The sequence below is a fragment of the Kitasatospora sp. GAS1066B genome (assembly GCF_041262605.1).
GTDB lineage: Bacteria > Actinomycetota > Actinomycetes > Streptomycetales > Streptomycetaceae > Kitasatospora.
In genome coordinates this window covers 1-57,228 of record NZ_JBGCCO010000037.1, presented here as the reverse complement: position 1 = coordinate 57,228, position 57,228 = coordinate 1, and the positions used below count along the sequence as shown (strand labels likewise).

At 73.0% G+C, this 57,228-nt stretch carries 48 protein-coding genes; 32 read left to right on the top strand and 16 right to left on the bottom strand.

The window, feature by feature from the left end; genetic code table 11:
• Window positions 1-74 precede the first annotated feature (74 nt).
• The 4 genes from ABH937_RS31940 to ABH937_RS31925 all read right to left on the bottom strand — a co-directional run bounded on the left by ABH937_RS31940 (window position 75) and on the right by ABH937_RS31925 (window position 3,507).
• Complete coding sequence (locus ABH937_RS31940) at window positions 75-830, bottom strand: hypothetical protein (protein ID WP_280693969.1); 756 nt, start codon at window positions 828-830, stop codon at window positions 75-77.
• 66 nt (window positions 831-896) lie between these two features.
• Complete coding sequence (locus ABH937_RS31935; protein ID WP_280693968.1) at window positions 897-1,496, bottom strand: nucleoside triphosphate pyrophosphatase; 600 nt, start codon at window positions 1,494-1,496, stop codon at window positions 897-899.
• 48 nt (window positions 1,497-1,544) lie between these two features.
• On the bottom strand, window positions 1,545-1,769 hold the full coding sequence (locus ABH937_RS31930) for an acyl-CoA carboxylase subunit epsilon (protein WP_280693967.1): 225 nt from the start codon (window positions 1,767-1,769) through the stop codon (window positions 1,545-1,547).
• 133 nt (window positions 1,770-1,902) lie between these two features.
• A complete protein-coding gene (locus ABH937_RS31925; protein ID WP_370220238.1) occupies window positions 1,903-3,507 on the bottom strand; it encodes an acyl-CoA carboxylase subunit beta in 1,605 nt (534 codons plus the stop codon).
• A gap of 199 nt (window positions 3,508-3,706) precedes the next feature.
• Here ABH937_RS31925 and ABH937_RS31920 point away from each other — a divergent pair, with 199 nt between their 5' ends.
• From ABH937_RS31920 to ABH937_RS31910, 3 genes are all read left to right on the top strand, one after another.
• Window positions 3,707-4,603: a biotin--[acetyl-CoA-carboxylase] ligase gene (locus ABH937_RS31920; RefSeq protein ID WP_370220237.1), complete on the top strand. Its 897-nt coding sequence runs from the start codon at window positions 3,707-3,709 to the stop codon at window positions 4,601-4,603.
• 180 nt (window positions 4,604-4,783) lie between these two features.
• Window positions 4,784-5,956: an adenylate/guanylate cyclase domain-containing protein gene (locus tag ABH937_RS31915; protein WP_370146390.1), complete on the top strand. Its 1,173-nt coding sequence runs from the start codon at window positions 4,784-4,786 to the stop codon at window positions 5,954-5,956.
• A gap of 154 nt (window positions 5,957-6,110) precedes the next feature.
• Window positions 6,111-8,072, top strand: coding sequence for a GGDEF domain-containing protein (locus ABH937_RS31910; protein ID WP_370146391.1), 1,962 nt, complete (start codon window positions 6,111-6,113; stop codon window positions 8,070-8,072).
• A 7-nt stretch (window positions 8,073-8,079) separates the two neighbouring features.
• Here the strand turns inward: ABH937_RS31910 and fdhD are convergent, their stop codons facing one another.
• Window positions 8,080-9,012 (bottom strand): formate dehydrogenase accessory sulfurtransferase FdhD, encoded by a 933-nt coding sequence (gene fdhD, locus ABH937_RS31905; protein WP_280693964.1) that lies wholly within the window; start codon window positions 9,010-9,012, stop codon window positions 8,080-8,082.
• Between the two features lie 126 nt (window positions 9,013-9,138).
• Here fdhD and hutH point away from each other — a divergent pair, with 126 nt between their 5' ends.
• Entirely contained in the window at window positions 9,139-10,713 is a 1,575-nt protein-coding gene (gene hutH, locus ABH937_RS31900; RefSeq protein WP_370220236.1) for a histidine ammonia-lyase, read from the top strand.
• A 24-nt stretch (window positions 10,714-10,737) separates the two neighbouring features.
• Here hutH and ABH937_RS31895 read toward each other — a convergent pair whose 3' ends face one another.
• Entirely contained in the window at window positions 10,738-11,190 is a 453-nt protein-coding gene (locus ABH937_RS31895) for a hypothetical protein (protein WP_370220235.1), read from the bottom strand.
• A 167-nt stretch (window positions 11,191-11,357) separates the two neighbouring features.
• Here ABH937_RS31895 and ABH937_RS31890 point away from each other — a divergent pair, with 167 nt between their 5' ends.
• The 6 genes from ABH937_RS31890 to hutI all read left to right on the top strand — a co-directional run bounded on the left by ABH937_RS31890 (window position 11,358) and on the right by hutI (window position 18,452).
• Complete coding sequence (locus ABH937_RS31890; RefSeq protein WP_280693961.1) at window positions 11,358-12,227, top strand: MurR/RpiR family transcriptional regulator; 870 nt, start codon at window positions 11,358-11,360, stop codon at window positions 12,225-12,227.
• A gap of 90 nt (window positions 12,228-12,317) precedes the next feature.
• Window positions 12,318-12,668, top strand: a complete 351-nt coding sequence (locus ABH937_RS31885) for a hypothetical protein (RefSeq protein WP_280693960.1) — start codon at window positions 12,318-12,320, stop codon at window positions 12,666-12,668.
• A gap of 335 nt (window positions 12,669-13,003) precedes the next feature.
• Complete coding sequence (hutU, locus tag ABH937_RS31880; protein WP_370220234.1) at window positions 13,004-14,674, top strand: urocanate hydratase; 1,671 nt, start codon at window positions 13,004-13,006, stop codon at window positions 14,672-14,674.
• A 17-nt stretch (window positions 14,675-14,691) separates the two neighbouring features.
• On the top strand, window positions 14,692-15,879 hold the full coding sequence (locus tag ABH937_RS31875) for an allantoate amidohydrolase (RefSeq protein WP_370220246.1): 1,188 nt from the start codon (window positions 14,692-14,694) through the stop codon (window positions 15,877-15,879).
• A complete protein-coding gene (locus tag ABH937_RS31870) occupies window positions 15,867-17,252 on the top strand; it encodes a formimidoylglutamate deiminase (protein ID WP_370220233.1) in 1,386 nt (461 codons plus the stop codon). The genes ABH937_RS31875 and ABH937_RS31870 overlap by 13 nt, the downstream gene beginning before the upstream one ends.
• Before the next feature lie 33 nt (window positions 17,253-17,285).
• A complete protein-coding gene (gene hutI, locus ABH937_RS31865; RefSeq protein WP_370220232.1) occupies window positions 17,286-18,452 on the top strand; it encodes an imidazolonepropionase in 1,167 nt (388 codons plus the stop codon).
• A gap of 74 nt (window positions 18,453-18,526) precedes the next feature.
• Here the strand turns inward: hutI and ABH937_RS31860 are convergent, their stop codons facing one another.
• Entirely contained in the window at window positions 18,527-20,038 is a 1,512-nt protein-coding gene (locus ABH937_RS31860) for an oligopeptide:H+ symporter (protein WP_280693956.1), read from the bottom strand.
• A gap of 446 nt (window positions 20,039-20,484) precedes the next feature.
• Here ABH937_RS31860 and ABH937_RS31855 point away from each other — a divergent pair, with 446 nt between their 5' ends.
• A complete protein-coding gene (locus ABH937_RS31855; protein WP_280693955.1) occupies window positions 20,485-21,159 on the top strand; it encodes a response regulator transcription factor in 675 nt (224 codons plus the stop codon).
• A 17-nt stretch (window positions 21,160-21,176) separates the two neighbouring features.
• Window positions 21,177-22,418, top strand: a complete 1,242-nt coding sequence (locus tag ABH937_RS31850; RefSeq protein ID WP_370220231.1) for an ATP-binding protein — start codon at window positions 21,177-21,179, stop codon at window positions 22,416-22,418.
• A 3-nt stretch (window positions 22,419-22,421) separates the two neighbouring features.
• On the opposite strand, the gene ABH937_RS31845 is transcribed toward ABH937_RS31850, so the two are convergent.
• Window positions 22,422-22,964, bottom strand: coding sequence for a GtrA family protein (locus tag ABH937_RS31845; protein ID WP_280693953.1), 543 nt, complete (start codon window positions 22,962-22,964; stop codon window positions 22,422-22,424).
• A gap of 243 nt (window positions 22,965-23,207) precedes the next feature.
• Between ABH937_RS31845 and ABH937_RS31840 the strand changes: the two genes are divergently transcribed.
• The 3 genes from ABH937_RS31840 to ABH937_RS31830 are packed head-to-tail and all read left to right on the top strand — an operon-like array spanning window position 23,208 to window position 26,090.
• Window positions 23,208-24,347: a 5-(carboxyamino)imidazole ribonucleotide synthase gene (locus tag ABH937_RS31840; RefSeq protein ID WP_348533711.1), complete on the top strand. Its 1,140-nt coding sequence runs from the start codon at window positions 23,208-23,210 to the stop codon at window positions 24,345-24,347.
• Entirely contained in the window at window positions 24,344-24,877 is a 534-nt protein-coding gene (purE, locus tag ABH937_RS31835; RefSeq protein WP_280693952.1) for a 5-(carboxyamino)imidazole ribonucleotide mutase, read from the top strand. The genes ABH937_RS31840 and purE overlap by 4 nt, the downstream gene beginning before the upstream one ends.
• A gap of 13 nt (window positions 24,878-24,890) precedes the next feature.
• Window positions 24,891-26,090: a dipeptidase gene (locus tag ABH937_RS31830; protein ID WP_280693951.1), complete on the top strand. Its 1,200-nt coding sequence runs from the start codon at window positions 24,891-24,893 to the stop codon at window positions 26,088-26,090.
• Between the two features lie 6 nt (window positions 26,091-26,096).
• On the opposite strand, the gene ABH937_RS31825 is transcribed toward ABH937_RS31830, so the two are convergent.
• Window positions 26,097-26,552, bottom strand: a complete 456-nt coding sequence (locus ABH937_RS31825; RefSeq protein ID WP_370220229.1) for a CoA-binding protein — start codon at window positions 26,550-26,552, stop codon at window positions 26,097-26,099.
• 41 nt (window positions 26,553-26,593) lie between these two features.
• Window positions 26,594-27,934, bottom strand: a complete 1,341-nt coding sequence (locus ABH937_RS31820; protein ID WP_280693949.1) for a UDP-glucose/GDP-mannose dehydrogenase family protein — start codon at window positions 27,932-27,934, stop codon at window positions 26,594-26,596.
• Between the two features lie 197 nt (window positions 27,935-28,131).
• On the opposite strand from ABH937_RS31820, the gene ABH937_RS31815 reads away from it, so the two are divergent.
• Both ABH937_RS31815 and ABH937_RS31810 read left to right on the top strand, forming a co-directional pair.
• A complete protein-coding gene (locus ABH937_RS31815) occupies window positions 28,132-29,295 on the top strand; it encodes an acyl-CoA dehydrogenase (protein ID WP_280693948.1) in 1,164 nt (387 codons plus the stop codon).
• Window positions 29,296-29,457: 162 nt separating this feature from the next.
• Complete coding sequence (locus ABH937_RS31810) at window positions 29,458-30,144, top strand: DUF4232 domain-containing protein (protein WP_370220228.1); 687 nt, start codon at window positions 29,458-29,460, stop codon at window positions 30,142-30,144.
• A gap of 109 nt (window positions 30,145-30,253) precedes the next feature.
• Here ABH937_RS31810 and ABH937_RS31805 read toward each other — a convergent pair whose 3' ends face one another.
• Complete coding sequence (locus tag ABH937_RS31805) at window positions 30,254-31,393, bottom strand: LCP family protein (RefSeq protein WP_370220227.1); 1,140 nt, start codon at window positions 31,391-31,393, stop codon at window positions 30,254-30,256.
• 303 nt (window positions 31,394-31,696) lie between these two features.
• On the opposite strand from ABH937_RS31805, the gene ABH937_RS31800 reads away from it, so the two are divergent.
• The 4 genes from ABH937_RS31800 (at window position 31,697) to ABH937_RS31785 (ending at window position 36,881) form a co-directional block, all read left to right on the top strand.
• A complete protein-coding gene (locus ABH937_RS31800; protein ID WP_280693945.1) occupies window positions 31,697-32,485 on the top strand; it encodes an ABC transporter ATP-binding protein in 789 nt (262 codons plus the stop codon).
• Window positions 32,486-32,502: 17 nt separating this feature from the next.
• A complete protein-coding gene (locus tag ABH937_RS31795) occupies window positions 32,503-35,070 on the top strand; it encodes an ABC transporter permease (RefSeq protein WP_280693944.1) in 2,568 nt (855 codons plus the stop codon).
• Between the two features lie 153 nt (window positions 35,071-35,223).
• Window positions 35,224-36,255, top strand: a complete 1,032-nt coding sequence (locus tag ABH937_RS31790) for a glycosyltransferase family 2 protein (RefSeq protein ID WP_280693994.1) — start codon at window positions 35,224-35,226, stop codon at window positions 36,253-36,255.
• 26 nt (window positions 36,256-36,281) lie between these two features.
• Window positions 36,282-36,881, top strand: coding sequence for an acyltransferase (locus tag ABH937_RS31785; RefSeq protein ID WP_280693943.1), 600 nt, complete (start codon window positions 36,282-36,284; stop codon window positions 36,879-36,881).
• 45 nt (window positions 36,882-36,926) lie between these two features.
• Here the strand turns inward: ABH937_RS31785 and ABH937_RS31780 are convergent, their stop codons facing one another.
• A complete protein-coding gene (locus ABH937_RS31780) occupies window positions 36,927-37,703 on the bottom strand; it encodes a TIGR03089 family protein (protein ID WP_280693942.1) in 777 nt (258 codons plus the stop codon).
• A gap of 181 nt (window positions 37,704-37,884) precedes the next feature.
• On the opposite strand from ABH937_RS31780, the gene ABH937_RS31775 reads away from it, so the two are divergent.
• Both ABH937_RS31775 and ABH937_RS31770 read left to right on the top strand, forming a co-directional pair.
• The gene (locus ABH937_RS31775; RefSeq protein ID WP_370220226.1) at window positions 37,885-39,072 is read left to right on the top strand and encodes a peptidoglycan recognition protein; all 1,188 of its coding nucleotides are present in this window, start codon (window positions 37,885-37,887) and stop codon (window positions 39,070-39,072) included.
• Window positions 39,073-39,103: 31 nt separating this feature from the next.
• Window positions 39,104-40,021 (top strand): DNA-3-methyladenine glycosylase 2 family protein, encoded by a 918-nt coding sequence (locus tag ABH937_RS31770; protein ID WP_280693940.1) that lies wholly within the window; start codon window positions 39,104-39,106, stop codon window positions 40,019-40,021.
• An 85-nt stretch (window positions 40,022-40,106) separates the two neighbouring features.
• Here ABH937_RS31770 and ABH937_RS31765 read toward each other — a convergent pair whose 3' ends face one another.
• From ABH937_RS31765 to ABH937_RS31755, 3 genes are read right to left on the bottom strand one after another with little or no spacing between them, the layout of a single operon-like run.
• Window positions 40,107-41,405: a coenzyme F420-0:L-glutamate ligase gene (locus tag ABH937_RS31765; protein ID WP_370220225.1), complete on the bottom strand. Its 1,299-nt coding sequence runs from the start codon at window positions 41,403-41,405 to the stop codon at window positions 40,107-40,109.
• On the bottom strand, window positions 41,402-42,361 hold the full coding sequence (cofD, locus tag ABH937_RS31760) for a 2-phospho-L-lactate transferase (protein WP_370220224.1): 960 nt from the start codon (window positions 42,359-42,361) through the stop codon (window positions 41,402-41,404). The genes ABH937_RS31765 and cofD overlap by 4 nt, the downstream gene beginning before the upstream one ends.
• 20 nt (window positions 42,362-42,381) lie before the next feature.
• The gene (locus ABH937_RS31755) at window positions 42,382-43,008 is read right to left on the bottom strand and encodes a cysteine dioxygenase family protein (protein ID WP_370220223.1); all 627 of its coding nucleotides are present in this window, start codon (window positions 43,006-43,008) and stop codon (window positions 42,382-42,384) included.
• Between the two features lie 796 nt (window positions 43,009-43,804).
• Between ABH937_RS31755 and ABH937_RS31750 the strand changes: the two genes are divergently transcribed.
• The 3 genes from ABH937_RS31750 to ABH937_RS31740 all read left to right on the top strand — a co-directional run bounded on the left by ABH937_RS31750 (window position 43,805) and on the right by ABH937_RS31740 (window position 49,976).
• Entirely contained in the window at window positions 43,805-44,074 is a 270-nt protein-coding gene (locus tag ABH937_RS31750) for a WhiB family transcriptional regulator (RefSeq protein ID WP_280693936.1), read from the top strand.
• Between the two features lie 413 nt (window positions 44,075-44,487).
• On the top strand, window positions 44,488-48,354 hold the full coding sequence (locus ABH937_RS31745; RefSeq protein WP_370220222.1) for a glycosyltransferase: 3,867 nt from the start codon (window positions 44,488-44,490) through the stop codon (window positions 48,352-48,354).
• The gene (locus ABH937_RS31740) at window positions 48,351-49,976 is read left to right on the top strand and encodes a DUF5719 family protein (RefSeq protein ID WP_370220221.1); all 1,626 of its coding nucleotides are present in this window, start codon (window positions 48,351-48,353) and stop codon (window positions 49,974-49,976) included. The genes ABH937_RS31745 and ABH937_RS31740 overlap by 4 nt, the downstream gene beginning before the upstream one ends.
• 26 nt (window positions 49,977-50,002) lie before the next feature.
• Here ABH937_RS31740 and ABH937_RS31735 read toward each other — a convergent pair whose 3' ends face one another.
• Window positions 50,003-50,488, bottom strand: coding sequence for a metallopeptidase family protein (locus ABH937_RS31735; protein ID WP_370220220.1), 486 nt, complete (start codon window positions 50,486-50,488; stop codon window positions 50,003-50,005).
• A gap of 139 nt (window positions 50,489-50,627) precedes the next feature.
• Between ABH937_RS31735 and ABH937_RS31730 the strand changes: the two genes are divergently transcribed.
• The 6 genes from ABH937_RS31730 to ahcY all read left to right on the top strand — a co-directional run bounded on the left by ABH937_RS31730 (window position 50,628) and on the right by ahcY (window position 57,045).
• Entirely contained in the window at window positions 50,628-50,999 is a 372-nt protein-coding gene (locus ABH937_RS31730; protein WP_280693932.1) for a DUF3499 domain-containing protein, read from the top strand.
• A 161-nt stretch (window positions 51,000-51,160) separates the two neighbouring features.
• Window positions 51,161-52,552 (top strand): phosphomannomutase/phosphoglucomutase, encoded by a 1,392-nt coding sequence (locus ABH937_RS31725; RefSeq protein WP_280693931.1) that lies wholly within the window; start codon window positions 51,161-51,163, stop codon window positions 52,550-52,552.
• 94 nt (window positions 52,553-52,646) lie between these two features.
• The gene (locus ABH937_RS31720; protein ID WP_280693930.1) at window positions 52,647-52,829 is read left to right on the top strand and encodes a Trm112 family protein; all 183 of its coding nucleotides are present in this window, start codon (window positions 52,647-52,649) and stop codon (window positions 52,827-52,829) included.
• A 38-nt stretch (window positions 52,830-52,867) separates the two neighbouring features.
• Entirely contained in the window at window positions 52,868-54,073 is a 1,206-nt protein-coding gene (locus ABH937_RS31715) for an SIS domain-containing protein (protein WP_370220219.1), read from the top strand.
• A 78-nt stretch (window positions 54,074-54,151) separates the two neighbouring features.
• A complete protein-coding gene (manA, locus tag ABH937_RS31710; protein ID WP_370220218.1) occupies window positions 54,152-55,357 on the top strand; it encodes a mannose-6-phosphate isomerase, class I in 1,206 nt (401 codons plus the stop codon).
• Between the two features lie 239 nt (window positions 55,358-55,596).
• On the top strand, window positions 55,597-57,045 hold the full coding sequence (ahcY, locus tag ABH937_RS31705; protein ID WP_370220217.1) for an adenosylhomocysteinase: 1,449 nt from the start codon (window positions 55,597-55,599) through the stop codon (window positions 57,043-57,045).
• Window positions 57,046-57,228: the final 183 nt, after the last annotated feature.

Sequence of the window (57,228 nt, the reverse complement as noted above, 5' to 3'; positions counted from 1 at the left end):
CCCGGTTGCTAGCGGGAGTCTCGACCGCCCGGGCGGCCGGCCGGCGGGGCCGTGGCGTTCACCACAGGGCGGGGTCATCCGGCGCTCCCGCTGCCGGCGGCCGGCGCCGCGGCGGCGCTGGTGACGTCGGCGAACTGCTCGACCACGTCCGGGCCGTAGCTGGTCGGGTTGACCACCCGAAGGATCAGTGCGAAGGTCCCGTGCGCGCCGTGGCGCCGGGTCAACTGCCGCTCGTGCGAGACCAGATAGCGGACCGCGGCGTGGTTGGCGATGGCGACCTGACCGGATATCAGGAAGACCGGCCGACCGCCGCCGCCCGGGTCGAGCCTGGCCAGCAGGGCGTAGCTCCAGCCGGGGGCGTCCCGGCTGTCGTGAACCAGGTGGAACTCCTGCTCGCCGACCACGATCGTGTGGTTCGCAGCCCCGGCGCCGTCCCGCTCGTGGTCGAAGCGCACGCCCGGCAGCCGCCAGCCCAGGTGCGCCGCCGTCCGGTCGTTGCTGCTCGGGCCGCCGACGCAGAACTCGGCCTTGTCACCGAGGCCTTGGCGGACCTCGTCGTGCGCCATGATCTGCGGTCGGGCACCGCAGGAGTTCACCAGTACGGCCAGCTCCATCAGCGCGGAGACGTCGTCGCGGTGCACGCTGGTCGTCTTCGCGCTGGCCTGCCGGTTGACCACCAGCAGGCAGTCGGTGCCCGCGGGCATGCCGAAGAAGGCCCGGCGCCGCTCGGTCCGCCGGCGGCGGCGCAGCGACTGGGCCAGCCAGCCGAGGCCGGCGCCGATCGCACTGGTGAGCAGGCCGATCATGATGTTCAACAGCTGGTCCGTCATCGCCACCGACCTCCCCCTTGACTGGCGGCGCCAGCCTAGCGGCGCGGTGGCGTAGGGGCCCATGGTTCAACCCCAGAGATCGGTGATCCGCACCCCTAGATCGGCCAGCAGGGTGCGCAGCAGCGGCAGCGACAGGCCGATCACGTTGCCGTGGTCGCCCTCGATCCCGCGGACGAACGGGGCCGAGCGCCCGTCCAGGGTGAACGCCCCGGCCACGTGCAGCGGTTCGCCGCTGGCCACGTAGGCCTCGAGCTCGGCGTCGTCGGGCTCGGCGAAGTGCACGGTGGTGGAGGCGGTGGCCGACACCTGGCGGCCGTTCGCGGAGTCGATCACGCAGTGCCCGGTCCGCAGCACGCCGCTGCGCCCGCGCATCGAGCGCCAGCGGGCCAGCGCGTCGGCGGCGTCGGCGGGCTTGCCGAGCGCCTGCCCGTCGAGTTCGAGGACCGAGTCGCAGCCGATCACCAGCTCGCCCTCGGTCAGGTCGGCGGCCACCGCGGCGGCCTTGGCCTCGGCGAGCACCAGGGCCAGCTCGGCGGGGGTGGCGGCGCTCAGCGCGTCCTCGTCCACTCCGCTGACGATCACCCGGGGGTCCAACCCGGCCTGGCGGAGCAGCCCGAGCCGGGCGGGGGAGGCGGAGGCGAGCACGAGGGTACGGCGATCGGTCATGCGGGCCAGCGTAGGGCAGCGGAGCGCGGCCCTACGCCGGCCGGTCGGTCAGTGGGCCCAACCGGAGGTCCGCCAGGCGTGGGCGCCGGGGCGGGGGGTGGCGCGGACGCGCCGGGCGGGGTCGGTCCACGGGGAGGCCGGGCCGCTCGCCGAGCGACGCGCCGCCTCGGCGGCGGCCGCGCCGGCGGCGGCCCGGGCTTGGACCACCGCCAGGACGGTGGCCAGCTCCTCGGGGGTCGGCTGCCCGTGCAGCACCTGGATGGGGGGCATCATCGGGTCCTTTCCGTTCACAGGGCCGCTTGGTGGGCTGCTCCTGCGCTGCGGGCGGGTGCGGCCTCGTTCCTCGGCCACCCCCACCCTCCGCTGCGTCGCAGCCCAGTCGCTCGGCGGGGAGGTGGGGCGAGCCCTACAGAGGGATGTTCCCGTGCTTCTTGGGCGGCAGCACCTCGCGCTTGCCGCGCAGCGCCCGCAGCCCGCGCACGATGTGCCGGCGGGTCTCGGAGGGCGCGACCACCGCGTCCACGTAGCCGCGCTCGGCGGCGAGGTACGGGTTGAGCAGGGTGTCCTCGTACTCGGCGACCAGCTCGGCCCGGCGGGCGTCCACGTCGGCGCCGGCGGCCGCGGCGTCGGCCAGCTCGCGCCGGTAGACGATGTTGGCCGCGCCCTGGGCGCCCATCACGGCGATCTGCGCGGTGGGCCAGGCCAGGTTCAGGTCGGCGCCCAGGTGCTTGGAACCCATCACGTCGTAGGCGCCGCCGAAGGCCTTGCGGGTGATCACGGTGATCAGCGGCACGGTGGCCTCGGCGTAGGCGTAGATCAGCTTGGCGCCGCGCCGGATGATGCCGTCCCACTCCTGGCCGGTGCCCGGCAGGAAGCCGGGCACGTCCACGAAGGTGAGCACCGGGATGTTGAAGCTGTCGCAGGTCCGCACGAAGCGCGCGGCCTTCTCGCTGGCCGCGATGTCCAGGCAGCCGGCCAGGTCCAGCGGCTGGTTGCCGACGACGCCCACCGGCTGGCCCTCGACCCGGCCGAAGCCGGTGATGATGTTGCGGGCGTACAGCGGCTGGGTCTCCAGGAACTCGCCGTCGTCCAGGATGTGCTCGATCACGGTGTGCATGTCGTACGGCTGGTTCGCCGAGTCCGGCACGAGCGTGTCGAGTTCGAGGTCCTGCTCGGTCACCGTGAGGTCCGCTTCCTCGGGGAAGCCGGGCGGGTCGCTCAGGTTGTTGGAGGGCAGGTACGAGAGCAGGCTCTTGACGTACTCGATCGCCTCCTTCTCGTCCGCGGCCAGGTAGTGCGCGTTGCCGGACTTGGTGTTGTGCGAGCGGGCGCCGCCCAACTCCTCCATGCCGACGTCCTCGCCGGTCACCGTCTTGATCACGTCGGGCCCTGTGATGAACATGTGCGAGGTCTGGTCCGCCATCACCACGAAGTCGGTGATCGCCGGCGAGTAGACCGCGCCGCCCGCGCACGGGCCCAGGATCAGCGAGATCTGCGGGATCACCCCGGAGGCGTGCACGTTGCGGCGGAAGATCTCGCCGTACAGGCCGAGCGAGACCACGCCCTCCTGGATCCGGGCGCCGCCGGAGTCGTTGATGCCGATCACCGGGCAGCCGGTCTTCAGCGCGAAGTCCATCACCTTGACGATCTTCTCGCCGAACACCTCGCCGAGCGAGCCGCCGAAGACGGTGAAGTCCTGGGCGAAGACGGCGACCTGACGGCCGTCCACGGTGCCGTAGCCGGTGACCACGCCGTCGCCGTACGGCCGGTTCTTCTGCTGGCCGAAGTTGATCGAGCGGTGCCGGGCGAATTCGTCGAACTCCACGAAGGAGTCCTCGTCGAGCAGTTCGAGAACCCGCTCACGGGCTGTCAGCTTGCCCTTGGCGTGCTGCTTCTCGACCGCCGCGGCGGAGCCGGAGTGCACCGCCTCGTCGATCCTGCGGCGCAGGTCGGCGAGCTTGCCGGCGGTGGTGTGCGGGTCCAGCGACTGGTCGGTGGGCACGTCGGTCATCCCGTGGAGTTCCTCACGTGAGAGGCGCGTTGGAGGGTGGGGGAGTCCGAACCGGACGATGCCGAGGACTACCGTCCGGTAGCGTAGCCAGCCCCGCGCCCTTCGCGTTATGGCCAGCGACACAGTGTGTTAATCAGCGTTTCTGCGGGACGATGGGTCGGCCTGGGGCCGGCCCGTTCGCCCCCCATACGCTAGGGCCATGACCGAGCCAGATCGTCCCCGCCGCAGCGGACTGCGTGGTTTCGGCCACGACGGCCCGTCACCCTGGACCGACCTCGACCGCCCGCCGCTGGACGCCGCCGTGCTGCGCCACGACCTGCTGCTGCCCGGTGGCCTGTGGACCGCGCTCGACGTGGTCGAGGAGACCGGCTCCACCAACAGCGACCTGACCGCCCGGGCCAGGGACGGCGCCGCCGAGGGCGCGGTGCTGATCGCCGAGCGGCAGAACGCCGGGCGCGGCCGGCTGGACCGCAGGTGGAGCGCCCCGGCCCGGTCCGGCCTCTTCCTGTCGCTGCTGCTGCGTCCCACCGTGCCGCGCGAGCGGCTGGGCTGGCTGCCGATCCTGGTCGGCGTCTCGGCGGCCGCCACGCTGCACCGGGTGGCCGGGGTGGAGGTCGGCCTGAAGTGGCCCAACGACCTACAGGTCGAGCACGCGGGCGAGGAGCGCAAGATCGGCGGCATCCTCACCGAGCTGACCGGCGAGGCCGTGGTCGCGGGCCTGGGGCTGAACGTGTCGCTGCGCGAGGAGGAGCTGCCGGTGCCCACCGCCACCTCGCTCGCGCTGGTCGGCGCCGAGGTCACCGACCGCACCACCCTGCTGCGCGCGCTGCTGCGCGAGTTCGCCGAGCTGTACGGCGAGTGGCAGGGGGCGGCCGGCGACCCGCAGACCAGCGGGCTGCTGGCGGCCTACACCCGGCGTTGCACCACGCTGGGGCGCCAGGTCGTGGTGCAACTGCCCGGGGAGCGTGAACTGCGCGGCGAGGCGGTCGCGCTGGACGCCGACGGGCGCCTGGTGGTGCGCGGCGTGGACGGCGCGCGGCAGTCGGTCGGCGCGGGCGACGTGGTGCATCTGCGACCCCAGCCGCGCACCGGCTGAGCACCGGTTCGACGGCGTCGCGACGCGGGTTCGTCAGGTCCGGATGCCCCGGATCGGCGAATTCCGTGCGACCATTCCACCTGGCAACGGTGTGAGGCGCGCCACGTCCCCGGGCGGCGGAGTGCCTCACGAAGGACGGGAACTCAACGGCAAGTGCGGCGACCGCACGGGGACGGACCGGTGGCAGAGGACGACGGCGGGCTCGGGCCGGACGACATCGCGCGGGGCGGTGACGGCCCCGACGAGGCGGACCACACCGTCGCGCTCGACCTGGAGGAGCTGATCCTCGGGGCGCCGCGCCGGTACACCCCGTATCAGGCGGCCCGCACCGCCGAGGTGCCGATGGAGCTGGCCACCCGGTTCTGGCGTGCGATGGGCTTCCCCGACATCGGCCAGCAGCGGGCGCTCAACGACGGCGACGTGATCGCGCTGCGCCGGCTGGCCGGTCTGGTGGAGTCCGGGCTGATCAACGAGTCGATGGCGATCCAGGTGGCCCGCTCCACCGGCCAGACCACCGCCCGGCTGGCCGGCTGGCAGATGGACACCTTCCTGGAGAACCTGACCCAGGCCGCCGAACCGGGGCTGACCAGGGCCGAGGTGGCCTACCCGCTGGTCGAGCTGCTGCTGCCGGAACTGGAGCAGTTCCTGATCTACGTCTGGCGCCGGCAGCTGGCCGCCGTCACCGGACGGGTGGTGCAGGCGGCCGAGGACACCGAGATCACCAGCGGCCGGCTCGCGGTGGGCTTCGCCGACCTGGTCGGCTTCACCCGGCTGTCCCGGCGACTGGAGGAGGAGGAGCTCGGCGAGCTGGTGGAGACCTTCGAGTCCACCTGCGCCGACCTGATCGCCGGTCAGGGCGGGCGGCTGATCAAGACCCTGGGCGACGAGATCCTCTTCGTCTCCGAGGACCCGGTGACGGCGGCCGAGATCGCGCTCAGCCTGGTGGAGACGCTGACCGACGAGGAGAACATCCCGGCCCTGCGGGTCGGCATGGCGTTCGGCACGGTCACCTCGCGGATGGGCGACGTCTTCGGCACCACCGTCAACCTGGCCAGCCGGCTCACCTCGATCGCGCAGCGGGACGCCGTGCTGATCGACGGGGAGTTCGCGGCGGCGCTGGAGCAGGCCGGGGCGGCCGCGCAGGGCGCGGCGGACGGGACGGGCAGTACCCAGGCGCAGCTGGCGGACGCGCTCGCGGCGCACTCCGGGGTGCCGCTGGGCTCGATGGGTCGCGCGGCGGGCGCGGCGGGGGCGCCGCGCTTCCAGCTGCAGGCGATGTGGCGCCGCCCGGTGCGCGGGCTCGGGCTGGTCGAGCCGTGGCTGCTGAGCCGCCGGGCGAAGCCGGCACGGTAGCGCCGGGCAAAGTCGGCACGATAGCAGCTCAATCGCGTGGATTCCGGGCATTTCCGGTAAACCGGGCATATCCTCGGCAATCCCTCCTAGTCTGGTCCCGAACGCGGGAGTACCGGATTCAGCGGCAGGGGTGAACGTGGGCGGTGCGCAGGTGATGGCGGAGCTGGGAGACACCGGCGGCCTCGGGGGCGACCGGAGCGGCGCCCACGGCGACGGGGGCGACCGGGGGAGCGGGAGCGGCGCGGACGCCGAGGAGCGGGCCGAGCGGCTGGACCAGGTGACGGCCATCGGCCTGGACCGCCGGCTACAGGCGGTGGTCGAGCTGGCCCAGGACATGGCCGGCGCGCAGAGCGCGCTGGAGGCCGTGCGGGCCGCCGCCGTGCGGGCCACCGGCGCGCTGGAGGCGACCATGGCCGCCGTCTCGGTCTGGGACCGCGAGTCCGGGCGGCTGCGGGTGCTGGTCAACCACGGTCAGCTGGCGGCCGGCGAGGAGGAGATCCCCGAGGACGAGTCGTATCCGGTGGCCGACTTCCCGGAGATCGTCACCTACCTGGATGAGCACTGGAGCACCGGGCGGCTGCCCAGGGCCTGGGTGCAGACGGCGGAGGACCTGGTCCCGGCCGAGCACGCCGGCTACGGCGGGTACGCGCACCCGGGCGCCGGCGCGTTCTGCCAGCAACGCGCCGCCGGACTGCGCCGGCGCGGGCGGACCTGCTGCCTGGTGGCGCCGATCGTGCTGCACGGGCAGGCCTGGGGTGAGCTCTACCTGGCCCGCGGCGCCGAACTGCCGCTCTTCACCGAGGCGGACGCGCAGTACGCGACCCTGCTGGCGGCCCAGATCTCGGCCGGCCTGGCGCAGACCGAGCGGCTGGCCGACCTGCGCCGGCTGGCCTTCACCGACCCGCTCACCGGGCTGGCGAACCGGCGCGCGGTGGACGCCCGGCTGGAGAGCGCGCTGGCCGACCACAACCGGGACAACACCGTGGTCACGCTGGTGGTCTGCGACGTCAACGGGCTGAAGCGGATCAACGACCTGCACGGCCACGAGATGGGCGACCGGCTGCTGGAACGTTTCGCCGGGCAGCTCTCGATGGCCGGTGCCAAGCTGCCGGGCTCCCTGGCCGCCCGCCTCGGCGGGGACGAGTTCTGCCTGCTGGCGCAGGGGCAGAAGGCGGACGAGGTGGTGGCGGTGGCCGAGGAGCTGTGCGCGAAGGCGCTGCAGTTGGCCGACGGGGAGGGGGTGGCCTGCGGGATCGCCTCGACCGGCGACTCGATCGGCCCTGTCACCACCTCCGACCGGCTCTTCCGGCTCGCCGACGCGGCCCAGTACCGGGCCAAGGCCGCCCGGGCCGCGCACCCGGTGGTGGCCGGGCGCAGCCACGGGCCCGGTCTGACGCCGGACCCGACGGTGCTGCTCGCGGACGCCGCCGACCCGCACCACCGCAGCTCCGACGCCCGCGGCCGCGCGGCCGGGGTGGCGCGTGGCCCGCACGGGGACCGCCGCCGGTTCCGCGGCGCCGCGCACAGCGCCGACCCCGGGCAGTTGCTCACCGTGGTGCTGGCCGCGCTGGACCAGGAGAACGGGCCGCGGGTGCACCATCCGGCCGACACCCTGGGGCGGCTGGCCACCGTCGCGGAGACGGCGACCCGGCTGCTGGACGCGGTCGCCTGGTGGATCTCCTACGTACCGCCGGGCTCGCGCCTGATGCACACCGCCCAGCACGCGGTCTACCGGATGACCAGTGGCCCGACCCCGCGGGCCGGGCGCGGCCTGTCGCCGGGCGCGGCCCGCCGGGCGGAGAGCCTGCGGGCCCGGATCGAGGCACCCGACGCGATCTTCGAGCTCGACCACTACCCGCTCACCCGGCGCGCGGTGGGCGGTGGCAGCTTCGCGCTGCGGACCGGCGCCCCGGGCAACGACGCGGCGGAGGAGGCGGTGCTGGTGGTCGGCGGTTACCGCGGCATGGTGGCGGCGGGCGGTGCCAACCCGGCCGGCGGCTGGCTGGTCGAGCTCTTCGCCGACGACGCCACGCTGCCGCTGGGGCAGGTCGCCGCGGCGTTGCGGACGCTGGTCGCGGTGGCGCTCTCGGGGCCGGCCTCGCCGCCGCCGGGGTGAGGGGGCGTCAGGTGCGGTGGTCGATGGTCGACTTGGCTGACGAGTCCGCGGTGATCCGGTCCGCGGTGATCCGGTCCGCGCTGATCTGCTCCGTGCTGATCTGCTCCGCGGCGCCCCCGTCCCCCGTGATCCGGTCCGCCCGGGTGTACACGTTCGCGCTCTCCCCGCGCAGGAAGCCGACCAGGGTCAGCCCCAGCTCCTCGGCGAGGTCGGCGGCCAGCGAGGAGGGCGCCGAGACCGCCGCCAGCAGCGGCAGCCCGGCCAGCGCCGCCTTCTGGGTCAGCTCGAACGAGGCCCGGCCGCTGACCAGCAGCAGGTGCCCGGTGAGCGGCAGCCGGTCCTCGCGCAGCGCCCAGCCGATCACCTTGTCCACCGCGTTGTGCCGCCCGACGTCCTCGCGGGCGCAGAGCAGCTCGCCGGCCGCCGTGAAGAGGCCGGCGGCGTGCAGCCCGCCGGTCGAGTCGAAGGTGCGCTGGGCGGCGCGCAGCGCGTCGGGCAGCCGGTAGAGCAGCTCGGGGCGGACGGTGAGCGGGTCGTCGGCGGGCTTGAACCGCACATGGGTGCGGACGGCGTCCACCGTGTCCCGCCCGCACAGCCCGCAGGCGCTGGTGGTGAGCAGGTTGCGGTGGGCGGAGAGCGGGAGGCTGTCGGCGCCGCGCAGGGTGGCGTCGACCACGTTGTAGGTGTTCTGCCCGTCAGCGTCCGTCCCCGCGCAGTACCGCAGCGCCGCCAGCTGGTCGCGCCGGTGCAGCAGTCCCTCGCCGACCAGGAAGCCGGCCACCAGGTCGAAGTCGTCGCCCGGGGTGCGCATGGTGACGGTCAGCGCCTCGCCGCCGATCCGGATCTCCAGCGGCTCCTCCGCCGCCAGCGCGTCCGGGCGCGGGGAGCGCTCCGCGCCGCGCAGCCGGACCACCCGCCGCCGTGCCGTCGCCCGTGTCATGCCGCCCCACACCCTTCGCGCCCGTGCCCTTGCCCGCCGTCACCCACCAGCATGAGGCATCCGGGTTTTTGGATGCCCCCACGGTTGTCATATCTTCATTCAGCTGATCTGATAGTGCATATGGATATGCACAGTGCTCCGGCCGCCGACGCGCCGCTCGTTCAGGTCGGCAAGGCCGACGTCACCGCCGAAGACGTGCTCGCCGTGGCACGCGGCAACGCCCGGGTCGAGATCGGCCCGGACGCGCTGGCCGAGATGGCCGTCTCCCGCGCCAGGATCGATGCGCTGGCCGCCGAGCCGCGCCCGGTCTACGGGGTCTCCACCGGGTTCGGCGCGCTGGCCGTGCGCCACATCAGCCCGGAGCTGCGGGCCCAGCTGCAGCGCTCGCTGGTCCGCTCGCACGCCGCCGGCATGGGCCCGGCGGTCGAGCGCGAGGTCACCCGCGCGCTGATGTTCCTGCGGATGAAGACGCTGGCCTCCGGCCGCACCGGGGTGCGCCCGCTGGTCGCCGAGACGATGGCCGCGATCCTCAACGCCGGCATCACCCCCGTGGTGCGCGAGTACGGCTCGCTCGGCTGCTCCGGCGACCTCGCCCCGCTCTCGCACTGCGCGCTGGTGCTGATGGGCGAGGGCCTCGCCTACGGCCCGGACGGCGCCGAGCACCCGGCCGGCGAGCTGCTCGCCGCGGCCGGCATCACGCCCGTCGAGCTGCTGGAGAAGGAGGGCCTGGCGCTGATCAACGGCACCGACGGCATGCTCGGCATGCTGGTGATGGCGATCGCCGACCTCTCCCGCCTCTTCACCACCGCCGACATCACCGCCGCCATGTCGCTCGAGGCGCTGCTCGGCACCGAGAAGGTGCTGGCCCCCGAGCTGCACGGCCCGATCCGCCCGCACCCGGGCCAGGCGCTGAGCGCCGCCAACATGCTCGCCGTCCTCCAGGGCTCCGGCCTGACGGGGCACCACCAGGACGACGCGCCGCGAGTCCAGGACGCCTACTCGATCCGCTGCGCCCCGCAGGTGGCCGGCGCCGGCCGTGACACCCTGGCGCACGCCCGTACCGTCGCCGAGCGCGAGCTGGCCGCCTCGGTCGACAACCCGGTGGTGCTGCCGGACGGCCGGGTGGAGTCCAACGGCAACTTCCACGGCGCCCCGGTCGCCTACGTGCTGGACTTCCTGGCGATCGCCGCCGCCGACCTCGGCTCGATCGCCGAGCGCCGCACCGACCGGCTGCTCGACAAGAGCCGCTCGCACGGCCTGCCGGCCTTCCTGGCCGACGACCCGGGCGTGGACTCCGGTCTGATGATCGCTCAGTACACCCAGGCCGCCCTGGTCAGCGAGAACAAGCGGCTCGCCGTCCCCGCCTCGGTGGACTCGATCCCGTCCTCGGCGATGCAGGAGGACCACGTCTCGATGGGCTGGTCCGCCGCCCGCAAGCTGCGCCAGGCCGTGGACAACCTGGGCCGGATCCTCGCGGTCGAGCTGACCGCCTCGGCCCGCGCCCTGGAGATCCGCACCGTCGACGGCAACGCCCGGCTCGCCCCGGCCACCGCGGCCGCGGTCGCCGCCGCCCGCGAGGCCGGCGTCGGCGGCGCGGGCCGGGACCGCTTCCTGGCCCCCGACCTGGACGCGGCCGAGGCGCTGGTCGCCTCCGGCGCGCTGGTCAAGGCCGTCGAGCAGGTCACCGGGCCGCTGGCCTGACCCACCGCCCCTGGTGAGTGGGGGTCAGGCCCACTCACCACGGGCGGCGCTCAGGCGCCGCCGCTCCTCGCGCTCCTGCTCCTGCCGGTTGTTGAACGCGGCGGCGAAGTTGACGCCGACGATGCCGACCCAGGTGGCGAGCATGCCGGTGATCCCCGCACTGGCGCCGATGGCGGTCAGCGGGACGGCGAAGACCAGCGAGAGGAACGGCAGCTTGCTGCCGCCGCCCCAGCCGCGTCGGCGCTCCTGGCGGTCCTGGCGGTCGGGCCGCTGCGGCCCGTAACCACCGGGCCCGAGGGCGGCGAGGCGCTCGGCGACCCGCTGCTCGACCCGGGCGTCCAGCCGGGCGTCGACCCGGGACAGGAAGGAGTCGACCAGCGCCGACTCGTAGTCGGCACCGAGCTCCTTGCGGGTCTGCAGCGCGGCGTCGAGGTCGGCCCGGAACTCCGAGGGACCACTGTCGTGGCGAGGATCCATGGCACCCAGGGTGGCGCCCGCGGCGGGCTCCGGTAAAGCCGCCGCCGCGCCTCTCAGGGGGAAATCAGGGTGACCCTGAGCCCGGGTCGTCCCGGCGGACGAGACGCCATTGCCCCCACGCCGTACCTGCTGCACAGTACGTCGAAGCCCGTCGAAAGGGACGCACCATGAGGACCAACACCGAGTCGTCCCCGGCACCCTCGGCCCGGCTGCTGGAGCTCTTCGACGGCCACCGCCTGACCCCCACCCAGCGCCGGATCGCGCACGCCCTGGTCCGGCACGCCGCCGAGGCGCCGTTCCTGTCCAGCGTCGAGGTGGCCGAGCTGGCCGGAGTCAGCCAGCCCTCGGTCACCCGGTTCGCGGTCGCGCTCGGCTACGACGGCTATCCGGCGCTGCGCAAGCGCCTGCGCGACCTCGGGGTGGGGGAGCCGGCCGCGCCGCCGGAGTCGCCCTCCGAGGTGGTGCGCAACGAGCACCAGCAGGCCGTGCTGGCCGAGATCGCCCACCTGCGCCGACTGGCCGAGCTGCTCGCCGACCCCGAGCCGATCGTCCGTGCCGCCCGGCTGCTGGCCGCCTCCCGCCCGCTGCCGGTGCTCGGCCTGCGGGCCGCCTCCGCGCAGGCCCGCGGCTTCGCCTACTTCGCCGCGAAGGTGCACCCGGACATCCGGCTGCTCGACGAGGGCGGCTCGATGCTCGCCGACCGGATCGAGCAGGCCGCCGCGGCCGGCGCCAGCGCGCTGCTCTGCTTCGCCCTGCCGCGCTACCCGCGCGAGTTGATGGACGCGCTGACGGTGGCCCGTGACTGCGGCCTGACCGTGCTCACCGTCGCCGACAGCTCCTTCGCCCCGGTCGCGGCGCTCTCCGACCTGCTGCTGCCCGCCGAGGTCGGCACCGGCCTGGTCTTCGACACCGCGTGCGCGCCGATGGTGCTCGGCCGGGTGCTGCTGCAGAGCATGTGCGACGAACTCCCGGGCGCCGAGGCCCGGCTGGAGTCGATCGAGCAGTCGGCCGCGGCGCGCGGACTCTTCCTCGACTAGTCGCTTGGACCGACCGGCAATCGACGCCCGCCTGGAGTAGTACCGCGCGGACCGGGCATCCCCTCCTTGGGACGAACGGGGGTGTCCGCCATGCGCGTGATCCACGAAATGCGACCGGTCGGTCGGCTCGCCTCGGGTGCCGAGGAGTGGGCCTGCCCCGCCTGCGGCCGCCGGGTGGCGCTCGGCCCGCCCGGACCGGGCCTGACCATCCTGGAGGCGGGCGACGAGAGCGCCGTCCACATCGGCCTGGTCGACCCCGCCCCACCTCCCGGCACCGCCGCCGAACGCTACGGCCTGGGCCCGATCCAGGAGATCCCGCGCCCGCCGTCGATGCCGATGCTCCCGGCCGAGGCGGCCCCCGAATCCCCCGAGACGGCCGCGCGCGACCGCCAGTGGCTGGCCGAGATCGGCATCGACTGGGGCGGCGACGAGGCGGCCTGAGGCGCCGTCAGGTCCCGTAGCGGGGGAGGCCGCCGGTGTGCAGCTCGCCGGGCAGCGGCGCGGGCAGCGGGACGGGTTACCTCGTGGTGTCCTCGATCTGTTCGGCCGCCCCGCGAAGCCGACCGGGTCGCACGGTGATCGGTGCCGTCACTGCGTCCTCCACTGTCGATGGGATGGGCCGAGCAGTTGGTGTTCGCGAGCGTCGGAGTGGCGCCCTGGCCATCCGGGGATTCGAGACTGATCGGATGTGGGCAGGGTCTGGTCGGGAGCCGGGTGTTTGGATATATTCAGACTTACAAATCCTGAATGAATCCATCCGCAAGGAGACCGGCAGCATGGCGGAGCAGCAGACGAGTGGTCCGCGCGAGGTGCGCGCGGCGCGTGGGACGAAGCTCAGCACCCAGGGGTGGCAGCAGGAAGCGGCCCTGCGGATGCTGATGAACAACCTCGACCCCGAGGTGGCCGAGCACCCCTCCAAGCTGGTCGTCTACGGCGGCACCGGTAAGGCGGCGCGTGACTGGCGCTCGTACGACGCGATGGTGCGCACGCTGCAGACGCTGAAGCAGGACGAGACCATGCTGGTCCAGTCCGGCCGGCCGGTCGGTGTGATGCAGACGCACGAGTGGGCGCCGCGGGTGCTGATCGCCAACTCCAACCTGGTCGGCGACTGGGCCAACTGGGAGGAGTTCCGCCGGCTGGAGAACCTCGGGCTCACCATGTACGGGCAGATGACCGCCGGGTCCTGGATCTACATCGGCACCCAGGGCATCCTGCAGGGCACCTACGAGACCTTCGCCGCCGTCGCGAACAAGAAGTTCAACGGCACGCTGGCGGGCACCATCACGCTGACCGCCGGCCTCGGCGGGATGGGCGGCGCCCAGCCGCTGGCCGTCACCATGAACGGCGGCGTGGCGATCTGCATCGACTGCGACCCGTCCCGGATCTCCCGTCGGATCGAGCACCGCTACCTGGACGTCGAGGCCAAGAACCTGGCCCACGCGCTGGAGCTCGCCACCGCTGCCCGCGACAAGAAGCAGCCGCTCTCGATCGGCCTGCTGGGCAACGCCGCCGAACTCTTCCCGCAGCTGCTCGCGATGGACGCGCCGATCGACATCGTCACCGACCAGACCAGCGCGCACGACCCGCTGAGCTACCTGCCGATCGGCGTCGAGTTCGACGACATGGCGAGCTACGCCGCCGAGCAGCCGGCCGACTTCACCGTCCGCTCGCGCGAGTCGATGGCCAAGCACGTGGAGGCCATGGTCGGCTTCCAGGACGCCGGCGCCGAGGTCTTCGACTACGGCAACTCGATCCGCGGCGAGGCCCAGCTGGCCGGCTACGACCGGGCGTTCGCCTTCCCCGGCTTCGTCCCGGCCTACATCCGCCCGCTGTTCTGCGAGGGCAAGGGCCCGTTCCGCTGGGCCGCGCTGTCCGGCGACGCGCAGGACATCGCCAAGACGGACAAGGCCGTGCTCGACCTGTTCCCGGAGAACGAGTCGCTGCACCGCTGGATCAAGATGGCGCAGGAGAAGGTGCACTTCCAGGGCCTGCCGGCACGGATCTGCTGGCTCGGCTACGGCGAGCGCGACAAGGCCGGCGAGCGGTTCAACGACATGGTCGCCAACGGTGAGCTCTCCGCGCCGATCGTGATCGGCCGCGACCACCTGGACTGCGGTTCGGTGGCCTCGCCGTACCGCGAGACCGAGGCGATGCTGGACGGCTCCGACGCGATCGCCGACTGGCCGCTGCTCAACGCCATGGTCAACGTGGCCTCCGGCGCCTCCTGGGTCTCCATCCACCACGGCGGCGGCGTCGGCATCGGCCGCTCGATCCACGCCGGTCAGGTCACGGTGGCCGACGGCACCGCGCTGGCGGGCGAGAAGATCCGCCGGGTGCTCACCAACGACCCGGGCATGGGTGTGATCCGGCACGTGGACGCCGGCTACGACCGCGCCGACGAAGTGGCCGCCGAGCGCGGTGTGCGCATCCCCATGGGTGAACTGTGATCCCGTCCTTCGAGGAGATGTGGGCGGAGCTGCTCCCCGTGGGCCGCTCCGCCGCCTCCGGTGGCTACCGCCGGCACGCCTGGAACGCCGCCGACGCGGAGTGCCGGGCCTGGTTCGAGGAGCAGGCCCGGGCTCGCGGCCTGAGCTACGAGCTGGACCGCAACGGCAACCAGTGGGCCTGGCTGGGCGACCCGCAGGGCGAGGACGCCATCGTCACCGGCTCGCACCTGGACTCGGTGCCGGACGGCGGCGCCTTCGACGGCCCGCTCGGAGTGGTCTCCTCGTTCGCCGCGCTGGACGAACTGCGCTCGCGCGGCGCCGAGTTCGGCAAGCCGCTGGCGATCGTCAACTTCGGTGACGAGGAGGGCGCCCGGTTCGGCGTGGCCTGCGTCGGCTCCCGGCTCAGCGCCGGGCTGCTGACCCCGGAGCAGGCGTACGAGCTGCGCGACGCGGGCGGGCGGCGGCTGCCCGACGCGATGGAGCAGGCCGGCCAGGACCCGAGCGCGATCGGCGCCGACCACGAGCGGCTGTCCCGGATCGGCGCCTTCGTCGAGTTGCACGTCGAGCAGGGCCGCTACCTGGGCGAGGACCAGCCGGTCGGGGTGGCCGGGGCGATCTGGCCGCACGGCCGCTGGCGGTTCGACTTCCACGGCGAGGCGAACCACGCGGGCACCACCAGGATCGAGGACCGCCGCGATCCGATGATCACCTACGCGAACACCGTGCTCTCGGCCCGCAAGAAGGCCAGGCTGGCCGGCGCGCTGGCCACCTTCGGCAAGATCGCGGTCGAGCCCAACGGCACCAACGCGATCGCCTCGCTGGTGCGCGGCTGGCTGGACTCCCGGGCCGCCGACGAGGCGACCTTGAACGCGCTGGTCGAGCAGATCCAGCAGGCCGCCGCCGAGCGCGGCGAGCGGGACGGCGTCAAGGTCGAGCTGACCCGCGAGTCGTACACGCCGGTGGTGGACTTCGACGTCCCGCTGCGGGACCGGCTGGTCGCCACCCTCGGCGGCGTCCCGGTGCTGCCCACCGGCGCGGGACACGACGCCGGAATCCTGGCATCCGCCGTTCCGACCGCCATGCTGTTCGTGCGGAACCCGAGCGGCGTCTCGCACTCCCCGGCCGAGCATGCCGAGGTGGCCGACTGCCTCGCGGGTGTGGCGGCACTCGCGGACGTCCTGGAGGACCTGGCATGTCATCAGTGACACAGTGCGCCCAGAACACCGAACCGGCCCAGAGCTACTGGGCCGAGCACGCCTGGCTGCCGCACGTCAACGGTCCGGTGGTCGAGTCCGACGTGCTGATCGAGGTGGCGGCGGACGGCCGGATCGCCTCGGTCACCCCGGACAGCGGGCCCTGCCCGGCGCACGCGGTGCGGCTGCGCGGCCTGCTCGTCCCCGGCCAGGCCAACGCCCACTCGCACGCCTTCCACCGCGCGCTGCGCGGCACCGTGCAGGTGGGCTCCGGCACCTTCTGGACCTGGCGCGACACCATGTACCGGTTCGCCGGCGCGCTCGACCCGGACAGTTACCTGGCGCTCGCCACCGCCGTCTACGCCGAGATGGCGCTGGCCGGCATCACCTCGGTCGGCGAGTTCCACTACCTGCACCACGCCCCGGGCGGCGCCCGCTACGACGATCCCAACGCGATGGGCGAGGCGCTGATCGAGGCCGCCGCCCGGGCCGGGATCCGGATCACCCTGCTCGACACCTGCTACCTCTCCTCCGGCTTCGGCGCCGACCTGACCAAGCCTCAACTGCGGTTCGGGGACGGCGACGCCGAGGCCTGGGCCGAGCGGGCCAGCGCGCTGGCGCCCCGCGAGCACGCCCGGCTCGGCGCCGCGATCCACTCGGTGCGCGCCGTGCCGGCCGAGCAGTTGAGCACGATCGCGCACTGGACGTCGATGCGCAAGGCGCCGCTGCACGTGCACCTGTCCGAGCAGACCGCCGAGAACGACGCCTGCCTGACCGCGCACGGCGTCACCCCGACCCGGCTGCTCGCCGACCACGGGGTGCTCGGGCCGCGCACCAGCGCCGTGCACGCCACCCACCTGACCGAGGAGGACGTCAAGCTGCTGACCGACTCCTCCACGGTGATCTGCATGTGCCCGACCACCGAGCGGGACCTGGCCGACGGCATCGGTCCGGCGCGCCGGCTGGCCAGCGGCGGCTGCCCGGTCACCCTGGGCAGCGACAGCCACGCCGTGATCGACCCGTTCGAGGAGGCCCGCGCGCTGGAGCTCAACGAGCGCCTGCGCGCCCGCACCCGGGGGCACTGGACCGCGGGCGCGCTGCTGCGGGCCGGCACCGAGGACGGCCACGCCTCGCTCGGCTGGCCGGAGGCCGGCCGGATCGAGGCCGGGGCGCTGGCCGACTTCACCGTGCTGGCGCTGGACTCGGTGCGCACCGCCGGCCCGGCCGCGCACCTGGGCGCCGAGACCGCCGTCTTCGCCGCCACGGCGGCGGACGTGCGGCACGTGGTGGTCGGCGGCCGACGGATCGTCGTCGACGGGGTGCACCAGGCCGTCACCGACGTCCCGTCAGCGCTGCGCGACTCCATCGCGGCCCTGCTTTCCTGAACCTCCCCGGCACGAACCACCTCTGAAGGGCTCATGACCAGCACCCTGATCACCAACATCGGCGCACTGGTCACCAACGACCCGTCACACCCCGGCCTGCTCGGCCTCGTCGAGCAGGCCGCCGTGGTGATCGACGGTTCGGTGATCACCTGGACCGGACGGGCCGCCGACGCCCCCGCGGCCGACCGGGTCCACGACGCCGAGGGCCGGACGCTGCTGCCCGGTTTCGTCGACTCGCACGCCCACCTGGTCTTCGCGGGTGACCGGACCGCCGAGTTCAACGCCCGGATGTCCGGCCAGGCCTACACCGCAGGCGGCATCCGCACCACGGTGGCCGCCACCCGGGCCGCCAGCGACGAGCAACTGGACGCCAACCTGGCCCGGTTCATCGGCGAGGCGCTGCGCCAGGGCACCACCACCGTCGAGTGCAAGTCCGGCTACGGGCTCACGGTCGCCGACGAGGCCCGGGCGCTGCGGATCGCCGCCGGGCACACCCCGGAGACCACCTACCTGGGCGCGCACGTGGTCGCGCCCGAGTACGCGGACGACCCGGCCGGCTACGTCGACCTGGTCACCGGCGAGATGCTGGACGCCTGCGCCCCGCACGCCCGGTGGGTGGACGTCTTCTGCGAGAACGGCGCCTTCGACGGCGACCAGGCGCGGGCGATCCTGACCGCCGGGATCGAGCGCGGCCTGACCCCCCGGGTGCACGCCAACCAGCTCTCCCACGGGCCCGGTGTGCAGCTCGCGGTCGAGCTGGGCGCCGCCTCCGCCGACCACTGCACCCACCTGACCGACGCGGACGTGGCGGCGCTGGCCGGGTCCGGCACGGTCGCCACCCTGCTGCCGGGCGCCGAGTTCTCCACCCGGGCCGCCTACCCCGACGCCCGCCGGCTGTTCGACGCCGGAGCCACCGTCGCGCTCTCCACCGACTGCAACCCCGGCTCCAGCTTCACCAGTTCGATGGCCTTCTGCATCGCGGTGGCGGTCCGCGAGATGGGCATGACCCCCGACGAGGCGGTGCACGCCGCCACCCTGGGCGGCGCGCGCGCCCTGCGCCGCACCGACATCGGCCGGATCGCCCCCGGCACCCGCGCCGACCTGCTGCTGCTCGACGCCCCCTCCCCGGTCCACCTGGCCTACCGCCCGGGCGTGCCGCTGACGGCGGCGGTCTGGCGGGCGGGCGTGCGGGAGGTCTGAGCCGGTAGGCGCATGCCGAGAGGCCCGGTACCCGTTCACGGGTACCGGGCCTCTCGGCTACGGGTGCGGGCTGGTCAGTGCACGTCGCCCATCAGCCGGATGACCTTCTTGCGGTACATCACCAGCGCGACGCCGGCGATGATCGCCGCCACGCCCTGCAGGGCGAAGTACCAGGTGCTGCCGGTGGCATTGCCGAGACCCAGCTGGATGATGGCCGCGACGCAGTCGCCCGCCGTGACGGCCAGGAACCAGATGCCCATCATCTGGCTCGCGTACTTGGCCGGCGCCAGCTTGGTGGTGACCGAGAGGCCGACCGGGGAGAGCGACAGCTCGCCGACCGTCTGCACCAGGTAGACCAGCGCCAGCCAGAGCGGGGTGACCTTGACCCCGCCGGAGGCCGCCGCCATCGCCAGCATCATCACCAGGAAGGAGGCGCCGATCAGCAGCAGGCCGATGGCGAACTTCATGGTGGTGCTGGGGTTCTTGGCGCGCCGGGCCAGCCAGACCCAGAGCCAGGCGAAGACCGGGGCCAGCGCCATGATGTAGAGCGGGTTCAGCGACTGGAACCAGCTGGACGGGAAGTGCGCCCCGAAGATCGACAGCTTGGTGTTCTGGTCGGCGAAGACGCTCAGCGTGGAACCGGACTGGTCGTAGATCATCCAGAACACGGCGGCGACGATGAAGAACCAGACGTAGCCGCTGATCTTGGACTGCTCGTGGGCGTCGAGGTCCTTGTCCCGCTTGATCCGGGCGAAGACGACCACCGGAATCGCGATGCCCGCGATGGACAGCGGCCAGACCGCCCAGTTGATGGTGAAGTGGCCGGAGAGCACCACGACGCCGTAGAAGACCACGGCCAGCGCCAGCCAGAGGCCGGCCTTGCGCAGGATCGCGCTCTTCTCGACGGGGGTGATCGGCGAGGAGACCACGCTGCTCTTCGGGCTGAGGTGGCGGCTGCCCAGCAGGTACTGGCCCAGGCCCAGCGCCATGCCGATGCCGGCCAGCGCGAAGCCCAGGTGCCAGTTGACGCTCTGGCCGACGGTGCCGATCACCAGCGGCGCCGCGAAGGCGCCGAGGTTGATGCCCATGTAGAAGATGGTGAAGCCACCGTCGCGACGCGGGTCGTTCGGCCCGTCGTAGAGGTGCCCGACCATCGTCGAGATGTTGGCCTTGAGCAGGCCGGAGCCCACCGCGATGAAGACCAGGCCGACGAAGAACGAGGCCTCGGCCGGCACGGCCAGCAGGAAGTGGCCGATCATGATGATGCCGCCGCCGACGGCGACCGTCTTGCGGGCGCCCCAGAACCGGTCGGCGATCCAGCCGCCGGGCAGGGCCAGCAGGTACACCATGGCGTTGTAGACGCTGTAGATCGCGGTGGCGAGCGCGACCTTCATGCCCAGGCCGCCGTGGGCGTGCGAGGTGATCATGTAGACGACGAGCAGTGCCCGCATGCCGTAGAAGCTGAAACGCTCCCAGGTCTCGGTCATGAAGAGCGTGGCCAGTCCTCGGGGGTGCCCGAAGAAGGTCTTGCCGCCAGAAGGGGTGGCCGGCTGGACGCCGGCGCCCATGGTGGTGGTTGACGCCATCAGTAGTTGTTCCTTGCCTGACTGTCTGGGACACCGCTTCGCCCAGGGGGGTGGGAAGGCGGGCGGGTCCGAGCACCGCGGGGTTCCTGCTCGCTGCTCGGGCAGGTGGGGATTCCGCAGCGCATGACACGGGGACCGGACCACTGTACGTCCCGATTTTCGGCGACATGGGATGACAAAAGCCACCAATTAGATAACGGTCGCAGGGGCTTGGCCGGGCCGGAGTCAAGAAATCGATGGTACGACAGGATGAGCTCCTTCGAAGCCAAGGTCCAACGGAAGAATCTGCGCTCGCACCGGGTGCCCGCCCCAGCCTCGGCCGTTACCTGATCCGGCCCGCCGACTACCCGCTGTGAACTACTTCACAGCCGGTAGCCCGGGGCGATCCGCTCGCGCGCGCCCGTGCGGGTCTGATCGCGGGGCCCCGGGCCGACTACGATTCGCACATGACCTGTGTGCTGCTCGCCGAGGACGACCCGGCTATCTCGGAACCGCTGGCCCGCGCCCTGCGTCGCGAGGGCTACGAGGTGCTCGTCCGGGAGGACGGTCCGGCCGCCCTGGAGGCGGGCCTGGAGGAGGAGGTCGACCTGGTCGTCCTCGACCTCGGCCTGCCGCAGATGGACGGTCTGGAGGTCTGCCGCCGGCTGCGCGCGGACGGCAAGAGCTGCCCGGTGCTGGTGCTCACCGCCCGCGCCGACGAGGTGGACACCGTGGTCGGCCTGGACGCCGGTGCCGACGACTACGTCACCAAGCCGTTCCGGCTGGCCGAACTGCTCGCCCGGGTCCGGGCCCTGCTGCGGCGCGGCAACGTCGACTCGCTCTCCACCGGCGCGCACGGCGTGCGGATCGACATCGAGTCGCACCGCGCCTGGGTCGGTGAGGAGGAACTCACGCTCTCCGCCAAGGAGTTCGAGCTGCTGCGGGTGCTGGTCCGGGACGCGGGCCGGGTGGTCACCCGGGAGGACATCATGCGTCAGGTCTGGGACACCACCTGGTGGACCTCCACCAAGACCCTGGACATGCACATCTCCTGGCTGCGCAAGAAGCTCGGCGACGACGCGACCAACCCCCGCTACATCGCCACCGTGCGCGGCGTGGGTTTCCGCTTCGAGAAGAACTAGGGCCGGGGCACCACCGCGTGAAGCGCAGGATGATCAACTCGCTGCTGGGCGTGGTCCTGGTGGTCGTGGTGGTGTTCTGCGTACCGCTGGCCCTGGTCGAGAAGCAGAGCATCGTCAACACCGCGCAGGACCGGGTGGACGCCGCGGCGGTGCGGCTGCTCGGACTGGTGGAGAGCCGGCTGGCGGCGGGCGAGCCGGTCACCCAGGAGCGGATCGGCACCCAGGCCATCGAGGGGGACTACGCCGAGATCCGGATCCCGGGCCAGCCGCTGATCACCATCGGCGACCGGCCCAAGGGCAACCCGCTGAAGGCCACCGAGCCCGGACCCAGCGGCGAGACGGTCACCGTCGAGCAGTCCCGCACGGATGTCACCCGCGAGATCGGCGACATGCTGCTGCTGCTCGGCCTGGTGACGCTGCTGGCCGTGCAGACGGCGGTGGCCCTCGCGGTCTGGCAGGCCCGGCGCCTGGCCCGCCCGCTCACCGACCTGGCCGAGACCGCCGAGCGGCTCGGCTCCGGCGATCCGCGCCCGCGCGACCGCCGCTTCGGGGTGCCCGAACTGGACCGGGTGGCCGAGGTGTTGGACGCCAGCGCCGAGCGGATCGGCCGGATGCTCACCGCCGAACGCCGGCTGGCCGCCGACGCCTCGCACCAGCTGCGCACCCCGCTGACCGCGCTCTCCATGCGGCTCGAGGAGATCACCGCGCTCGCCCACCAGCCGGAGACGGTCCGCGAGGAGGCCACCATCGCGCTGCAGCAGGTGGAACGGCTGACCGACGTGGTCCAGCGGCTGCTCACCAACCAGCGCGACACGCACGGCCCGAGCACCGGCGGCTTCCAGTTGGACGAGGTGATCCGCCAGCAGCGCGAGGAGTGGGCGGCCACGATGCGCGGCGCCGGGCGGCGGCTGGTGATCGAGGGCCTGGGCGGGGTGGTCGCGCTGGGCACCCCGGGCACCGTCTCCCAGGTGCTGGCCACGCTGATCGAGAACTCGCTGATGCACGGCGCCGGCACGGTCACCCTGCGGGTGCGGCCCTCCGGCAGCTCGGTGGTGGTCGAGGTGCAGGACGAGGGCCAGGGGGTGTCGGCCGAGCTGGGCAACCGGGTCTTCGAGCGGGCCGTCAGCGGGCACAACTCCACCGGCATCGGCCTGGCGGTGGCCCGTGACCTGGCCGAGGCGGACGGCGGGCGCCTCGAACTGCTCTCGCTCAAGCCGCCGGTCTTCGCACTCTTCCTCAACCGGGCCGTGGCGGCCTGACGGTCACTTGATGTACTGCGCGCTCTCCTCGGCCACCAGGATCCGCTCGGCCTGCGCGACCACCGGCTGGGCCGGCTGCTGCTCGTGCTCGGCCAGCTCCGGCATCGCCTTGAAGACCCAGGTCCGGTAGGAGAAGAAGCGGAACAGCGTGGCCACGCCGGTGCCCGCCATCTTCGAGGCGTTCAGCGCGAGGGTGCCGGTCATGCCCAGGGTGTAGGTGGTGAACCAGACCGTGCCGTTCTCGATCAGCAGGCCGATCCCGCTGAACACCAGGAAGAGCGTGATCTCCCGGCGGCGCGAGGCCGCGTCACTGTCCCGGTACACCCAGTACCGGTAGCCGGCGTAGTTGACCAGGATCGCCACCACGGTGCCGATCACCGAGCAGCGCACCGGCGCCCAGTGGGTGGCGTGGATCATCGCGTTGGAGACGCCGAAGTTCACCACGATGCCGCCCAGCCCGACCACCGCGAACTTCATGACCTCGCCGGAGACGCCGCGCAGCCGCTGGGTCAAGGAGGTGCGGCGCTGCGCGCTGTGCTTGCTCATCCGGTGGTCTCCTGTGCGGCTGCTCCCCGGAGCCTGCCATGGCTCGGGGCGGAAGTGGCTTGCGGGCGAGGGCACATGATCAGCTCAGTGCCCCGGTCGGGTCCGGCCATCCAGGCTACCGGCTCCCGCACGACCCTCCCGCGCGCGATCCGCTGCCACCGTCCCGCCCGGCCTACCCGTGGCCGGGCGTTCACCCCGTGGGAGCTGCCCGGATATCCTGGCAGGGTGACTTTCCCGGGCAGCATTAAATTTCCAACGGTGGGCGTGGTAGGCGGCGGGCAGCTTGCCCGCATGGCGCACCAGGCGGGCATCCCGCTCGGCATCCGCTTCAAGCTCCTCGCCGACACCCCGCAGGACTCCGCCTCGCAGGTGGTGGCCGACACCGTGCTCGGCGACTACCGGGACCTGGAGACGCTGCGCCGCTTCGCCGCCGACTGCGACGTGATCACCTTCGACCACGAGCACGTCCCCACCGAGCACCTGCGCGCCCTGCTGGCCGACGGCGTCGCGGTGCGCCCCGGCCCCGACGCGCTGGTGAACGCCCAGGACAAGGGTGTGATGCGGGCCAAGCTGGACTCGATCGGCGCCCCCTGCCCGCGCCACCGCCTGGTCGCCGACCCGGCTGACGTCACGGCCTTCGCCCACGAGGGCGAGGGCTACCCGGTCGTGCTGAAGACGGTGCGCGGCGGCTACGACGGCAAGGGCGTCTGGGTCGTCGAGGACGAGGAGCAGGCGCACGCGCCCTTCCTGGCCGGCGTGGCGGTGCTGGCCGAGGAGAAGGTCGACTACCTGCGCGAACTGGCCGCGAACGTGGTCCGCTCACCCAGTGGTCAGGCGGTCGCCTATCCGGTGGTGGAGAGCCTGCAGGAGAACGGCGTCTGCGCCGAGGTCACCGCGCCGGCTCCCGAGCTGGACCCGGAGCTGGCCGGGCAGGCCCAGGCACTGGCGCTGCGGATCGCCGGCGAGCTGGACATCGTGGGCCACCTGGCGGTCGAGCTGTTCCAGACCCGCGACGGCCGGATCCTGGTCAACGAACTGGCGATGCGCCCGCACAACTCCGGCCACTGGTCGATCGACGGCGCCGTCACCTCGCAGTTCGAGAACCACCTGCGGGCCGTCCTCGACCTGCCGCTCGGCGACCCGCGCCCGCGCGCCAGGTGGACCGTGATGGTCAACGTGCTCGGCGGCGACTACCCCGACATGTACCACGCCTTCCTGCACTGCATGGCTCGCGACCCGGGCCTGCGGATCCACATGTACGGCAAGGACGTGAAGCCCGGCCGCAAGGTCGGCCACGTCACCGTCTTCGGGGACGACCTCGAGGACGTGCGCGAGCGCGCCCGCCACGCGGCCGCCTACCTGAGAGGCACGATCACCGAATGACCAGCAGCACCACGCCGCTCGTCGGCATCGCGATGGGTTCCGACTCCGACTGGTCCGTGATGGAGGCCGCCGCACAGGCGCTCGACGAGTTCGAGGTGCCGTACGAGGTCAACGTCCTCTCCGCGCACCGGATGCCGCGCGAGATGATCGGCTACGGCGAGCAGGCCCACCGGCGCGGCCTGAAGGCGATCATCGCCGGCGCCGGCGGTGCGGCCCACCTGCCGGGCATGCTGGCCTCGGTGACCCCGCTGCCGGTGATCGGCGTCCCGGTCCCGTTGCGCTACCTGGACGGCATGGACAGCCTGCTCTCCATCGTGCAGATGCCGGCCGGCGTGCCGGTGGCCACCGTCTCGGTGGCCGGCGCGCGCAACGCGGGCCTGCTGGCGGTGCGGATGGTCGCCGCCTTCGACCCGGAGCTCAGCGAGAAGATGACCGAGTTCCAGGCGGAGCTGAACGCCCAGGCCACCGAGAAGGGCAAGAAGCTGCGCGCCAAGGTGGCGGGTTCCGCTTCCTTCGGCTTCAGCCGGTAGCAGGATGGGGTCCATGACCCTTGATCGGCTGGACATCGCCCGGACCCTGCTCGCCGCCGCCCCCGTGGTGGACGGCCACAACGACCTGCCGTGGGCGATGCGCAACCAGGTCGGCTACGACCTGGACGCCATCGACCTGGCCGCCGACCAGCGCGGCCGGCTGCACACCGACCTCGACCGGCTGCGGGCCGGCGGGGTCGGTGCGCAGTTCTGGTCCGTCTACGTCAGCGCCAAGCTGGCGGGGGACCGGGCGGTCACCGCGACCCTCGAGCAGATCGACTTCGTGCGCGCGCTGGTCGACCGCTTCCCGCACCGGCTGCGGCTCGCCCTGACGGCCGACGACATGGAAGCCGCCCGGGCCGAGGGCAGGATCGCCTCGCTGATGGGGGCCGAGGGCGGACACAGCATCAACTCCTCGCTGGCCACCCTGCGCGCGCTCTACCAGCTGGGCGTGCGGTACATGACGCTCACGCACAACGACAACGTCCCGTGGGCCGACTCCGCCACCGACGAGCCGGCCGCCCACGGCCTCACCCGCTTCGGCGAGGAGGTGGTCCGGGAGATGAACCGGCTGGGCATGCTGGTCGACCTCTCGCACACCTCGCCCGACACCATGCGCCACGCGCTGCGGGTCAGCCAGTCGCCGGTGATCTTCTCGCACTCCTCCTCGCGCGCGGTGCACGATCACCCGCGCAACATCCCCGACGACGTGCTCGCCCAGCTGCCCGCCAACGGGGGCGTGGCGATGGTCACCTTCGTGCCGCAGTTCATCTCGGCCGAGGCGCACGGCTGGACCGACCGGGCCGCCCGGGCGCTGGAGGCGCAGGGATTCCACGCCCTGGCGCACACCCCCGACGCGATGAAGGTGCTGCGCGCCTTCGAGGCCGACGACCCGCGCCCGATCGCCACCACGGCCACCGTCGCCGACCACCTGGACCACATGCGCGACGTGGCCGGCGTCGACCATCTCGGCATCGGTGGTGACTTCGACGGTGTCGCCTTCACCCCGGCCGGCCTGGACGACGTCTCCGGCTATCCCAACCTGATCGCCGAACTCCTCGACCGCCGCTGGTCCGAGGCCGACCTCGCCAAGCTCACCTGGGGCAACGCGGTGCGGGTGCTGCGCGCCGCCGAGGACGCGGCCCGCGAGCAGGCGGTCACCCGGAAGCCCTCCATCGCCACCCTGGAGCAGCTGGACGGCCAGGACGGCTGAGAAGCGTCACAGCAGCGGGATCTCGATCGCCGGGCAGCGGTCCATCACCATCCGCAGCCCGGCGGCCGTGGTCCGCCGGTACGCGTCCTCGTCGATCACGTCGAGCTGGAACCAGACGGCCTCGGCTCCCTTGGCCACCGCCTGGTCGGCCACCTCGCCGGCCAGCGAGCTGTTCACGAAGACGTCGACCACGTCGACCTGGAACGGGACGTCCGCCAGCGTCGGATACCCGGGCTCGCCGAGCACCGTCTCGGCCTTGGGATGCACCGGCACGATCCGCTTCCCGTAACGCTGCAGCACCTGGGCCACCCCGTAGGCGGCGCGCCGGGTGTTGTTGGACAGGCCCACCACGGCCCAGGTGTCGCCGGTGGCGGTGAGGATCTCGCGGACGGTCGCCCGGTCGCGGAAGTCCCGGTCGCCGAAGTCGCTGTCACGGAAGTCGCGGTCACGGAAGTCGGTCATACGCGGTCCAACAGCACTGCCGGACCCGGCATTCCGAGGCCTCAGCTCGGCCGGCCCATCGCCCGGTAGGTCCAGCCCGCCGCCCGCCAGTGCTCGGCGTCCAGCACGTTGCGGCCGTCCAGCAGGCGCCGTTCGGCGACCAGTTCGCCCAGTGCCACCGGGTCCAGCGTGCGGAACTCCTGCCACTCCGTCAGGTGCAGCACCACATGGGCGCCGGTGACCGCCTCGATGGCGGAGTCGGCGTAGGAGAGGGAGGGGAACATCTTGCGGGCGTTGTCCATCGCCTTGGGGTCGTAGACGGTGACCTGCGCGCCCTGCAGCTGGATCTGCGCCGCCACGTTGAGCGCCGGCGAGTCGCGGATGTCGTCCGAATCGGGCTTGAAGGAGGCGCCGAGCACGGCGACCCGGCGGTCCAGGAAGCCGCCGCCGCACTGCTCGCGGGCCAGCTCCACCATCCGGGAGCGCCGGCGCATGTTGATCGAGTCGACCTCGCGCAGGAAGGTCAGTGCCTGGTCGGCGCCCAGTTCCCCGGCCCGGGCCATGAACGCGCGGATGTCCTTGGGCAGGCAGCCGCCGCCGAAGCCGAGGCCGGCGTTGAGGAAGCGGCCGCCGATCCGCTCGTCGTAGGAGAGGGCCTTGGCCAGCAGCGTCACGTCGGCGCCGGCGCTCTCGCAGACCTCGGCCATCGCGTTGATGAAGGAGATCTTGGTGGCCAGGAAGGAGTTGGCGGCGGCCTTCACCAGCTCGGCGGTCGCGTAGTCGGTGACCACCATCGGTACGCCGTCGGCCAGCGGGATCGCGTACACCTGGCGCAGCAGCGCCTCGGCCCGGCCGCCCTCGCGCACGCCGATCACGATCCGGTCGGGGTGCAGGGTGTCGCCGACCGCGTGGCCCTCGCGCAGGAACTCCGGGTTCCAGGCCAGCTCGACGCCGTCGCCGGCCGGGGCCAGCGCGGCCAGCCGCTCGGCCAGCCGGTGCGCGCTGCCCACCGGGACGGTGGACTTGCCGACCACCAGGACCGGTCGGGTCAGGTGCGGGGCCAGCTGGTCCACCGCGAGGTCGACGTAGGACATGTCGGCGGCGAACTCGCCCTTCTTCTGCGGGGTGTTCACGCAGATGAAGTGGATGTCGGCGAACTCGGCGACCTCCTGCGGGGAGGAGGTGAAGCGCAGCCGCTCGGTCGAGTCCGGGTGGCCGACGACGTGCTTGACCAGCAGCTCGGACAGGCCGGGCTCGTACATCGGCACCTGGCCGGCCGACAGCGCGGCCAGCTTGTCCGGGTCGATGTCCAGCCCCAGTACTTCGAAGCCCAGTTCGGCGAGGGCGGCGGCGTGGGTGGCGCCGAGATAGCCGGTACCGATCACCGAGATTCGCAGGGCCACGGGGCTTCCCCTTCGCGGGCTGCCGGGGTATGACCGGCATGCAGAGCAGGATCGGACAAGGACTGAGGTGCAGCGACCCGATGGTATCCGCCCGTCGGCATGTCACCGACGTCACGTCTGGTCATCGGGCCCCCCGGGCCTAGAATGAGCATCTACTTAACGGTAATTAACGTCGTTTCGCAGAGGGGCAGCAGACCATGGCTGGCAACGCCGATTTCGACCTCTTCCGGATCTCGGAGGAGCACGAGATGCTCCGCGAGACGGTCCGCGCGCTCGCCGAGGCCAAGATCGCCCCGTTCGCGGCGGACGTGGACGAGCACGGCCGCTTCCCGCAGGAGGCCCGGGACGCGCTGGAGGCCAACGAGCTGCACGCGGTGCACGTGCCCGAGGAGTACGGCGGCGCCGGCGCCGACGCGCTGGCCACCGTCCTGGTGATCGAGGAGGTCGCCCGGGTCTGCGCCTCCTCCTCGTTGATCCCGGCCGTCAACAAGCTCGGCTCGCTGCCGGTGCAGCTGTCCGGCTCCGAGGAGCTGAAGCAGAAGTACCTGGGCGCGCTGGCCCGCGGTGAGGGCATGTTCTCGTACTGCCTCTCCGAGCCGGACGCCGGTTCGGACGCGGCGGGCATGAAGACCCGCGCGGTGCGCGACGGTGACTTCTGGGTGCTCAACGGCGTCAAGCGGTGGATCACCAACGCCGGCGTCTCTGAGTTCTACACCGTGATGGCGGTCACCGACCCCGAGAAGCGCTCCAAGGGCATCTCCGCCTTCGTGGTGGAGAAGGGCGACGAGGGCGTCTCCTTCGGCGCACCGGAGAAGAAGCTCGGCATCAAGGGCTCGCCGACCCGCGAGGTCTACCTGGACAACGTCCGGATCCCGGCCGACCGCATGATCGGCGAGGAGGGCACCGGCTTCGCCACCGCGATGAAGACCCTGGACCACACCCGGATCACCATCGCCGCCCAGGCGTTGGGCATCGCCCAGGGTGCGCTGGACTACGCCGCCGGCTACGTCAAGGAGCGCAAGCAGTTCGGCAAGCCGATCGGCGACTTCCAGGGCGTCCAGTTCATGCTCGCCGACATGGCGATGAAGCTGGAGGCGGCCCGCCAGCTCACCTACGCCGCCGCCGCCAAGTCGCAGCGCGTCGATGCCGACCTGACCTTCTTCGGCGCGGCCGCCAAGTGCTTCGCCTCGGACGTCGCGATGGAGGTCACCACCGACGCCGTCCAGCTGCTCGGCGGCTACGGCTACACCCGTGACTACCCGGTGGAGCGGATGATGCGCGACGCCAAGATCACCCAGATCTACGAGGGCACCAACCAGGTGCAGCGGATCGTCATGGCCCGTAACCTGCCGAGCGCCTGACCTGCCGTCACGTACGTCCGCCGACCCCCGCGTCCCGTCCAGGGCGCGGGGGTCGGCGTCTGTTACGCGTGTTACGGGGCTGGGACGGATGAGGGCGAACTGGGTGTCGGACAAGAGCGTCGTGAGGGGAGAAGACGACACCACACCCGCAGGGGAGCAGTCATGAAGGTCAGCAAGGCGGCGGCGATCGCGGCCACCACGGTCGCGCTGGCGCTGGGCGCGGTCGCGTGCAACGACGACGTTCCGTCGACCAGCAACGCCAACCCGCCCGCCGCGGCCGCGCCCGCCGCATCGCAGGCGCCCTCGGCGGCCGCCGGCGGCAAGTCCACGGCCAAGCCGGCCGCTCCGGTCGGCAGCGCCAAGCCCGCCGCTCCGGCCGGCAGCGCCAAGCCGACCGCCGTCTCGGAGCGTTGCCACACCAACGAGTTGACGGCCGACATCCAGCTGCAGCCGGACTTCCCCGGCAAGGCGATGGTGATGCTGACCAACAAGGGTTCGCGCACCTGCACCGTGTACGGCTACCTCGGCTACGGCGGTCTGCTGGCCGACAACAGCCCGGTGACGCTGGGCACCAACCGGGTCGCCTACCCGGGGCAGTCGGTCGCCGCCAAGCTCGCGCCCGGCACCACCGCCTTCTCCGGCCTCAAGTGGAACTCCTGCGACAAGGCCGACCCCAGCTGCCACGTGCTCGCCGGGGTGACCATCACCCCGCCGGACGAGACCACCCAGCTGACCGCCAGCGTGCTCGGCACGGACGGCAAGCCGCTGCCGCAACTGGCCGTCTCCGCCGCGGGGTTCACCGTCGGCACGCTCCAGCCGAGCAACGAGGGTGTCGTCTTCACCTCGTAGCGCGCGCCGGCAGACCGGAAGCCCTCCCGCCCCGTCAGTCCGGGGCCGGAGGGCTTCGTCGGCTGTGCTCAGAAGTGTTCTGCTCAGCAGGTCAGCAGGGTCAGGAGACTCAGAAGGTGGGAACCGCGGTGTCGTTCTTGATCGCGTCGAAGACCTGGGTGGCCTCGCTCTGGTTCCACTTGACCGCCGACTCGCCGGTGCTGGTGTGGTAGTCGGCGTTCCCGATCGGGATGGTGATGCTCTTGCCGCCACCGCTGCTGACCGTCTTCATCGCCTCGAAGAGCGTGGCCAGGTCGGTCAGTCCGGTGTTCTTGTCGACGATCAGGGTGTCCAGCCCGGAGCCGATCAGCGGGTAGACGGTGAACGGGTCGAGCAGCGTGGTCGGCGAGGCCGCCTGGTGGGCCAGCGCGGAGAGGAACTTCTGCTGGTTGCGCATCCGGCCCAGGTCCTGGTCGGCCATCTGGTGCCGCTGGCGGACGAAGGCCAGCGACTGGGTGCCGTTCAGGGTCTGGCAGCCGGCCTTCAGGTTCAGCCCGGAGTCCTTGTCCTGGATGTCCTGGGCTATGCACATGTTCACCCCGCCCACCGCGTCCACGATGCCGACGAACCCGGCGAAGCCGACCTCGGCGTAGTGGTCGATGTGGATGCCGGTGTTCTGCTCGACGGTCTGCACCAGCAGCGGGCCGCCGCCGTTGTCGAAGGCTGAGTTGATCTTCGAGGTGGTGGCCTTGATGGTCTTCCCGCTGCCCGAGGTGTCCAGGTGCGCCGGGATCGGCACCCAGGAGTCGCGCGGGATGCTCATCAGCGTGTTCCCGTGGGCGCCGATGTGCAGGATCATCATCGAGTCGCTGCGCTTGCCCACGTCCGAACCGGTGTGCAGGTTCTGCTTCTGGGCGTCCGACAGGCCGTCGCGGCTGTCCGAGCCGACGATCAGCCAGTTCGTCCCCTGGCCCGCCGGCGGGCGGTTGCCGTAGTCGGCCAGCACGTCCTGGTGGTGCAGCTTGGAGTCGGCCCAGAAGTAGGTGCCCACGCCGGTGGCCAGCAGCGCGCCGACCACGCCGAGCACCGTGTACTTGACGATCCGGCCGCGCCGCCACCGCCGGCGACCGCTCGGTCGGGCCCCGGCGCCGTGCGGGTCGAGCGAGGGCGGCAACGGCGGCTCGGCACCGCCGGGCGCACCGCCCTGACCGCCCTGACCGCCGTACCCGCCGCCACCACCGCTCGGACCACCTTGTTGCCACGTGTTCATGTCCCCGAGGATGCCCGATCCGTCCGGTCGGGCACCCATGAGCCGGGTGCCTGTAGCAGAGCTGGTGCACAGGCGCGACGGTTTCGGGGCACGGCCGCCACCGCGCCCGGCCGTGCGCCCCTGAGGGCCGTGCCCCGCGTCCCCTAGGGGGCACCGCTGCCGACCCGTACATCTCTCGTCATCCCGGGTCCTCCCGCCGGATGACGAGCGGTCGGACCGCACCCTCTAGGTTTGACGTATCGGCTCGGCCCTGACTGTCAAGGGGGCCAGGCTTCGGGGGACACCGACCTAGGAGTAGTAGACGTGACGACGGCATCCACAGCCGTGCAGGCTTCCGAGAACCCTGGCGGGCCGTCCGCCAGCGCCGCCGCGGCGCGGCAGGTGACCAAGGCGTACGGTTCGGGCGAGACCAGGGTGACGGCGTTGGACGCCGTCGACGTCGACATCCAACGTGGTCGGTTCACCGCGATCATGGGTCCCTCGGGGTCGGGCAAGTCGACCCTGATGCACTGTCTGGCAGGTCTCGACACGGTCTCGGAGGGTCGGATCTGGATCGGTGACACCGAGATCACCGGCCTGCGGGACAAGCAGCTGACCCGGCTGCGGCGTGACAAGATCGGGTTCATCTTCCAGGCCTTCAACCTGCTGCCGACGCTGAACGCGTTGGAGAACATCACGCTGCCGATGGACATAGCCGGGCGCAAGGCCGATCCGGCCTGGCTCCAGCAGGTGGTGGAGACGGTGGGGCTGGCCGACCGGCTGAAGCACCGTCCGACCCAGCTCTCCGGTGGCCAGCAGCAGCGGGTCGCGGTGGCCCGGGCCCTGGCGGCGCGTCCGGAGATCATCTTCGGTGACGAGCCGACCGGCAACCTGGACTCGCGTTCCGGCGCCGAGGTGCTGACCTTCCTGCGCCGCTCGGTGGACGAGCTGGCGCAGACCATCGTGATGGTCACCCACGACCCGGTGGCGGCGAGCTACGCGGACCGGGTGCTGTTCCTGGCCGACGGGGTGATCGTCGACGAGATGCACGGTCCGACCGCCGACTCCGTCCTCGAGCGCATGCGCCGTTTCGACGGCAAGCGCACCAGCTGAGCCGGGGCCACGACACCATGCTGCTCAAGACCTCACTCCGCAGTCTCCTCGCCCACAAGGGCCGGATGGTCCTGTCGCTGATCGCGATCGTGCTCTCGGTGGCCTTCGTCTCCGGGACCCTGGTCTTCTCCGACACCGCGACCAGCACCTTCGACAAGCTCTTCGCCAGCACCGCCTCCGACGTCCAGGTCAGCCCGGCGCCCCCCAAGGGCGGCAACGCCGCCGACACCGGCGGCAAGACGCTCACCGTCCCGGCCACCACCCTGGCGCAGCTCACCGCCCAGCCCGGGGTGAAGAGCGCCGAGGGCAGCGTCTCGGTGCAGAGCGCCACCCTGGTCAACCCGAAGACCAACAAGGCGGTCGGCCCCACCGGCGGCGCTCCGACCATCGTCGGCGCCTGGGTCCCCGGGCCGCACCCCGCGATGACGGTCACCTCCGGCAGCGCCCCGTCCGGGCCGCGCCAGATGATGATCGACGCGGACACCGCCAAGCACGCGAACCTGCACCTCGGCGACCCGATCCGGATCATCGGAGACCAGGGCACCTTCGACTTCACCATCTCCGGCATCGCGACCTTCACCGGCACCAACCCCGGTGCGGCGCTGGCCTTCACCGACGTGCCGACCGCCCAGCAGGACCTGCTCGGCAGCACCGGCGGCTACACCTCGATCGACCTCTACGGCGACGGCAGCAAGACCGACGACCAGCTCAAGGCCGAGGTCGGCGCGGTGGTCGGCAGCGACTACCAGGCGAAGACGGCCGCCGAGCAGAAGGCCGACAACCAGAAGGGCATCGGCTCCTTCCTCGACTTCATGAAGTACGTGATGCTCGGCTTCGCCGGCATCTCGCTGCTGGTCGGCGCCTTCCTGATCATCAACACCTTCTCCATGCTGGTCGCCCAGCGCACCCGTGAGATCGGCCTGTTGCGGGCGCTCGGCGGCAGCCGCAAGCAGGTCAACCGCTCGGTGCTGATCGAGGCGTTGCTGCTCGGCGTGATCGGCTCCACCCTGGGCATGGCCGCGGGCCTGGGCATCGCACTGCTGCTGATCCAGCTGATGAAGCTGGCCGGGATGAACCTGTCCACCTCCCTGGACATCAGCGCGAGCGTCCCGATCGCCTCCTACCTGGTCGGCATCGTGATCACCGTGCTGGCCGCCTGGATCCCGGCCCGCCGGGCCGGCAAGGTCTCCCCGATGGCCGCGCTGAGCGACCACGGCACGCCCAGCGAAGGCGCCTCCAACAAGATCCGGATGGCGCTCGGCCTGCTGGTCACCCTCGGCGGCGGCGCGCTGCTCGCGGCGGGGGCCACCGCCAAGCAGCTCGCCGCCGGCGGCTCCGACCTGGGCCTGGGCCTGGTGCTGACGCTGATCGGCTTCGTGATCCTCGGCCCGCTGCTGGCGGGTGTGGTGATCCGGCTCCTCGGCGCCGTGCTGCCCGCCCTGTTCGGCCCGGCCGGACGGCTGGCCCAGCGCAACGCGCTGCGCAACCCGCGGCGCACCGGCGCCACCGCGGCCGCGCTGATGATCGGCCTGGCCCTGGTCACCGGTGCCTCGGTGGTGACCAACTCGATGGTCAGCTCCACCAGCGCGCAGATCGACAAGTCGGTGGGCGCGGACTACATCATCACCGTCAACCACGGCGGGCTGACCGCCCCGATGATCGCCGCCGCCAAGGGCACCGCGGGCCTGGCCCATGTCACCGAGCAGCGGGAACTGCCCGCCACCTTCACGCTGCCCGGCGGCAAGAGCGTGGACCAGCTGGTCTCGGCCGTCTCGCCCACCTTCGCCCAGGACTTCTCGCTGCCGGTCAGCTCCGGCAGCGTGAACGGCCTGGCCGCCGGCGGGATCACGGTCGATGCCAACTTCGCCAAGGACAACAGCCTCAAGGTCGGCGACCGGATCGGCATCGACTACGGCAAGGGCCGCACCCAGAGCCTGCCGATCGCCCTGGTCACCAGCACCGGCAACCAGATCTTCGACCGGCACTTCTTCGCCACCATCGACACCGTCGACCAGGCGGTGCCGGCCGACCAGCAGCCGACCGACGTGGTCGTCTTCGGCAAGGCGGCGGCCGGGGCGGACGTCGAGAAGACCCTGACCGCCCTCCAGGACTCGCTGAACGCCTACCCGCAGGTCTCGGTGCAGGACCAGGCCGGCTACAAGAAGCTCGTCCAGAAGAGCGTGGACACCCTGCTCTACCTGGTCTACGGGCTGCTCGGACTGGCGATCATGGTCGCGGTGCTCGGCGTGGTCAACACGCTGGCCCTCTCGGTGGTCGAGCGGACGAGGGAGATCGGCCTGCTGCGGGCGATCGGCCTGTCCCGCCGTCAGCTGCGCCGGATGATCCGCCTGGAGTCGGTGGTGATCGCCCTCTTCGGCGCGATCCTCGGCACCGGCCTGGGCCTGAGCTGGGGCATCACCACCCAGCGGGTGCTGCGCAACTCCGGCCTGAACGTGCTGTCGGTCCCGGTGGGCACCATCGTGGTGGTGCTGCTGCTCTCGGCGGTGGTCGGCCTGCTGGCCGCCCTGCTGCCGGCCTTCCGGGCCGCTCGGATGAACGTGCTGGCGGCCATCGCGAGCGGCTGAACCAGCGGCTGGGAGCCGGTCGGAGTTCGGCCGGCTCCCAGCGTTCTCCCAGCTGACCATCCGTCAGCCACCAGGCCGGGCGCTCCCGCGGGGGAGGAGCGCCCGGCTCTGGCTGTTCACCCGTTTCCGGTACCGTGGGGCGCGATGAACGACATGGCTGCTGAGGAGCTGCCGGCGGTCTCCGTGATCATGCCGGTGCTCAACGAGGAACGACACCTTCGCACCGCCGTCCGGCGCATCCTGGAGCAGGACTACGCCGGGGCCATGGAGGTGGTGATCGCACTCGGTCCCTCCACCGACCGGACCGACGCGATCGCGGCCGAGCTGGCCGCCGCGGACCCCCGGGTGCGGACCGTGCCGAACCCCAGCGGGCGCACCCCGGCCGGGCTGAACGCCGCGATCCGCGCCTCCTCCCACCCGATCGTGGTCCGGGTGGACGGCCACGGCCTGCTCACCCCCGGCTACATCACCACCGCCGTGCGGCTGCTCGGCGAGATGGACGCGGCCAACGTCGGCGGCATCATGCACGCCGAGGGCGAGACGGAGTGGGAGAAGGCCGTCGCCGCCGCGATGACCGCCAAGATCGGCGTGGGCAACGCCGCGTTCCACACCGGCGGCCTGGCCGGCCCGGCCGAGACCGTCTACCTCGGCGTCTTCCGCCGCGAGGTGCTGGAACGCCTCGGCGGCTACAACGAGGAGTTCATCCGCGCCCAGGACTGGGAGCTGAACTACCGGATCCGCCAGGACGACGGCCTGATCTGGTTCACCCCGCAGCTCAAGGTCACCTACCGGCCGCGGCCCAGCGTGCGCGCGCTCGCCAAGCAGTACAAGGACTACGGCCGCTGGCGCCGGGTGGTCACCCGCTACCACCGCGGCTCGGTCAACCTGCGCTACCTGGCCCCGCCGAGCGCGCTGGTCGCGGTGCTGCTCGGCCTGGTGCTGGGGGCCGCGGTGCACCCGGCCTTCTACGTGGTGCCGGCCGGCTACGCCCTCGGGATCCTCGGCGGCTCGCTGCTCGAAGGCCGGGGCCTGTCCGGCAAGGCCCGGCTGCAGCTGCCGGTGGCGCTGGCGACCATGCACTTCAGCTGGGGCTTCGGCTTCCTCACCTCGCCGCGCAGGCTGGCGGCCAAGGTGATCGCCAGCACGGCACCGCGCACCGAGCCGGTTCCGTCCCGTACCGGCTGAGGGGTATTGCCGCTACCGTCAGTGGTATGACCGAGGCGGTGCGTATCGAAGCCAGCGCGGACGTCGATCCGCGGGCGCGGATCGGGGCGGGCAGCACGGTGTGGCACCTCGCCCAGATCCGCGAGGACGTCGTGGTCGGCGCCGAGTGCGTGATCGGGCGCGGCGTCTACCTCGGCCCCGGGGTGCGGCTCGGCGACCGGGTCAAGGTGCAGAACCACGCCCTGGTCTACGAGCCGGCCGTGGTCGAGGACGGGGTGTTCATCGGCCCGGCCGCGGTGCTGACCAACGACCTCTACCCGCGCTCGGTGGCGGTCGACGGCCGGCTCAAGGGTGTGGACGACTGGCTGGCCCGGGGCGTGACGCTGCGTCAGGGCTGCTCGATCGGCGCCCGCGCGGTCCTGGTGGCCGGGGTCACGGTCGGGCGCTGGGCGCTGGTGGCGGCCGGCGCCGTGGTGCACCGGGACGTGCCGGACTTCGCACTGGTGGCCGGAGTCCCGGCCCGCAGGACCGCGTGGGTCGGACGGGCCGGGGAGCCGCTGCGCCGGCTCGGCGTGGACCGCTGGCGCTGCCCGCGCACCGGCGAGGCCTACGCGGAGGCCAACGGGCTGCTGGCGCTCGTCTCCTGACGACCGCTCAGCGCACGGTTGCGGCCCGGCGCAGGGCGGTAGCGCTCAGGGCAGCCGCAGGCTCACTCGTTCGGCCTCGATCCGGGCCGCCCACTGCTTCTCGGTCAGCTCCGCCGAGTTCCGGCAGAGCACCACCGAGGCGCCGGCCGCGAGCGGGGCGAGCAGCCCGGCCTCCAGGCCGGCCCAGCTGTCGAAGGACTGCGTGCTGAGCACCCGCGCGCCGCGCTCCAGGCCGAGCCGGGCGGCGCCCTCGCGGGCCAGCGCCACGGTCTGTTCACCCGTCAGCTTGAGCGGCAGCCCGTCCACCGCGGTCTCCAGCGCGGGCGCCTGCGGGTCCACCGGCGAGTACGGCGCGAACCGGTCGCCCTGACCCGGCACCTCGGCCGCGTAGTCGAGGAATCCTTCGGGCCGCTGCGGGAACCGCCCGCCCAGCGGGCGCAGCGCCAGCGCCACCCGTTCGCCGGAACAGGCCTGCGCGGCTTCCAGCCCGTCCGGCCCGCTGACCACCAGCGCGGCCTCGGCCGGATCGCCGCCGGGCACCGCCGTGACGCCCACCGACCAGCAGGCCAGCAGCCAGACCGCGGTCTGCCAGTGCGCGGGCAGCAGCAGCGCGGCGCGGTCCTCGGGGCCCGCGTTCAGCTCGTCCTGGAGCAGGTTGGCGGTCTTGGCGACCCAGTTGTCGAAGGTCTTCACGGAGAGCTCGACCCGCTCTCCCGAGCGGTCGTCGTAGAAGGTGACCAGGGGACGGGCGGAGTCCTCACCGAGGGCGGCTCGCAGCAGCTCGGCGGGGGTACGGGCGTCGGCAGCGAAAGGCGCAGTCATGGTGCGCCCAGCCTACGGCCTGACGGTGGTCGCGGGGGAGGGGGTCCGGGGTCGGGGGCGTGGCGTCGGGGCGCCGGTGGCGGTTGCCGTGCCGATGGTCCGAACAGTCTGTCGAACGACCGTCAGATCGGTTTGCCGGGGCGGGTGGCGGGCACCGGCGTATGCCCGCATTATCCCTTTTATGCGGATCTCTCTTGCGTACCTGCTCGGCCTCGGCTGCTCCGTCGCGCTGCTCGTCCCGGCGGCGGCCACCGAGGCGCCGGCGACGCCGGCCTCCTCCTCGGCCAGAACCGTGACGCTCCCGCTCGCCCCGCTCCCCGCCGGCCGCGCCGGCGGTGTGGTGTCCCGGGGGATCGGCGCGCGCGGCACCACCGGCTACTCGCTGCTCGGGGTCAGCTGGGACGACCCGACGGCCACCCTCGACGGCAGCGTCGAAGTCCGCACCCACCCGGTGGCCCGCGGCGGCCGCTCGCAGCCCTGGAGCGACTGGCGCGCGCTCTCGTCCGACTCCGAGGACCGCCCCGACCAGGACGCCGCCGAACTGCGCGGCCCGCGGGCGCGCGGCGCCACCGCGCCGCTCTGGGTCGGGCCGAGCGACGGCGTCGAGGTCCGGGTGACCGGCGACCGGCAGTTGCCGGCCGGGCTGCGGGTGGAACTGGTCGACCCGGGAGACGCGCCGGCGGCCGCGGCGCCTGACGCACCGTCGGCCGAGCCACCGGCGGACGCCGCCGCGAACTCCCGGGTGCTGCCCGCCGTCGCCCACCAGGCACCGCGGCCCGGCATCGTGACCCGCGGCGGCTGGGGAGCCGACGAGAGCCTGCGCGACCCCGGGTTCGTCTACACCGGGGACGTCAAGGTGGTCTTCGTCCACCACACCGACACCGGCAACGACTACAGCTGCTCGGACAGCCCCAAGGTGATCCGGTCGATCTACCAGTACCACGTGGTCTCCAACGGCTGGCGCGACATCGGCTACAACTTCCTGGTCGACCGCTGCGGGACGATCTTCGAGGGCCGGGCCGGCGGGGTGTCCCGCCCGGTGCTGGGAGCCCACACGCTGGGCTTCAACACCGACTCGACGGGCGTCGCGGCGCTCGGCACCTACCAGTCGGCCGCGCCGCCGCAGGCCCAGGTCGACGGGATCGCCAAGATCGCCGCCTGGAAGCTGGGCCTCACCGGGCGGGACGCGCGCGGCAGCGCCACCCTCACCTCCGCCAGCAGCGGCAGCCGCTACCCGGAGGGCACCGCGCACACCTTCGCGGCCATCTCCGGCCACCGGGACGCTTTCAACACCGACTGCCCCGGCGACGACCTGTTCTCCCGGCTGTCGGACATCCGCAACTGGGCCGCCCACCTCCAGGGCCGCTGAGCCTGTCAGTGGCACGGGCCAGACTGGACGGGTGAACGACGTTCCGCTCGAACGGCGCTGGCTGCCCGGCCACCCGCTCGACCTGCACCGCACCCTGGCTCCGCTGCGTCGCGGCCCCGGTGACCCGGCCTGCCGGGTCACCGGGGACGGTGCGTTCTGGCGGGCGTCCCGCACCCCGGCCGGCCCTGGCACCCTGTGCGTCACCGGCCGCTACGGCGAGGTCGAGGCCCGGGCCTGGGGGCCGGGCGCGGGCTGGCTGCTCGACCGGCTGCCCGTGCTGCTCGGCGAGGCCGACAACCCCGCGGAGCTGCCGCCGCTGCCGCCGGGCCCGACCCGCGAGGCCCAACGCGCCCACCCGGGGCTGCGGCTGTGCCGCACCGGGCTGGTCCTGGAGTCGCTGATCCCGGCGATCCTGGAGCAGAAGGTCACCTCCGACGAGGCCTACCGCGCCTGGCGCCTGCTGCTGCGCGACTTCGGCACCCCGGCGCCCGGCCCGGCCGAGGGCATGCGGGTGGCGCCGTCGGCTCGCGAGTGGTCGCTGATCCCGTCCTGGGAGTGGCACCGCGCCGGCGTCGACCCCAAGCGCGCGGCCACCATCCAGCGCGCGGTGCGGCTCGCCCCCCGGCTGGAGCAGGCGACGGGCCTGGCACACGCCGAGGCCTTCGCCCGGCTCACCACCGTTCCCGGCATCGGCGAGTGGACGGCCGCCGAGACCCTGCAACGCAGCAACGGCGACCCGGACGCGGTCTCGGTCGGCGACTTCCACCTGCCGAACATCGTCGGCTGGGCGCTGGCCGGACGCCCCCGCTCCGACGACGCCGAACTCCTCGCCCTGCTCGCCCCCTACGCCCCGCACCGCCACCGGGTCTGCCGCCTGATCGCCCTCACCGGCCTGCGCCCACCACGCTACGGCCCCCGGCTGGCGCCGAACGACCACCGGCGGCGGTGAGCCCACCTCGTGTTTTCGAGCCGCCCGGCGCACCGCCCGGCGCACCGCCCGGCGCACCGCCCAGCGCACCGCTCAAGGCACCTGCTCAGCGCACCGCGATGAACGGCTCCACCGCCCGGGCCGGCCGGTCCTGCGGCACCGCCGCCGGCCGACCCACCGCCACCGCGCCCATCGGGTCCCACCCGTCGGGCAGCCGGAGCACCTCGCGCACCGTGTCCCGGCAGAACATGGTGGACGACACCCACGCCGTCCCGTACCCCTCGCCGGAGAGGGTGACCAGCAGGTTCTGCACCGCCGCGCCGATCGCCACGGTGAACATCTCGCGCTCGGCCGCCGCCCGCCGCGCGTCCGGGTAGCTGTGCGAGCCGTCCATCACCAGGCACGGCACCACCAGGTACGGCGCCTTGCGCAGCACGTCCCCGCGCGCGGTCCGGCGGGCGATCTTCGCCTCGTCCCACCCGTCCAGCTCGTGCAGGTCGCGCTGCCAGGCGGCGAGCATGGCGTCGAGCAGCTCGGTGCGTGAGGTCTGCGACTCCAGCAGCACGAACCGCCAGGGCGTGGTGTGGTGCGGCGCCGGCGCGGTGGCGGCGGCGGCCACCGCGCGCCGGACGGCGTCCGGGTGCACCGGCTCGTCGCTGAACTCCCGGACCGTGCGCCGCAGCGTGACGGCGGCCCGGACCGCCTCCGAGGTGCCGAGCCGGAACATGTCGTCCTCGATCGGCCGGATCAGCGGGCGGATGCCGTCGCCGTCCGCCTCGGTGACCAGGGTGCCCAGACCCCGCACCACCGCGACCGGGGTGCCGCTGGCCTTGCCCTTCACCAGGTCGCCGGCGGCGGCCAGTTCGTCGGCGACGGCGGTCGTGGTCAGGTTCAGCGTGTTCCCGTGGCTGTCCAGCCGCCCGCGGTGGTCGTCCAGCACGTCGAGGCCGGCGGCGCCGATCGCCACGTCGGTCAGCCCGTTGCGCCAGGGGCGGCCGAAGGTGTCGGTGATGATCACGGCGATCCGACGGCCGGTCAACTCGTGGATCCGGGCCCGGATCTCGCGGGCCGAGCCGTCCGGGTCCAGCGGCAGCAGCAGCACCGTGCCGGGTGCGGTGTTGGAGGCGTCCACACCGGCCGCCGCCATCACCAGGCCCTGCCGGTTCTGCACGATCCGGGTGCGCCCGCGCCGGGCCACCACCCGCACCGCCTCGGCGTCGATCGCCGCCTCCCGGTCCTCGGCCCGCAGCAGCCGGTCCTCGGCCTTGCTGACGATCTTCGAGGTGACCACCAGGATGTCGCCGGGCCGCAGTTCGACGGCCTTGGCGATCAGCGCGCCGAGGTCGGCGCCCGCCTCGATCTCGGGCAGGCCCAGGACCGGCAGCACCTCCAGCGCGCGGCTCACCCGCGCACCTGCTCGGCCAGCTCCAGCGCCGCCCGGGCCATCGCCGCGGTCGCCGCCGGGTCGGTCATCAGCAGCGGCACGGCCCGGCAGCTGATCCCGGCCGCCTCGACCTCGGCGACCGAGCCGGCGTCGGCCACGTCCACCAGCCATCCGTCGACCAGATCGGCCCCGTAGTGCAGCGCCACGGCCGAGGCCGAGGCCTCGACCCCGACCGCCGCCAGCACCTTGTCCGCCATCCCGCGCACCGGCGCGCCGCCGATGATCGGCGAGAGCCCGACCACCGGCGCGCCCGCCGCCGCGACCGCCTCCCGGATGCCGGGCACGGCCAGGATGGTGCCGATGCTCACCACCGGGTTGGACGGCGGGAAGAGGATCAGGTCGGCCGCGCCGATCGCCTCCAGCACCCCGGGCGCGGGCTTCGCGGTGTCCGCGCCGACCGGGATGATCGCCTCGGCGTCCACGGCCGCGTGCAGCTTGACCCAGTACTCCTGGAAGTGGATCGCCCGGGTCCCCTGGTCGTCGGTGATCCGGACGTGGGTCTCCACCCGGTCGTCGCTCATCGGCAGCAGGCGCACGCCCGGCTGCCAGCGGTCGCAGAGCGCCTCGGTGACGGCGCTCAGCGGGTAGCCGGCGGCGAGCATCTGGGTGCGCACGATGTGGGTGGCGAAGTCCTTGTCGCCCAGCCCGAACCAGGACGGGCCGACCCCGTAGGCGGCCAGTTCCTCCTTGACCGCGAAGCTCTCCCCGGCCCGGCCCCAGCCCTGCTCCTCGTGGATGCCACCGCCGAGGGTGTACATCACGGTGTCCAGGTCGGGGCAGACCTTGAGACCGAAGAGGTGGATGTCGTCCCCGGTGTTGCCGATGACGGTGATCTCGTCCCCGGGCGCCACCACGTCCTTGAGGCCGCGCAGGAAGCGTGCCCCGCCGATCCCGCCCGCCAGTGCCACGATACGCATGCGCCCATCCTGCCAAACGCTCAGGGCAGTTCGGACGCCAACTCGGCAACGGCCGTCCCGTACTGCGTCATCTCGGTCAGACCGGGGGAGTAGAGGTGGATGCTGACGGCCGGCTCCAGCGTCGCGTTGACCACCTCGTGCAGGTAGCCGGGGGAGAAGACCCTGCGGCCACCGGGGCGCAGCGTGCGGGTGGTCTCGCCCCCGGGGGTGAGCGCGCGCTCGACCAGCTCGCCCTGAACCACCGTCAGGACGCCGGAGGAGTCGCCGTGGTCGTGCAGTCCGCTGCTCTGCCCGGGCAGCCAGCTGAGCAGCCAGACCTCGTAGCCGGGGCCGGTCTCCAGCCGGGCGTACCAGCGGGTGAGCGCGTCGTAGCGGACCAGCGGGGCCCAGCGGTCGCGGTCGGCGGCGATCTCGCGGACCAGCCGGGCGTGGTCGGCCACCGTGCCGGGGTGCCGGGGCAGGTCGGTGCGGGCCAGGTGGGGGAAGGCCAGCGGGTCGCCGGCGATGCTCACGTCGCTGAGCCCGTCGGCCCAGCCGGGCCTGGTCGGCGCGGGCAGCCGAGCCGCGCCGGTGGCCAGGACGGTGGCCTTGCGGGCGAGCTTGTTACGGTCACGGTTGCGCTTGCGGGGGCGGAGTCGGGTACGCATCAGCGGGATCCTCGGCGGCTGGTCGGTGAGGAGGGGGATCAGCCGGATCCGCGGTACAGGTGCCGGAAACGCGGACGGCCTCGTGGTCCTGGTGCGGCACGTCGAGGCCGGGAGAGCCGTTCACGGAGAACGGCGCGGGGAGTCGACGCGCCTAACGACAACAGGAGCGACGAGGGCAACACAGAGTGCTCGCGGCACGCCGGAGCGCGCTGTGGCGGCTCCGCGGGGCGATGGACTCTGACATGCGCTACAGGAGACAGGCTTCGGGGGCTTCGTGTCAAGTCGCCCGTACGGCCATCAGAGGGACATTCGGGTCGAAACGCCGAATCGGGTGATAAGTCCCACTCGGGGTTTTGATCCATAGATCTCCGGGAAGGCAGGCGGTTGACCGGATTGATCCCAGGCCGGAGCGGTGCGTCGGCGACCGCGCCGGTTGTCGCCGCCGGTGGCGCCCTCCGCCCTTGATGGCACGGAGGGCGTCCTCGGCAACCGGAGCGGCTCGATTCACGTCTCCGCTCACGTCTGCTCACGTCTGCGTGAAGGCGGGGCGGGCGGGCTTCGGAGCGGCTTCGTGGCCGCGAGCTGCGGAAAGTCCGTTCTGTCCGGATATGTACACTATTTGTAGCGCCTTGGTTCCGGGGAGTGAATTCACGACCCAATACCAGAGCTCGGCTTGACTGAGCCAGAGTGACGCACATGTAATTTCAGTCGTGTCGTTCGGCCGAACCGGAGCAGACGTCCATGGCCTGCGGCACACACGCACGGGGACGCCAAGAGGGGCAGAGGAGGCGCGCCAATGAGCGAGCTCTTTGAGCTGTTGATCGGTGAGGACATCGACGAGGAAGAGGAACTCGGCTGGCAGGAGCGTGCGCTGTGCGCCCAGACCGACCCGGAGTCGTTCTTCCCCGAGAAGGGCGGATCCACTCGCGAGGCCAAGAAGGTCTGCCTGGCTTGTGAGGTGCGGTCCGAATGCCTGGAGTACGCCCTCGCCAACGACGAGCGATTCGGAATCTGGGGAGGCCTCTCCGAACGCGAACGCCGGCGGCTCAAGAAGAGCGCGGTCTGAAGAGGCAATCGAACACCAGAACAGCTGTCCGATTCATACGGTCAGCTTGTCTGCTTTCCTCTTCGCAGAATCTGTGCAGTGTCCACCCGATTGTGCAAGCGCCTCGCCCGGACGGCGGGGCGCTTTTGCATTTCGCCGCGCCGATCGAGGCCCCCGCCCGCCGCCGACCAGGTCGGCGCCCCCACAGCCCCCCACCGGGTGAACAGCGCGCTCAGCCGAAGCCGTTAGTGTGGTGCGCCACCTGCCGTCCACCGGAACCGGGGCCCGCGCACTCGATGACTGCCTACAGCCAGCAGCACGGCTACCCAGACCAGCCGTCAGGCCCACAACCGCCCGCGGGGCCCCAGCCGCCCGCGGCGGCGAACCGTGCCTGGCCCGGGAGCGGCCGGCCGCCCGCGTACCCGCGCCACCTGGTGACCGCCGTCATCGTCAGCCACGACGGTGCCCGCTGGCTGCCCCAGGCGCTGGCCGGCCTGCTCGGCCAGGACCGCCAGGTGCAGCGCATCCTCGCGGTGGACACCGGCAGCACCGACACCTCCCCGCAACTGCTGCGCGACACCCTCGGTGACTGGCTGCCCGAGTCGGGCCCCACCCTGCTCGGCCGCCGGGCCGGATTCGGCACCGCCGTCGCCGAGGCCGTCTTCAACAGCCCGCCGCTGCGCCCCGAAGACCTCCCCTACAGCCTCGACCCGTCCGGCTACGACCCGGTCACCGGCGGCTGGGACGACTTCGGCGACCCGCTCTCCGCCGAGGACGACCTGAGCTCCGGCGGTCCGCGCGAGACCCAGCCGGTCGAGTGGCTCTGGCTGCTGCACGACGACTGCGAGCCGCAGACCGACGCGCTGCGCCGGCTCCTGCAGGTCGCCGACACCACCCCGTCCGCCGCCGTGATCGGCCCCAAGCTGCGCAGCTGGTACGACCGGCGCCAGCTGCTGGAGGTCGGCGTCAGCATCGCCCGCTCGGGGCGCCGCTGGACCGGCCTGGACCGGCGCGAGCAGGACCAGGGCCAGCACGACCAGGTCCGCCCGGTGCTCGCGGTCTCCACCGCGGGCATGCTGGTGCGCCGCGACGTCTTCGAGCAGCTCGGCGGCTTCGACAAGGCGCTGCCGCTGATGCGCGACGACACCGACTTCTGCTGGCGGGTCAACGCCGCGGGCCACCGGGTCGTGGTGGCGCCCGACGCGGTGCTGCGGCACGCCGAGGCCGCCAGCCGTGAGCGCCGCGCGATCGACTGCGGCGCCGCCCACCCGCACCGGGTCGACAAGGCCGGCGCGGTCTACACCCTGCTGGCCAACTCCCGGCGGCTGGTCTTCCCGTACGTGCTGCTCCGGCTGGTGCTCGGAACCCTGCTGCGGGTGCTGGCCAACCTGGTCGGCAAGGACCCGCGCCAGGCACTGGACGAGATCGCGGGCCTGGGCCACGAACTGGTCCGGCTGCCCCGGCTGTTGCTGGCCCGCAAACGCCGGGCCAGAACCCGCTCCTACGACGCGCTGGACGACCGCGGCCTCTTCCCGCCGCCCGGCGCCACCGCGCGCCTGGCCATCGAGGGCGCGATCAGCTCGCTCGGCATCGGCGGCGGGGACGACAACTCGATCGGCCGGCACGGCTCGGTGGAGGCCACCGGCGGTGACGAGGACAGCGAGGTGCTGGAGATCGAGCAGTTCGCGCTGCTCAAGCGCCTGGCCCGGCGTCCGGCCCCGGTGCTCTTCGCCGCCCTGCTGGTCTTCGCGCTGGTCGCCGGCCGCAACCTGCTCGGCTCCGGCGCGCTGCAGGGCGGGTCGCTGCTGCCCGCCTCCGACGGCGCGTCCGGCCTGTGGGACATGTACGCGAGCAGCTGGCACCCGGTGGGCACCGGCTCCACCGCCACCGCCCCGCCCTACCTCGCGGTCCTGTCGGTGCTCTCCTGGGTGCTCTTCGACCACGCCGACCTCGCGATCACCCTGCTGCTGGTGCTCTCCGTTCCGCTCTCGGCGGTCAGCGCCTACCTGGTCTCCCGGCCGCTGCTCGGCTCCAAGCTGGTCCGGGCCTGGGCCAGCGCCACCTACGCGCTGCTGCCCGCCGCCACCGGCGCCATCGCCGAGGGCCGGCTGGGCACCGCGGTGCTCGCCGTGCTGCTGCCGCCGCTGGCCCGCGCCGCCGCCGTCTCGGCGGGCCTGGGCATCCGCCGGGAGACCGCCGCCCGAGGGCTGCGCCCCGGCTGGCGCTCCACCTGGATGACCGTCCTGCTGCTCACCGTGTGCACCGCCTTCGTGCCGCTGTCCTGGGCCATAGCGCTGCCGCTGTCGCTGGCCGCGCTGGTGGTGGCGATCCTGCGCGGCGGCGCCTACGGCAGCGGTGTCAGTGCCGTGCGGCTGCTCGGCCCCCGGGTCGCGGTGATCCTCGGCCTGCCCGTGCTGGTGCTCGCGCCCTGGTTCCCGCAGGTGCTCGCGCACCCCTCGCGACTGCTGCTCGAAGCGGGTCTGCCGGTCTTCAGCGGCCACCGCGCCACCCCGCTGGACCTGCTGCTGGTCAACCCCGGGGGCGCCGGGGTGCCGCCGGCCTGGCTCTCGGTCGGCGTGCTGCTGGCCGCCCTCGCCGCCCTGCTGCGCGCCGACCGCAGGCGCGCCGTGCTGGCGGCCTGGGCCGCGGCCGGCGCCGGGCTGGTCTTCGCCGTCGCGGTCGCCGGCACCAGCGTCACCCCGGCCTCCGGTGGCCTGCCGATCGCCGCCTGGGCCGGCCCGGCCACCCTGCTGGCCGGCATCGCGCTGCTGGCCGCCGCCGCGATCGGCGCCGACGGCGCCAACGCGCGGGTCGCCGGGATCGCCTTCGGCTGGCGCCAGCCGGTGGCCGCCCTGGTGGTGCTCACCGCCGTGCTCGCCCCGCTGGGCACCGGCTTGTGGTGGGCCGTCAGCGGCGCCGACGGCCCGGTGCACCGCACCAGTGCCGGCCAGGTGCCCGCCTTCATCGCGGAGGAGGCCGGGACCACCGACCGGTCCAACACCCTGGTGCTCACCGGCGACGCCCGGGTGAGCTCGGTGCGCTTCACCGTGGTGCGCGGCGCCGGCCTGACGCTCGGTCAGGCCGAGGGCACCGTGGACACCGGCGGCGACACCAAGGACCGGCTGACCAAGCTGGTCGGCAGCCTGCTGGCCGGCTCCGGTGCCGACCAGGCCGCCGCGCTGGCCAATTTCGGCGTGGCGTACGTGGTGGTGCAGGGCCCGATGGTCGGCCAGGTCCAGAACGTGCTGGACACCACCCCCGGCCTGGTCGCGCTCAGCCAGGACAACGGCTCCGCCCTCTGGCAGGTCAACGGCCTGCCGGCGACCCGGGTGGTGATCACCGCGCCGAACGCCGCGCCGGTCCCGGTGCCCGCCGCCGCCGAGTCGGTCGACGCGACCATCCCGGCCGGCCCCGCCGGCCGGGTGCTGCACCTGGCCGAGCAGGCCGACCCGGGCTGGCGGGCCACGCTGAACGGCACCGCGCTCACGCCGGTCACGCTGGACGGCTGGGCGCAGGGCTTCCAACTGCCGGCCGGCGGCGGCAAGCTCAGCGTCAGCCGTGCCACCCCGCTGCTGCACACCGGTTGGATCGGGCTGCAACTGCTGCTCGGCGTCACCGTGCTGGTGCTCGCGCTGCCCGGGCGGCGCAGCACCAAGGACGACGACCTGCCCGAGGAGGTGGTGGCCGCCGCCGCGCTGGCCGCCGCCCAGGCCGCCCAGCCTCCGGTCCCCGGCAGCCGCCGGGCCCGCCGGCTGGCCGAACGCAGCGAGGGCGAGGCGGCGGAGCCGGCCGACGGCGAGCTCGGGGTCTACGGCACCGTCCAGGGCATCCCGCCGCAGCCCACCGGCGGGCCCGGACACCCCGAGCAGGCCGAGCCCGCGCCGGTCCACCCCGACCCGTACGCGCAGCCGCACCACCAGCAGGGCGGGTACGGCGGGGAGGACTTCCAGCAGGCCGACCCGTACGGCTACGACCCGTACGCGGCCCAGCAGTCCTACCAGGCCGGCTACCCCGCGCAGCCCCAGTACGCCGGGGAGCCGTACGCCACGGAGCAGTACCCGGCGGAGCCGTACGCCAACGAGCCGTCGTACGAGCCGTATGCCGAGCCCGGCTACCAGGGCGACCCGTACGCGGCCCAGCAGCCCTATCCGGCGGCGGACTACGGCTACGGCGGCTACGACCAGCAGGGCTACCAGGGCGGCGATCCGCAGCCCTGGCTGCCCGACCAGGGCCGCCCCTACGACCCGGAGCACCCCTCCTACGGCGGCCACCCGCACCACGACGGAGCTGACCCGCGATGAAACTCCCTGTCCCCTCCCTGGGCCGCTCGATCGGCGCGGCCCAGGGTGGCAGCCGCACCGGACTGTCGCTGCTGGCCTGCGCCGCCGTGCTCGCCCTGGTCTTCGGGGTCGCCGAGTTGCGTCCGCCGGCGGCTCCCGCCGCCCCGCCGACCGGGCAGCCGGTGGGCGCCCAGGTGGAGCGGACCGCGCTGGTCTGCCCGCAGCCGATCCAGGGGGTGACCGGCAACACCCAGATCACCGCGTTCACCCCCGGCAGCGGCGGGCCCGCCCAGGGCGGCAGCGCGACGGTGAGCGATGTGGCGCCGCCGTCGACAGCCGCGCCGTCGGCTCCGCCGGCGCCGTCCGGTTCGCCCGCGCCGTCGGGTTCGCCGGCTCCGTCCGCCGCCCCCGGTCAGGCTCCGGCCCAGGCCGCCAACGCCCTGGTGGCGCTGGCCAAGCCCGGCGTGCCGGTGGCCGGCCAGGCCGACAACGGCGACACCGCGGTGGGCACCTCGGCGACCGCCACCGGTGCCTTCGCCCCCGGCTTCACGGTCACCCAGACCACCGCCGTGAACGACTCGCACGGCCAGGGCATGTCCGGCGTCAACTGCGAGCCCTCCGGCACCCACTTCTGGTTCGCCGGGGCCAGCACCGCGGGCAACCGCAAGGACTACGTCAGCCTGACCAACGTGGCGAGCACTCCAGCCGTGGTCGACCTGCGGCTCTACGGCGACCAGGGGCCGATCGAGAGCGACGCCGGCACCGGACTGACCGTCCCGTCCGGCAGCTCGCTGTCCGTGCTGCTGACCACGGTGATCCCCGCTCAGGTGAGCGACCTCGCGGTGGAGGTGACCGTCCGCAGCGGCCGGGTCGGCGCCTTCCTGCACGCGGCCGACGGCTCGGCCGGCGCCGACTGGATCCCCGCCTCGGCCGACCCGGCACCCAGCGTGGTGCTGCCCGGCATGCCGGGCGACCTCTCGGCGGCCCGGCTGGTCGTGGCCGCCCCCGGCGGCACCGACGACGCCGACCTGAACATCCAACTCTCCGGCCCGAACGGCTGGTTCACCCCGGCCGGCCACGAGACGATCCACGTCAAGGCCGGCATGGTGACCGCCGTCGACCTCGGTGGCCAGATCACCCGTCAGCAGGCCTCCGCACTGCGGCTCACCCCGACCGACAAGGCCCACCCGACCCCGGTGGTGGCCACGCTGCGGATCGACCGGGCCGCCAACGGCAAGAGCGACTCGGCCTGGCTGACCGGCAGCGCGCCGGTGGGCAAGCGGGCCAGCGTGGCCGACACCCGGGGAGGTGGTGCGTCCACTCTGCTGATCACCTCGACGGGTGACGCCGCCACGGTCCGGGTGACGGCCTCGGCGAGCACCGGCGGCGGCACCCCGACCAGCAAGGAGGTCCAGGTCCCGGCGGGTGCCACGGTCGCCATGGGGTCACCCGAACCGTCCGGCGGCAACGGCTCGTTCGGCGTCACGATCGAGACCGAGTCGGGCGGCCCGGTGACGGCCGCCCGGATGCTGGCGGTCACCACCAGCGGCATCCCGATGTTCACCATCCAGGCCCTGCAGGACGACCACAGCTACGTCCAGATCCCGCAGGCCGCCCAGGACCCGGGAGTGCTCGTCCACTGAGCCCGCCCGGGCGCCCGGGCGGTGCGTCACTCCTCGTCGTACCGGGGGTCGATGGCGTCGGGCGACAGCCCGAGCAACTCGGCGACCTGCTCGATCAGGATCTCGTGCACCAGTGCCGCCCGGTCCTCGCGGGACTTGGCGCGGATCTCCACCGGCCGGCGGTAGAGCACGATCCGGCTCTTGCGGCCCTGCCCGGCTGGGACCACCTTGCCCAGCGGCACCCCGCCGTCGGGCACCGGGTCGGGTTCGCCGGGCAGTGCCTCGGGCACCTCGTCGACCTCGAACTCGACGTCGATCAACTGCGGCCAGCGGCGCTCCAGTCGCTCCACCGACTCGCGGACGTAGTCCTCGAAAAGCTCGGAGCGGCTCAGCGAGATCGGGACCTGCGGCGGCGCCAGCGGTCCGCGCAGCCCTCGGCCGTGCCGGTCGCGGCGCCGAGCGCGCGGCGACCCGGCGGGCGGGGCCCAGGCAGGCGGCCTGGGCGCGGACGGGGGCGGTGTGGAGCTGTCCATATCAATCACGAGCCTAGCCCTAGGAGGCCAGGAAATGGACCACGCGAACACCGATCCGAGCGCCCGCGGACGCGACACGAACCGGCTTGCGCCCCCGGGTCTTAGCCAGCCGGCCGCCGGTGCGGTACCGTCCACCCTCGTGAGCCCTGTACGTCGTTGTTCGCGGACCGCGTGCGGCCGACCGGCCGTGGCGACCCTGACGTACGTGTACGCCGACTCCACGGCGGTGCTCGGCCCGCTCGCCACCTACGCCGAGCCGCACTGCTACGACCTGTGCGCCGAGCACGCCGAGCGCCTGACCGCCCCGCGCGGCTGGGAGGTGGTCCGTCTGGCCACCGAGGGCGGACCGCTGCGCCGCAGCAGCGACGACCTGGAAGCGCTGGCCAACGCGGTGCGCGAGGCGGCCCGCCCGCAGGAGCGCGGCCCGCGCCCGGTGCGCCCCGCCGAGGGCGATCCGGCCCAGGTCGGCCGCCGCGGTCACCTGCGGGTGCTGCGCTCGCCCGACAGCTGAGCGTTAAGTCGCCGCCACCGCCACCCGGTACGCTGCCCACTGCCCGGGCCGGACACCCCTGCGGTCATGCCGTGTTCGTGGCGCGACGTATCGTGACCGTGGGCCTACGGAGCCCGTTCCAGGGACAGCCCGTTCCGAGAGACAACAAGGGTGGAGCCGCAGTGCGCGACCTCAAGCAGCTCGTCAAGGCGTACGACGTGCGAGGCGTCGTTCCGGACCAGTGGGACGAGAACCTGTCCCGGGCCTTCGGGGCCGCCTTCGTCCAGGTCACCGGTGCGACCGCGATCGTGGTCGGACACGACATGCGTCCCTCCTCGCCGAGCCTGAGCCGGGCCTTCGCCGAGGGCGCGGCCGGCTACGGCGCGGACGTCACCGAGATCGGCCTCTGCTCCACCGACCAGCTCTACTACGCGAGCGGCAAGCTGGACCTGCCCGGCGCGATGTTCACCGCCAGCCACAACCCGGCGCAGTACAACGGCATCAAGATGTGCCGCAAGGGCGCCGCCCCGGTCGGCGAGGACACCGGGCTGGCCGAGATCCGCGAGCTGGTGCAGAGCTGGATCGGTGCCGATAACAGCGTCACCGTCCCGGCGGCGCCCGAGGGCACCAAGCAGGGCGTGCTGACCGAGCAGGACACCCTGCGCGGCTACGCGGACCACCTGCTCGGTCTGGTCGACCTGACCTCGATCCGCCCGCTCAAGGTCGTGGTGGACGCGGGCAACGGCATGGGTGGCCACACCGTCCCGACCGTCCTCGCCGGCCTGCCGCTGGACGTCGTCCCGATGTACTTCGAGCTGGACGGCACCTTCCCCAACCACGAGGCCAACCCGCTCGACCCGAAGAACCTGGTCGACCTGCAGGCCAAGGTCCGCGAGGTCGGCGCCGACATCGGCCTGGCCTTCGACGGCGACGCCGACCGCTGCTTCGTGATCGACGAGCGCGGCGAGCCGGTCTCCCCGTCGGCGATCACCGCCCTGGTCGCGGTGCGCGAGCTGGCCCGGGCCCGGGCGAACGGCGAGCCGAACGCGACGATCATCCACAACCTGATCACCTCCTGGACCGTTGCCGAGGTCGTCGCCGAGCACGGCGGCAAGGCCGTGCGCACCCGGGTCGGCCACTCCTTCATCAAGCAGCGGATGGCCGAGACCGACGCGATCTTCGGCGGCGAGCACTCCGCGCACTACTACTTCCGCGACTTCTGGCGTGCCGACACCGGCATGCTGGCCGCGCTGCACGTGCTCGCCGCGCTCGGCGGCCAGGACGGCACGCTCTCCGCGCTGACCGCCGAGTACGACCGCTACGCGGCCTCCGGCGAGATCAACAGCGAGGTCGCCGACCAGGCGGGCAAGACCGCCGAGGTGCGGGCCGCGTACGGCTCGCTGGCGGGCGTCAGTGTCGACGAGCTGGACGGCCTGACCGTCGCCGGCCCCGACTGGTGGTTCAACCTGCGCGCCTCCAACACCGAGCCGCTGCTGCGCCTCAACGTCGAGGCCAAGGACCCGGCCAAGATGGCCGAACTGCGTGACGGCGTGCTGGCGATCGTCCTCGCCTGATCCTCAACCCGAGGCGCCCCGGCCGGTAGGGTGGACCCACCGGCCGGGGCGCCTCGCGTCCCGCCGTCCACCTCGAAACGGAGCAGCCCTGATCATGACGCTCGAACCCTTCCTGCTGGAGATCCTGGTCTGCCCGAGCTGCCATGCCGCGCTGCGCGAAGAGACTGCAGCGGACCAGCCCGAGCTGACCTGCACCGGTGCCGACTGCGGCCTGGCCTACCCGATTCGCGACGGCATCCCGGTGCTGCTCGTGGACGAGGCCCGCCGCCCCGCCTGAGCCCCCGACACCCGGACCGGACCCGGAGGTCCAGCCGCATGCTCGACGACAGCCTGCTCGACGACCCGGCCGCCCTCCAGCGCGCCGACCGGGACCACGCGCTGCTGGCGCTCGCCGGCGCCGGCGCCCGGATCCGCACCGCGCTGCGCCAGGCCCAGAGTTCGGGCCTGGCCGGGCTGCGGCCCGACGGCCGCCCGCGCGGCATCCTGGTGGCCGGCCACGGCAGCGTGCTGACGGCCGGTCAGGCGCTGGCCGCGCTGGCCGGCACCGGGACCCTGGTCCAGCCGCTGCCGCCGACGGACGCGCTGCCCGCCGCGCTCTTCAGCGACGGCCTGAGCTGGCAACTGCCCGGCTGGGCCGGACCGAACGACCTGCTGGTGCTGGCCTCCGCCGACGGCACCGAGGCCGGCCTGATCAGCCTCGCCGAGCAGGCCTACGCGCGCGGCTGCGCGATCGCGGTGATCGCGCCCGAGGACCGCCCGCTGGCCGAGGCCGCGCTCCAGGTGCGCGCGCTGCCGCTGCCGTACGTCCCGTCGGCCGGCGACGAGGCGGACGGGCGGGCCGAGGCGGCCGAACCCGACCTGCCCTCCGAGGACTTCGGGGCGCTCTGGGCCCACCTCACCCCGCTGCTCGCGCTGGCCGACCGGATCGGCGTGCTGAACGCCCCGGACCGGGAGCTGGAGGCCGCCGCCGACCTGCTGGACGAGCTGGCGGTCCGGCACCGCCCGGACGCCGCCGCCTACCTCAACCCCGCCAAGGACCTGGCCGCCCAGCTCTCCGGCACCGTCCCGCTGCTGTGGAGCGAGGGACCGCTGGCCGCGGTGGCCGCCGAGCGGTTCGCCGCGATGCTCGCCGACCGGGCCGGCCGTCCCGCCGTCGCCGGCCAGCTGCCGCAGGTGCTGAGCGCCCATCGCGGCATGATCACCGGGCAGCTCGGTGCCGGCGCCGACCCCGGGGACTTCTTCCGCGACCGCGTCGAGGAGCCGGACCCGCTGGCCGTCCAGGTCCTGGTGCTGCGGCACGTCCCGCAGCCGGAGCCGGCCGAGCCCGCCGCGCCCGAGGCCGCGCCCGAACCGGCACCCGCCGGCCCCACGGTGCGCCGGGCCCGCCGGCTGGCCGCCGACCACGAGGTCCGGCTGACCGAGCTGACCGGCACCCGCTCCGAACCACTGCACGCGCTGGCCGAGCTGATCGCGCTGACCGACTTCGCCGCCGTCTACCTCGGCCTGGCCGAGCAGCGCTGAATCCCGGTGGGCTACCGTCAGGGTCCCCCACACGTCACCACCGCACACGTCAGCCGAAGCAAGGAGCTGGGCCGCCAGATGGACCGCCTCGCCAACACCGTCCGCCCCTATGCCTGGGGTTCGACCACCGCGATCCCGGCCCTGCTCGGCGAGCGGCCCACCGGTGAGCCGCAGGCCGAACTGTGGCTGGGCGCCCACCCCGGCGGGCCGTCCCAGGTGGACCGCGGCGCGGGTCCGCTGCCGCTGGACCAGGTGATCGCCGCCGACCCGGCCGCCGAGCTGGGCGCCGCGACCGTGGCCAAGTTCGGCCCGACCCTGCCGTTCCTGCTCAAGGTGCTGGCCGCCGAGATCCCGCTCTCCCTCCAGGTGCACCCGGACCTGGCCCAGGCCCGAGCCGGCTTCGCCGCGGAGGAGGCCGCCGGGATCCCGGTCGAGGCGGGCCGCCGCAACTACAAGGACGCCAACCACAAGCCCGAACTGATCTGCGCGCTGGACGAGTTCGACGGGCTCTGCGGTTTCCGCGACCCGCTGGCCACCGCCGACCTGATGGAGCGGCTGGGCCTACCGGGCCTGGCCCCGCTGATCGACCTGCTGCGCACCAAGCCCGCCGAGCAGGCGCTGCGCGAGACGCTGGCCACCATGCTCACCACCGACCCCGCGGTCGTGGCGGTCACCGTCAAGGAGCTGGCCGAGGCGCTGGACCGCTCGCTGGCCGCCGAGCCCGCCTCGCCCTGGGCGCCCGCCTGGGCCGGCTACGCGTACGCCGCCAAGCACTTCCCGGGCGATGCCGGGGTGCTGGCCGCGCTGCTGCTCAACTTCGTCCGGTTGCAGCCCGGTGACGCGCTCTACCTCGGCGCGGGTGTCCCGCACGCCTACATCAAGGGCACCGGCGTGGAGATCATGGCCAACTCCGACAACGTGCTGCGCTGCGGGCTGACCCCCAAGCACATCGACGTCCCCGAGCTGCTCAGGGTGGTCGTCTTCGAGGCCGGCGACCCGGGCGTGCGGCGCCCGGTCGCGAGCGAGGACGGCGAGGAGCTGTTCCCGGTCCCGATCGACGAGTTCCGCCTCTCCCGCTTCGTGCTGAGCGCCGGCGCCCAGCGCCAGGTGGCCGGCCGCACTGCCCAGATCCTGCTCTGCACCGAGGGCTCGGTCACCCTGACCGACGCCGCGGGGCAGGGCCTGGAGCTGACCCGGGGTCAGTCCGCCTACCTGCCCGCCACCGGCACGGCCACCACGCTGACCGGCACCGGCACGCTGTTCCGCGCCACCGTCACGCTCTGACCGGCGCCGCGCGCGGCCGAAACCGGTCGAACCGCCCCCGGCCCCGCGCGCCCTCGGTGTAGATTCGTCACCAGTGCCAAACGTCGCTGCTGATGGCGGTCGATCCGGGTGTGGCCCGGGTCGAGGGAGAGAGGTCCTCCGACGGATTGTGCCGCGCAGCGGAGTGGCGTCCCTCGGGTGCCGCGCCGCCGTCAAGCACACCCGTACGCATCGGCCCCACGCAGCGAGGAGTACCCCGCATGTCCGGCAACACCACCGGTGACTTCAAGGTCGCCGACCTCTCCCTGGCCCCGTTCGGTCGCAAGGAGATCCAGCTCGCCGAGCACGAGATGCCCGGCCTGATGTCGATCCGCAAGGAGTTCGCGGCCACCCAGCCGCTGGCCGGCGCCCGGATCACCGGCTCGCTGCACATGACGGTGCAGACCGCCGTGCTGATCGAGACCCTCACCGCGCTGGGCGCCGAGGTCCGCTGGTGCTCCTGCAACATCTTCTCCACCCAGGACCACGCCGCCGCCGCGATCGCGGTCGGCCCCGAGGGCACTGTCGAGAACCCCGCCGGTGTCCCGGTCTTCGCCTGGAAGGGCGAGACCCTGGAGGAGTACTGGTGGTGCACCGAGCAGGCGCTGACCTGGCCGAACGGCCAGACGCCCAACATGATCCTGGACGACGGCGGTGACGCCACCCTGCTGATCCACAAGGGCGTCGAGTTCGAGAAGGCCGGCGCCGCGCCGGACCCGGCCACCGCCGACAACGACGAGTTCCGGATCATCCTGGAGCTGCTCAACCGCACCCTGACCGAGTCCCCGCGCAAGTGGACCGAGGTCGCCGCCACCATCAAGGGCGTCACCGAGGAGACCACCACCGGCGTGCACCGCCTGTACGAGATGCACCGGGACGGCAAGCTGCTCTTCCCGGCGATCAACGTCAACGACTCGGTCACCAAGTCGAAGTTCGACAACAAGTACGGCTGCCGCCACTCGCTGATCGACGGCATCAACCGCGCCACCGACGTGCTGATCGGCGGCAAGGTCGCGGTCGTCTGCGGCTACGGCGACGTGGGCAAGGGCTGCGCCGAGTCGCTGCGCGGCCAGGGCGCCCGGGTCATCGTCACCGAGATCGACCCGATCTGCGCGCTGCAGGCCGCGATGGACGGCTACCAGGTCACCACCCTGGACGAGGTCATCTCGATCGGCGACATCTTCATCACCACCACGGGCAACAAGGACATCATCCTCGCCTCGGACATGGTGAAGATGAAGCACCAGGCGATCGTCGGCAACATCGGCCACTTCGACAACGAGCTCGACATGGCCGGCCTGGCCAAGCTGCCCGGCGTCGTGAAGACCGAGGTCAAGCCGCAGGTCCACGAGTGGCGCTTCGCGGACGGCCACACCATCATCGTGCTCTCCGAGGGCCGCCTGCTGAACCTGGGCAACGCGACCGGTCACCCGTCCTTCGTGATGTCCAACTCCTTCGCGAACCAGACCATCGCGCAGATCGAGCTGTTCGCCAAGACCGAGCAGTACCCGATCGGCGTCTACGTGCTGCCCAAGCACCTGGACGAGAAGGTCGCCCGCCTCCACCTGGACGCGCTGGGCGTCAAGCTCACCGTCCTGACCAAGGACCAGGCCGACTACATCGGCGTCCCGGTCGAGGGCCCGTACAAGGCGGAGCAGTACCGCTACTGAGCCGTCGGCTCGACCGAACCGGGCGGGCGGGGGCCCCCCCCCCCCGGGGGCCCCCCCCCCCCCCCCGGGGGGGGGGGGGGGGGGGGGCCGGGGGGGGGGCGGGGGGGGCGGGGGGGCCCCCCCCCCGGGGGGGGCGGGGCCGGGGGGGGGGGCTGGGGGCCAGCCCCCGCCACCTGGGGCGCG

Bases quoted from the DNA above. Each gene is read 5' to 3' on its own strand.
- ABH937_RS31940 (WP_280693969.1), bottom strand. From the start codon at position 830: ATGACGGACCAGCTGTTGAACATCATGATCGGCCTGCTCACCAGTGCG.
- ABH937_RS31935 (WP_280693968.1), bottom strand. From the start codon at position 1,496: ATGACCGATCGCCGTACCCTCGTGCTCGCCTCCGCCTCCCCCGCCCGG.
- ABH937_RS31930 (WP_280693967.1), bottom strand. From the start codon at position 1,769: ATGATGCCCCCCATCCAGGTGCTGCACGGGCAGCCGACCCCCGAGGAG.
- ABH937_RS31925 (WP_370220238.1), bottom strand. From the start codon at position 3,507: ATGACCGACGTGCCCACCGACCAGTCGCTGGACCCGCACACCACCGCC.
- ABH937_RS31920 (WP_370220237.1), top strand. From the start codon at position 3,707: ATGACCGAGCCAGATCGTCCCCGCCGCAGCGGACTGCGTGGTTTCGGC.
- ABH937_RS31910 (WP_370146391.1), top strand. From the start codon at position 6,111: ATGGCGGAGCTGGGAGACACCGGCGGCCTCGGGGGCGACCGGAGCGGC.
- fdhD (WP_280693964.1), bottom strand. From the start codon at position 9,012: ATGACACGGGCGACGGCACGGCGGCGGGTGGTCCGGCTGCGCGGCGCG.
- hutH (WP_370220236.1), top strand. From the start codon at position 9,139: ATGCACAGTGCTCCGGCCGCCGACGCGCCGCTCGTTCAGGTCGGCAAG.
- ABH937_RS31895 (WP_370220235.1), bottom strand. From the start codon at position 11,190: ATGGATCCTCGCCACGACAGTGGTCCCTCGGAGTTCCGGGCCGACCTC.
- ABH937_RS31890 (WP_280693961.1), top strand. From the start codon at position 11,358: ATGAGGACCAACACCGAGTCGTCCCCGGCACCCTCGGCCCGGCTGCTG.
- ABH937_RS31885 (WP_280693960.1), top strand. From the start codon at position 12,318: ATGCGCGTGATCCACGAAATGCGACCGGTCGGTCGGCTCGCCTCGGGT.
- hutU (WP_370220234.1), top strand. From the start codon at position 13,004: ATGGCGGAGCAGCAGACGAGTGGTCCGCGCGAGGTGCGCGCGGCGCGT.
- ABH937_RS31875 (WP_370220246.1), top strand. From the start codon at position 14,692: ATGTGGGCGGAGCTGCTCCCCGTGGGCCGCTCCGCCGCCTCCGGTGGC.
- ABH937_RS31870 (WP_370220233.1), top strand. From the start codon at position 15,867: ATGTCATCAGTGACACAGTGCGCCCAGAACACCGAACCGGCCCAGAGC.
- hutI (WP_370220232.1), top strand. From the start codon at position 17,286: ATGACCAGCACCCTGATCACCAACATCGGCGCACTGGTCACCAACGAC.
- ABH937_RS31860 (WP_280693956.1), bottom strand. From the start codon at position 20,038: ATGGCGTCAACCACCACCATGGGCGCCGGCGTCCAGCCGGCCACCCCT.
- ABH937_RS31855 (WP_280693955.1), top strand. From the start codon at position 20,485: ATGACCTGTGTGCTGCTCGCCGAGGACGACCCGGCTATCTCGGAACCG.
- ABH937_RS31845 (WP_280693953.1), bottom strand. From the start codon at position 22,964: ATGAGCAAGCACAGCGCGCAGCGCCGCACCTCCTTGACCCAGCGGCTG.
- purE (WP_280693952.1), top strand. From the start codon at position 24,344: ATGACCAGCAGCACCACGCCGCTCGTCGGCATCGCGATGGGTTCCGAC.
- ABH937_RS31830 (WP_280693951.1), top strand. From the start codon at position 24,891: ATGACCCTTGATCGGCTGGACATCGCCCGGACCCTGCTCGCCGCCGCC.
- ABH937_RS31825 (WP_370220229.1), bottom strand. From the start codon at position 26,552: ATGACCGACTTCCGTGACCGCGACTTCCGTGACAGCGACTTCGGCGAC.
- ABH937_RS31815 (WP_280693948.1), top strand. From the start codon at position 28,132: ATGGCTGGCAACGCCGATTTCGACCTCTTCCGGATCTCGGAGGAGCAC.
- ABH937_RS31810 (WP_370220228.1), top strand. From the start codon at position 29,458: ATGAAGGTCAGCAAGGCGGCGGCGATCGCGGCCACCACGGTCGCGCTG.
- ABH937_RS31805 (WP_370220227.1), bottom strand. From the start codon at position 31,393: ATGAACACGTGGCAACAAGGTGGTCCGAGCGGTGGTGGCGGCGGGTAC.
- ABH937_RS31795 (WP_280693944.1), top strand. From the start codon at position 32,503: ATGCTGCTCAAGACCTCACTCCGCAGTCTCCTCGCCCACAAGGGCCGG.
- ABH937_RS31790 (WP_280693994.1), top strand. From the start codon at position 35,224: ATGGCTGCTGAGGAGCTGCCGGCGGTCTCCGTGATCATGCCGGTGCTC.
- ABH937_RS31785 (WP_280693943.1), top strand. From the start codon at position 36,282: ATGACCGAGGCGGTGCGTATCGAAGCCAGCGCGGACGTCGATCCGCGG.
- ABH937_RS31780 (WP_280693942.1), bottom strand. From the start codon at position 37,703: ATGACTGCGCCTTTCGCTGCCGACGCCCGTACCCCCGCCGAGCTGCTG.
- ABH937_RS31775 (WP_370220226.1), top strand. From the start codon at position 37,885: ATGCGGATCTCTCTTGCGTACCTGCTCGGCCTCGGCTGCTCCGTCGCG.
- cofD (WP_370220224.1), bottom strand. From the start codon at position 42,361: ATGCGTATCGTGGCACTGGCGGGCGGGATCGGCGGGGCACGCTTCCTG.
- ABH937_RS31755 (WP_370220223.1), bottom strand. From the start codon at position 43,008: ATGCGTACCCGACTCCGCCCCCGCAAGCGCAACCGTGACCGTAACAAG.
- ABH937_RS31750 (WP_280693936.1), top strand. From the start codon at position 43,805: ATGAGCGAGCTCTTTGAGCTGTTGATCGGTGAGGACATCGACGAGGAA.
- ABH937_RS31740 (WP_370220221.1), top strand. From the start codon at position 48,351: ATGAAACTCCCTGTCCCCTCCCTGGGCCGCTCGATCGGCGCGGCCCAG.
- ABH937_RS31735 (WP_370220220.1), bottom strand. From the start codon at position 50,488: ATGGACAGCTCCACACCGCCCCCGTCCGCGCCCAGGCCGCCTGCCTGG.
- ABH937_RS31720 (WP_280693930.1), top strand. From the start codon at position 52,647: ATGACGCTCGAACCCTTCCTGCTGGAGATCCTGGTCTGCCCGAGCTGC.
- ABH937_RS31715 (WP_370220219.1), top strand. From the start codon at position 52,868: ATGCTCGACGACAGCCTGCTCGACGACCCGGCCGCCCTCCAGCGCGCC.
- manA (WP_370220218.1), top strand. From the start codon at position 54,152: ATGGACCGCCTCGCCAACACCGTCCGCCCCTATGCCTGGGGTTCGACC.
- ahcY (WP_370220217.1), top strand. From the start codon at position 55,597: ATGTCCGGCAACACCACCGGTGACTTCAAGGTCGCCGACCTCTCCCTG.